The following is a 56,216-nucleotide window of genomic DNA, read 5'->3' on the forward strand; positions in this document are numbered from 1 at the left end:
GTCACCGCGCGCAAGGCCCGCCTGCAGAAGCGCATCGACGAGGGCGACCCGGGGGCGGCCGCCGCGCTCGAGATGGGCAGGGACCCGACCCGCTTCCTGTCCACCGTCCAGATCGGCATCACGTCGATCAGCATCCTCAACGGCATCGTCGGCGAGTCGGCGCTGGCCGGGCCGCTCGCCCGCTGGCTGACGGAGCACGGGCTGCGGGAGCCCTATGCCGGCTATGCCGGCACCGGGCTGGTGGTGGTCGTGATCACCTACGCGTCGATCGTGCTGGGCGAGCTGGTGCCCAAGCGGCTCGGGCAGAACAACCCGGAGGCGGTGGCCCGGCTCGTGGCGCGTCCCATCGCCTGGCTGGCGATGCTCACCCAGCCCTTCGTGCGCCTGCTGGCAGGATCGACCAACGCGCTGCTGGGCCTGCTCGGCGCGAACCGGAGCACCGCCGCGACGGTCACCGAGGAGGAGATCCACGAGGTGCTGGCCGAGGGCACGAGCGCCGGCGTGATCGAGTCGCACGAGCACACGATGGTGCGCAACCTGTTCCGGCTCGACGACCGGCAGATCAGTTCGCTGATGGTGCCGCGCAACGACATCGTCTACCTCGACGCGGACGCGCCCTTCGAGCTCAACCTTGCGCGCATCGAGCAGTGCGACCACGCGCGCTTCCCCGTCATGCGCGGCGAGCCGGACAACATCATCGGCGTCGTCAACGCGCGCCGGCTGCTGTCGCAGACGGCGCGCGGCCAGCAGCCGGCGCTGGACGACAAGCTCGAGCCGCCGCTCTACATCCCCGAGACGCTGACCGGCATGGAGCTGCTCGACAACTTCCGGGCCTCAGGGGCGCAGATGGCCTTCGTGATCGACGAGTACGGCGAGGTCCAGGGCCTGGTGACGCTGCAGGACCTGATCGAGGCCATCACCGGCGAGTTCCAGCCGCGCAATCCCGCCACATCCTGGGCGGTGCAGCGCGAGGACGGCTCCTGGCTGCTCGACGGCCACATCCCGGTGCCGGAGCTGAAGGACCGGCTCGGCCTCGCCACGGTCCCCGAGGAGGAGCGGGGCCGCTACCAGACGCTCAGCGGCATGCTGATGCTGCTGACCGGCCGACTGCCCCGGCTCGCCGACACCGTGGAATGGGAAGGGTGGCGCTTCGAGATCGTCGACATGGACGGCAGGAGGATCGACAAGGTGATGGCCCGCCGCGCCGGGACCGATGCCGTCGCCGGCCAGGCGCCGGCGGAGGCGCCCGCCGGGTAGCGTGCGCGGCGCCCGGTCGGGGGGCGGGCGCCTCGCGCGCGGTTTCCGGCCGCGCCGCGTCGCCTCGCGGCCGTCAGCCGAGCAGCGGCCTGCCGAAGGTGATGGCGAGGCCGGCGAGCGCGCAGGCGCCGAGCAGCGGCATCACGCCCACCTTGAAGCGGAAGAGCGCAAGGGCCGCCGCCACCGCGATCAGCGCCGAGACCGCGTCGAAGGGGCCGTCCAGTCCCTGCGGCCACAGCACGTGGTAGGCGAAGAACATCGCCAGGTTCAGGATCACGCCGACCACCGCGGCGGTGATCCCGGTCAGCGGCGCGGTGAAGTGCAGCTTGCCGTGCGTGGACTCCACCAGCGGCCCGCCGATGAGCACGAACATGAAGGAGGGCAGGAAGGTGAAGAAGGTCACCACGGTGGCCGCCGCCGCGCCGCCGAGGAACAGCGCGTCCGGGCCGAAGACCTGCTTGATCCAGCCGCCGACAAAGCCGACGAAGGCCACCACCATGATCAGCGGGCCGGGCGTCGTCTCGCCGAGCGCGAGGCCGTCGATCATCTGCGTCGCCGACAGCCACTGGTGCTGCTCGACCGCGCCCTGGTAGACGTAGGGCAGCACCGCGTAGGCGCCGCCGAAGGTCAGCAGCGCCGCCTTCGTGAAGAACCAGCCCATCTGCGTCAGCGTGCCGCCGAGGCCCTGCAGCGCGAGCAGCGCCGCCATCGCCGCCGCCCAGAGCCCCACGCCCACCAGCAGCACCCGGGCGAGCCGGGCGCGGCTGAAGCGCGCGTGCGGCGGCGGCGGGGTGTCGTCGTCGATCAGCGCCGGGCCGAAGCTGCCGCCCTTGGCGCCGTGCCCCCCGCCCACCTCGAACACCCGCGGCGCGAGCTTGCCGCCGATATGGCCGACGAGGGCGGCCGCGAGCACGATGGCCGGGAACGGGACGCCGAACACGAAGATGGCGACGAAGGCCGCCGCCGCGATGGCCCACAGCCAGCCGTTCTTCAGCGCCCGCGAGCCGATGCGGTAGGCAGCGTGCATCACGATCGCCGTCACGGCCGGCTTGATGCCGTAGAAGATGGCCGCCACGAGCGGCATCTCGCCGTAGGCGACGTAGAGCCAGGACAGCCCGATCAGGATGAACAGCGAGGGCAGCACGAACATCGCGCCCGCGACGATGCCGCCCCAGGTGCGGTGCAGCAGCCAGCCGATGTAGGTGGCGAGCTGCTGCGCCTCGGGGCCGGGCAGCAGCATGCAGTAGTTGAGCGCGTGCAGGAAGCGCTTCTCGCTGATCCAGCGCCGGCGCTCGACCAGCTCGCTGTGCATGATCGCCATCTGCCCGGCCGGCCCGCCGAAGCTGATGAAGCCGAGCTTCAGCCAGAACCAGAAGGCCTGCGCCAGCGTGATCGGGGCCGGTCGCCCGGGGGAGGAGGGGGGATCGCCGTTCAGCGGCAGGTCGGGGGAGTGGGGCGCGGGGGTCATGCGGGTTCTCCGGAGGAGGCGTACAGGGCGTCGAAGACGGCTCCTGTCGCGTCGATCAGTCGGTCGTCGTCGGGATGCAGGGTCCTGAGCCCCGACAGGATGTTCTCGAGGCCGGCAGCCTCGGCGACCGGCAGCCCGCCCACGTCGAGGTAGTGGACGGTGGCGCCGATCCTGCGCAGGCGCGCGTCGTCCTGCAGTCCGAAGGCGAGGACCATCGTCTCGAAGGTGACGAGGGAGCCGGCATGGCTGAAGGCCGCGCCGTCGAAGTCGAAGCCGAGCGCGCCGTCGGGAAGATCGGCCACGTCGCGCAGCCAGACGAAGCGCGCGGCGGGATCGATGAAGCGGCGGATCAGCCAGCAGCAGGCGAGGCGGTCGACCCAGGGGCGCGCGCGCGTGGCCCAGAGCCGACCGGCGTACTCCAGGCGGTCACGCCGGGGGATGTCGCCCCCGGCCGGCGCCGGCTCCCCCTTCGAGAAGCGCAGGTCGATCTCGCGCCGCAGCAGCGCAAGCGTCGAGCGGGCCCTCTCGCGTGCGGCGCCAGGGAAGTAGTCGCTCCGCTCCAGGCCCTCCAGGGCCTCCGTCATGCCACGGAACTGCCGCCGCGCCGCGGTCTCGCCGAGACCCGCGAGCTCCCGCCGCAGCGCCTCCAGCGAGGTCTCCCACTCGGCGTACGCCGCACTGCGGTCGAACAGCGCGACGAGTTCCTGCTGCTGCGCCGGGGAGCGCGCCGACAGGCCCAGGAGCCAGGCGGCACCCTGGTGGGATCGCACCTCGTCGGCGATCCTGCCGAAGGGCTCGGCGTGTTCCGCGGGCAGGACATACGCGCCGTCGCGCAGCGAAGCCGCGCCGAGCGCCTTCAGCGTGCGCCAGGTGCGCAGGCGCACGGCATTGGGCTGGCTGGGCAGGGTCAGCAGCAGCAACAGCCATTCTGTAGCGATTGCATCCTGGGGGGACATAAGCATTTCATTCTAGCGCGCCTGCCGCTCGCGCCGCCCCGATCGCCCAGCCTTTCCTGCGAAGGTGCGGCGTCGGGCGACTCCCCCCGCGTGGTGCGGTCGCTTTCAGGAGCCGGATGAACGGACGGGGCCGCAAGGGCCCCGTCCGGTTCCGGTGGATGCGTGGCCAGAAGCGGTCAGCGCTCGTCCTTGCCCTTGCCGCGGGTGCCGGAGACGGAGGTTTCCTTGCCTTGCTGATGGGCGCTCATCTGCGAGCCGTGACCGCCGCCGCCGCGGCGGCTGTCCGAATTGGACGCGGTGCTCCGATCGGCCTTCTGCTTCGGGCTCATCTGCATCTGCTTGCGCTTGGCTGCGAGTTTCATCCTGGGCTCCTCTTGCTCTCTTGCTCGCATGTGTAGGAATGACACCGCACCGGCGATGCGAGGGGGCGCCGGAGGGTGAGAGGGGAGCCCGGCCGGTCTCCTCCCTGCCGTCTGCGCAGTAATCGGTGTTCTCGCCGGCGGGGCGGACGCCCTCCCGTAGCACCGCCGGCGCGAGACGTCGCGCCGAACTGCCGCCACGTCCCCTCGCTGTTCCGGGCTTGGCGCGCGGCGTCCTGCAGGCACAGTCGCGGCGCATGGACCGCCCCCCGACGACGCAGCACCGCGTCATCCACCTGCACGCGGACGCCCCGCCCAAGCCGGCGCCGGGCGCGGCCTGCAACGGCTGCGGCGTGTGCTGCGCCAGCGAGCCCTGCCCGCTGGGGATGCTGCTGTCGCGCCGCAGCAGCGGCGCCTGCGAGGCACTCGGCTGGGACGGGCGGCGCTACGTCTGCGACGCGCTGGCGCGGCCGGCGCGCTTCGTCGCGTGGCCGTGGGCGCAGCGCCTGCTGTCGCGCGCGGCGTCGCGCTGGATCGCCGCCGGCAGCGGCTGCGACAGCGTCGCCGAGGTGGAGGAGCGGCCCGCCGGCTGAACTCCCCGTCCGTCGCGGCCCGCGTTTCCGCGATGCCGGGGCACGAGACGAATCATCGGGGCTCAAGCCCCGGCGAGAACGGTCGAAAACGAGGCGGTCCCCCTTTCTTCGAGCCCGGCCGCCATGACCGGAGCGGGCTGCCCCGTCGATGTCCCATCCCAGAGCAATGGCTGCAGCCGCACGCGCGATCGCGCTGCTGGTGTCGGTCTACGGACTGGCCGCGCTGTGGCTCCAGGTCTCCGGCCAGGCGCATTGGCTCGCAGCGGCCGTGCCCGGCGCACCGCCGATGCGGCCCGCCTCGTCCGTCGGACTCCTCCTTGCCGGCATCGCCGTCGCGACCCTCGGGCGCGCGGGCCGTGCCCGTTTCCTGTCGTCGTCGTCGGGGATGGCGCTGTCGGCCCTGGCGCTGCTGAGCCTGGCGTCCGGCCTCGGGGAGCGGGCGGCGCCCGGTACGCCGGTCGCGAGCCATCCGATCGTCGCGCTGGTGTTCCTGCTCATCGCGATCGCCGCGCTGGGCTGGAAATCCGCCGAGTCCCGGGGGAAGCGCTTCGGCGTTGCCGCGGCGGTCACCGGTGGCGCCCTGTCCCTCGCCTCCGTCGTGCCCTATGCCCTGCCGTGGCTGGACCCGGGGGCGAGGCTGCTGCTGGGGGTGGTGCCGCCGCAGTCCGCCGTCCCGCTGGCCGTGCTGTGCGGCTGCATCGGCCTGCTGTGCTGCAGCGGGACGCCCGCCGGCCTCGCCCGGCGGCATGCCCCGCTGTTCACCCTGACCCTGGGCACCTCGCTGGTCCTGATCGCCGCCTGGAGCGGGATCCTCTGGGCCAACAGCGCCCATGTGCTGCGCGAGGTCACGCAGAGGACGGAGGGGGTCGCGCACACCCTGCTCGAGCACATGCACCGCTCGCTCGATCCCGCAGCCCTGGTGCTGCGCCAGGTCGCCGACCGCATCTCGAAGGAGGGGCTGGAGAACTTCTGCGCGTCCGACGCAGCGTGGCAGGAGTTGTCCTCCACCGCGGCCTCCCTGAAGCAGGTCAACGCGATCCTCGTGCTGGACCGCGTCGGGCAGGTGAAATTCCACTCGGCGCAGCGTTCGCCCCGCATCCCGGGCAAGCTCTCGCATCGCGACTACTTCGCCGCCCACCTCCGGGGCGAGCCCACCTACCTGGGGCCGCTCATCAGGGTGGGTTCGGGCAAGGACGGCTTCACCTACAGCCACCGCGTGACGGACGAGCACGGCGAGTTCGCAGGCGTGGTGGTGGCGTCGCTGGAGCTGGCCTACTTCCAGGAGTTCTACGGCTCGCTCGACCTGGGCCATGCCGGCTCGATCGGCGTGTTCCGCACCGACAGCCGCCCGCTGATCCGGGTGCCGCTGCCCGATGACCTCTCGGCGGTCGACATGCGCGGCCATCCCCTCTTCCGCGATCACGTTCCCCGGCGGGACCACGGCGTCTTCGTGGCCCGCTCCCCCTTCGACGGCCAGGAACGCTTCATGGCCTACCGGGTCTCGACCACCCTGCCGCTCGTGGTCTCCGCGACGGCGAGCGTCGCCCCGCTCGCGGCGGAATTCGCGGAGGAGGCCTTCGCCGCCTCGCTGCTGCTCGCCCTCGCGCTGCTGGCGCTGATCAACGGGGCCGCGCATCGCCTGCGCGCCGCGCTGAGGGAGGAGGAGCACCAGCGCGAGCTCGAGGCGGGGCGCACGTTCGCGCGCGCCATCCTGGACTCCATCACGGCGAAGGTCGCCATCACCGACCGTGCCGGCACGATCCTCGACGTGAACGAGGCCTGGCGGCGGTTCGCCCGGGCCGACGGCGGCACGGGGGAAGCCATCGGGTCGAACTACCTGCGCGTGTCCCGCCATGCCGGGGGACGCGAGTCGGGCGACCGCCGTGCCGTGGCCGAGGGGATGGAGGCCGTCATCCGGGGCGAGGCCGAGCGCTTCGAATACAACTACGAGTGCCCCTCGCCGACGCAGGACCGGTGGTTCAAGATGCGGGTCACGCCGCTGGAGGGCTCGGACGGCGTGGTGGTCGTCAGTCACGAGGACGTGAGCGACCTGAAGCAGGCGGAAATCGCGGTCTCGCGCGCGAAGTCGGAGCTGCGCAAGGCGCACGACGCGCTGGAGCTGCGCGTGGCCGAGCGCACCTCCAGGCTGCAGCAGGCCTTGCAGCGCGTGACCTCGCTGGTCGAGCACTCGCCGCTGGCGGTCATCGAGTGGGACCGCGAGCTCCGGGTCGTGCGGTGGTCGCGGCGTGCGGAGGAGATGTTCGGCTGGCGCGCCGACGAGGCGATGGGGCGCCGCCTGTCCGAGCGGGGCCTGGTCTTCGAGGACGACCGCGAGGCGATGGAGGCCGCGATGTCCCAGCTGGTCCTGGGCATCGAGGCGCGCAACTCCGGTGCGAGCCGCATCTACCGCAAGGACGGCGGCCTGCTGCACTGCGAGTGGCACAACTCCGTGCTCCTCGACGAGCAAGGCCAGCCCGTGTCGGTCCTGTCGATGGTGCACGACGTCAGCGCCCGGCGGGCCGCCGAGGCGGCCCGCCGCGAGAGCGAGGCCCTGTTCCGCGACACCTTCGAGCAGGCGGCGGTCGGCATCGCCCATGTCGGGCTCGACGGGCGCTGGCTGCGCGTCAACCGGCGGCTGTGCGAGATCGTGGGGCGCTCACGGCAGCAGCTGCAGCAGCTCACCTTCGCAGACCTCACCCATCCCGAGGACCTGCAGGCGGGCCGGGGGCTGGCGGAAGAGCTGCTGCAGGGCCGCCGCAGCTCGTACGTGATGCAGAAGCGCTACGTCCGCGGGGACGGCTCGCTGGTCTGGGTGCAGCTGACGGTGGCGATGCACAGGAACGAGCAGGGGGAGTCCCTGCACTTCATCGCGGTGGTCGAGGACATCCAGGCGCTGAAGGACGCGGAGCGGGCGCTGCGGCTCGCCAACGACGAGCTCGAGGACCGGGTGGCCAGCCGCACCCGGGAGCTCCAGGCCAGCGAGCAGCACATCCGGGAGATCGCGAGCACGGTGCCGGGCGTGCTGTTCCAGTGGTTCTGCCGCCAGGACGGCACGACCGGCTTCCACTACCTCAGCCCCCGCACGCAGGACCTCTACGGCTACGCGCCCGAGCAGGTCGCGCGCGACTGGGCGGCGCTCCTCCACCCGCAGGACCGCGAGGCAACGCTGAAATCCACCGACCGTGCCGTTCGCGACCGCGCCCCGTGGGAGCACGAGTGCCGCATCGTCCGCGCCGGCGGGGAGGTGCGGGTCGTCAGCATCATCGCCCGGCCGGTCCGCTCGGACGCGGAGGAGATCGTCTACACCGGCTTCCTGATCGACGTCACCGACGCGCGGCGCGCGCAGCAGGCGCTGTCCGACAACGAGCTGCGCTACCAGACGCTGGTCGAGGGCTCGCTGCAGGGCATCCTCGTGCAGCGGGTCCACCGGGACTGCAAGGTGCTGTTCGCCAACGAGGTGGCGGCGCGCATCTACGGCTACGGCAGCGCCGCGGAGCTGATGGCCGAGCCCGGGGCGCGCCATCTCGTGCCCGAGGACGTGCGCGAGCAGGCCGCACCCGCCTGGGGACGGTCGCGCGGGGGCGAGACCGGGGGAATCCATGCCCAGCTCGCCGCCCTGCGCAGGGACGGCAGCCCGATCTGGGTCGAGATTCTGGGCCGCAGGATCGACTGGCAGGGCGAGCCGGCCCTGCAGATGACGATCATGGACGTGACCGAGCGGCATCGGCTCGAAGCCGAGCTGAAGCGCCAGGCCACCATCGACTCCCTCACGGGCCTGCTGACGCGCCGGCAGTTCAACGTGCTGGCGGAGCAGGAGATGTACCGCCGCCAGCGCAACGCCCAGTCGCTGACGACGCTGATGGTCGACATCGACCACTTCAAGCGCATCAACGACACCTTCGGGCACCAGGCGGGCGATGCCGTGCTCGAGAAGGTCGCGCAGGCGCTGAAGGAGGTGCTCCGGGGCAACGACGTGATCGGGCGCTTCGGCGGGGAGGAGTTCGTGGCGCTGCTCGTGGATGCGGACGAGACGGCGGCGCTCGCGGTGGCGGCGCGGATCCGGGCGCGGCTGCGCGAACTGCGCGTGACCTGCAGGGGGCAGGACATCGAGGTGACCGCCAGCATCGGGATCAGCGCCTTGCGGCCGGAGGAGCCGAGCATCGAGCCGTCCCTCGGGCGGGCCGACCAGGCGCTGTACGCGGCGAAGTCGGCGGGACGGGACCGGGCCGTGCTCCACGGTGCCCCGCTGCCGGCGCCGGGGCACGAGGGCGGCGGGAAACGACAGGACCTCGAGGCACTGAGCTAGGTGTGCGGTCCCGGGAAGCCGTGGTGCTCCAGGGCGGCCGCTGAACCACGTATCGACTGCAGAGCTCAGCGGCGCTTGGCTTGGCGTGGATCGGCCCAAGCCACTATTTGTTCTTCAGCTTGCCCTTCGGCAGCACGGTCGTCGTGGGAGGGGTAGGACGCGTGGAGGGGGCGGAGGAGTCTTTCGGCGGACTGTTGTCCTTCTTCGGCTTCTTCGCCATCTTGTTGCTGCGCTGCTCGCCTTTGGGCATGTCGGACTCCTTATGTGGGTGCCGAATGTACCTGCTTTACTCGAGAGCGGCCGTATCGATGCGGCATGCGGCGTTTGTGGCTTCGTTTCCGCCGCAGGAATGTGGGCGAGCGGTGCGGGGGACACCTCAGGGCGTGCCTACGCTGCCCCGCCCCGATCGCACAGCTCGCCCAGGATCTGGCGCACGTGGGCGAGGTCCACCGGCTTGGTGAGGTGCCGGTCGAACCCGGCCTGCTGCGCGCGCCGCCGGTCCTCCGCGCTGCCCCAGCCGGTCAGCGCCACCAGCACCGTGTCGCGAATCTGCGCGTCGGCGCGCAGGCGCCGCGCCACCTCGTAGCCGTCCATGCCCGGCATGCCGATGTCGCAGAACACGCACCTCGGGAGCCACTGCCGGGCGATCTCCAAGGCTTCCTGCCCGCCGTAGGCGATGCGCGTCTCGTGGCCGAGCAGCTCGAGCATCGCCGCCAGCGAGTCGGCGGCGTCGACGTTGTCGTCCACCACCAGCACGGTAGGGCAGGCCGGGGCCGCATCCGGGACGACCTTCGTGTCCCCCGCCGGGCCGGACGCCGCGCCGGCGTGCGCGAGCGGCAGCGTCACGCGGAAGAGGGCGCCCGTTCCCGGCCCGCCGCTTTCCGCCTCGATGCGGCCCTGGTGCAGCCCGACCAGCTGCCGCGCCAGCGACAGGCCGATGCCCAGCCCGCCCTGGGCGGGCAGCGCGTTCTGCCGCACCTGCGTGAACATCTCGAACACCCGCGACAACATGTCGGGCGGGATGCCGATGCCGTTGTCCCGCACCTCGATCACCGCCTCGTCCCCGGCACGCCGCACCGACAGCTCGATGCGCCCGCCCCTCGGCGTGTAGCGGGCGGCGTTGTGGAGCAGGTTGCCGATGACCTGCGCGAGGCGGGTGGCGTCGCCGTGCACGCACAGCGTGTTGTCCGGCAGCCGCAGCACCAGCTCGTGGTCCCCGCCCTCGATCGACGGGCGGATCGCCTCGATCGCGCTGTCGACCACGGAGCGCACCGATACCATCTCGCGCCGCAACTCGACCTTGCCGACGCTGATGCGGGAGACGTCGAGCAGGTCGTCGACGAGGCGCACCATGTGCGCGATCTGCCGCTCCATCGTCTCCAGCGTGCGGTGCGCGGCCTGCGAGACCTCCGGGCGCAGGCGCAGGATCTGCACGCCGGTGCGGATCGGCGCGAGCGGGTTGCGCAACTCGTGCGCCAGCGTCGCGAGGAACTCGTCCTTGCGGCGGCTCGCCTCGCGCAGTCCCTCCTCGGCGCGGCGCTTCTCCGTGATGTCGTTGCCCTGGCCGCAGATCCCCACCACGCGGCCGTGCTCGTCCACGATCGGCTCCAGCACGAGGTCGATGTAGCGCTCCTCCAGGCTTGCGGCCGTCCCGCTCTGCAGCCGTACGGGCTGCGAACGGAGGATCTTCGGTACCCCGCTGCGGTAGACCTCGTCGTGAAGCTCGAGGTAGCCCTGGCCCTCGACCTCGGGAAACGCCTCCCGCATCGTCCTGCCGGCCAGCGGGCGGTGAGCGGCGAGCTCCGACAGCGCGTCGTTCGCCTGGTCGATCACGTGATCCGGCCCGCGCGTGAAGTAGACGAAGCCGGGCGCATGGTCGAAGAGATGCCGCAGCCGCGCCCGCTCAGCCTCCAGCGCCCGGTTGACCTCCCGGAACAGCTGCGCGTTGTTGAACATCGCGGCATCGCTGCGCGCTAGCGTCGCCTCGTCGGCCCGGGCCTGCGCCTTCAGCTTCACGAGCTCCGTCACGTCGATGGTGCTGTGGGCGATGCAGGCGAGCTGGCCGTCGGCGTGGAGGATCGGGCTGTTCACCGCGCTCCAGAAGCGCTCCTCGAAGCGTTCCTCCCCGTCGGCCGTCCTCACCTTGATCGGGTAGCGCTGCACGGGCAGGGCATCGGCCTCGCGCGAGGACAGGACCTTGAGCAGCGAGGTGCGCAGCGCAACGACGCCGCTGTCGTCGCTCGGGCTGGCCGAGAAGGCGTCGAACAGCGGCCTGCCCAGCAGTTCCGCGCGCGTCCGGGCGGTGGCCGCGAGGAAGGCGTCGTTCACGTCGAGGATGATGAAGTCCGGGTTCGGCGACAGCAGGTAGCCGCCGACGGAGGAGCGCCGGAAGAGGGTCTCGTAGGCGGACAGGGGAAGCTGGGGCATCGTAGCCACGAGAGCAAGCAGGCTCCGTGCCCAGCCCGAGGGAAAGCTGCCCGGGGGCGCCGCATTCCCCGCTCAGCGCCCCCGCCGCTTGCCGCCCGCCGCCAGCCACGCCAGGCCGGCCGCCGCGGCCCACAGCAGCCCCCGCACCGCAGGCGGCTGCTGCGCGAGCCGGTTGTAGAGGCTCGGGTGCGCCCCCTGTCCCGGATGCCGGCCGAGGGTGCGGCCGTGGCTGTCGTGCGAGGGCGCGTGCAGGTTGCCGCTGGAGCCCGAGGACGGTTCGTCGCGCCACTGCCGCGCGGCCAGCAGCTTCGCCGAGAGGTCCATCAGGCCCGGCGCGAGGGCCGCCATCGCGCTGCCTGAGCGGGCCGCCCCGCCGATCCAGACGTCCCGCTGCGGACGGACGGCCGCCGCGAGGATGGCGCGGGCCGCGTCCTGCGGGTCGTACAGCGGCGACACCAGCTTCGGGTGCCGCCCCGGCGGGTGGGCGGTGTGCTCGATCAGCGGCGTCGCGAGGCAGGCCGGCTTGAGCAGCACGACGGCCACCGGCGCGCCCTCGGCGAGCAGCTCCTGGCGCAGCCCGTCCGTGAAGCCCTTGATCGCATGCTTGCTGGCGCTGTAGAGGCTCTGCAGCGGCACCGCCTTGTCGGCCAGGATGCTGGCCATGTTGATCAGCGTGCCGCCGCGCTGCCGCAGGTGGCGCACCGCGGCGAGCGAGCCGTACACCGTGCCCCAGAAGTTGGTCTCCATCAGGCGGCGCGCGTCGGCGTCGTCGTAGTGGTCGAGAACCGAGCCGATCATCCCGACGCCGGCGTTGTTGATCCAGGTGTCGAAGCCGCCGAAGGCTTGCACGGCCGCCTCCGCCACCGCGTCCACCTCCTGCCGCACCGCCACGTCGGCGGCTTTCACGAGCACCTCGGCCCGGAACTCCGAGCGCAGCCGCTCGGCGATGCGCTCCAGCGCCGCCGCGTCGCGGCCGCTGAGCACGAGCCGCGCGCCCGCGCGGGCCGCCTCGAGCGCGGTGGCGAGCCCGACTCCGCTGGACGCGCCGGTGACGACGATCACCTGCCGGTTCAATTCCTTGGCCATCGCGGCCTCCTTCCTTGGGCGTTGCCGCAGCACCAGCAGGCCCGCGAGCGCGAGGCCGAGGCCGAAGCTGCCGTAGACCAGCGCGGTGCTGCGCCGGGACAGGCGTTTCTCGAAGCCGGGCGAGAGGCGCTGGGGCACCAGCTTCAGGTCCGTGAGCGCCGCCACCACGGTCACCAGCGCGGCGTCCGCGAGCGTGGCCTGCGGCGTGCGCTGCCGACGCCGCGCCTGCAGCGCCTCGAACACGAAGCCCCACAGCATCGCGGAGCCGTGGTGGACGATCTGCCCGACCACCGTGTGCCGCACATCCGCGCCCTCGTGCCGCAGCGCCTCCTCGCCCCAGGCCCACTGGCTGGTGGCGTTCAGCGGCGCGAACGGCGTACCGTGCTCCACGCGGCCGCGCCGCACCAGCATCGCGGTCGAGGCCAGCGCCGCGACGGCGCCGGCCAGCAGCGCTGACGAGGGGGACATGCGGCGCAGGAGGCCCTCGGCGGCGCTCCGCACCACATCTAGCGAGGCGAGGGCGGGCGGGGTCGGCACGGCGAGGCGGGGCGTCCGGGAATGCATAGCGGAGGCTCGACGGGAAGCGGGGATGCCGGGGTGGAGCAACGGGTGTTCCAGGGGGGGCGGCGATGCGGCAGCCGGCGGCGGGATGGCGGGAGGGGGCGGGGCCAGCGGCCCGCGGAAAACAAGCGTGTTGCGGGAAACGCGCCGACGAGCCGGCGCAGGCCCTCCTGCTCTCAGCGTGTAACGCCGTAGGTCCGCAGGGCTGACTGGATCTGCGTTTCCTCGGTGGTCTCTGCCGGGTACAGCCTGTAGCTCGGTGCAACGATCTTCTCGACCGAGTCGGCTTTTATTGCAAACACGCTGTGAATGGGGAAGCGATCTCCAACCATCGCCTGAAGCGGCGCTGCCCACTTCGAGTAGTCGTGCGCAGACGGCCTGACATTGCTTGCAGTGCCGACCACCTTGAATCCCTTTTGCACGAAAACATCGATGAAGCTTGCGCAGACCTTCGGATTGACGCCGATGTTTTTCGCCGAGACGGGCGAGCTGATGTTGGCAATGACCAGATGATCGTCGTCCACAATCGCAAACACCTCTTTCGGCGTCACGTTGGGTTGACCATTCCCGTCGGCCGTCGCCAGCCAGCATAGGACGCTTCGATTGGCGAATTCTCGGACTTCGGCATTCAGCAGGGCTGGCAAGATATTTCTCCTTTGATATAGGAATCGATGCGGGACTGTTGACGAAATAGGGCGGCGGCTTGGTAGCTTTCCTTGCTGTGTAAAGCGAATCTCAGCGGTCCATACGGAAGGGGACATCCATGGGCATTGTGTTTCTCCGGATCGACCTTGCCAAGAACGTTTTCGCGTTGCACGGTATGGCGTTGGATGCGCGAGGCGGCTACTGGGTGGCAGTCCTGACCATTGCGGCGAAGAACGCGAGATTGGCGCCCGCGCACGCGTCTTTTATCAGGGCCGGTTGTAGTTGATCAGTCCGCACCTTGTTTTTCCGAGCGAGACTGGGCAGCGCAAAGCGCCACAGGTGGAGTGGCTGGGGGAGAGGCTTGAGAATTCGCTAAGCGATTTTTCAAGGGGAGTTATTTCTTGCTTGCGGGGGAAGCCCTTGTGGGTTCATCTAACCCGCCCGCCGAAGGCGGTGCGGGTCTAATTAATAGGTTGCATCATAGTGTTTTTCAAACATGCTAAGATTCAATGGCGCCGATCACGCGCTGAAGGCGTTGGAATTGCGGTTGATTCAGTAAATCATACTCTCCGGCGGACGCGTATTTCAAAGCTTCTCGCGCGCGATTGAGTCGGCTTAATAAAGGAAGGGTAAATCCATCAACGAACTCTGCAAATTCCAGCATGTCGAGTTGCGATGTTGGGATTTTATATCCCTTATTCGAGCTGGCGATTAATACATCGCTGTCGCGTAGTTTGGAGATGATCGCAGAACGCATCGCATGTTCGCTAATTTCAGTAAATCCTTGGCCATGCACGTGCTCAATTATCTCTTGCGTGGAGATGTATTCGCGGCCTGAAGAAAAGCGCGCCCTAAAAAGCAAGTAGTTTAGTGCGGCGCATTGTTTTCTTATGTCATTATCAGGAATGTTCTCATTTTCCTGCAAAAATGTAGATGCGGCAGTGAGGGCGGCACGGTAAATCAAAGAGTCTAATTCGTTGTCATTCTGTCTGACGGACTGATAGGGCTCGTAACGCTGCGGCCACTCATCGATCCTAATGCGCTTGGTTTTTAAAAAATTGAGTATGCCTTCGCGATAAAATTTGGGGGGTCGATTCTCATAAACTCGAGCAATGGAGCCGACCATAAAGTCTGCCAGTTGAACTGAGATGTTATTTTTGCTATCAACAATGTTGATGTTGGTGTTGGAGAATAGGTCCGTCTGGTGATTCTCTATTAAATAATTATGAAAACTGGCAATGAATTCATTTCCGCCATGACCATCTGCATATATGGTCAACTCCGGAAAGTTCTGGAATAGAGATCGATAAAGCAAGCCATTGCAAAACTTGATGAAGGTTTTCTTATGTTTTAGCCCAATGCTGTGAATTGCCGCCTTGTTGATCGCTATGGCGTAGAACTTGTAATCTAGAGGCTTCAGTTCCTCGAAAATTCTTAGGCGACGTTTATCATCTACTCCGCTGGACTTGATCTCGCCTTTTTGGAAATGTTTTGATCGGATACTCTCTACAGCTTTTTCTAAAGAATGAATGACTTCGCTTCGCAAAATTATCGCTAGAACAATAAAATAATTTGACGCTCCTGATTTTTCGACTTCTAGATCGTGATTTCCTGACTCGTCAATGAAAGCGAAGTGGTGTGTCATTTTCCTGTTGCACAATTTTCGGAATTTTGCCTAACTGTTGTTGGGGCAGTTCCCGTGGTCTAGCCTCTGGGGCGACTAATCTAAATGTTTGCAGACGACTCGGCAGCCTAACACAGTCTCCTCCCTGGGCGAATGCCGTGTTAGGTCGCCTAATCGTCCCTGCGTTAGGCCGCCTAAAAATCGACCGACGAGACGAGGAGTTCGACAATAAGGGGTGCGTTAACGAATGAGCGTTGGGCATGGTAGCGTCGTCGTTATGTGAATAAATCGCGACGACTTGTGCCATCTGTTTACAGTGCGCCTCTCCGGTCATCGTTTGTTCATTGCATCGCAACTGCCGCAGTCGATAAAGGTACAGCACGCAAGGTGCTGAAATCCCACGCAGCACATTATCCGAAGCGCCTGCTCCAATCCGAAGCGTCCCGAGAAGCCACGCCAAGGCAGCTCGCCCCGGCCCCGCCAATACACCCCAGGTTTCCCCCGCATACCGAACCGTCATGACTTCGCACACGAAAGTCATGGCGCCATCCCCGGTCGCGCTCCTAAACTCCTTGCGACAGATCAATTCGTCTCCCTTCCGGAGATGCTGCCTGCGAGGTCGAACATGGAACAAGCCGACTGGGACCGCGTGCTCGAGGCACGCCGCCGCAACACCCGCGAGCGGGTCTCGCCCGAGGAGTGGGCGGCCCGGGTGGAGCTCGCCGCCTGCTACCGGCTGTGCGTGCACTACCGCATGACGGACATGATCTACAACCACATCTCGCTGCGCGTCCCGGGCCGGCACGACCAGTTCCTGATCAACGCCTTCGGCCTGATGTACAGCGAGGTGAGCGCGTCCAACCTGGTCAAGGTGGACATCGACGGCCACCCGGTGGACGAGGGCGACCTCGAGGCGAACCCGGCCGGCTTCGTCATCCACGCCGCGGTGCACAAGGCGCGCCCCGACGTGGACTGCGTCTTCCACACCCACACGCGCGCGGGCGTCGCGGTGTCGGCGCAGCGCGAGGGCCTGCTGCCGATCTCGCAGCACGCGATGCGCTTCTACAACCGCATCGGCTACCACGACTACGAGGGCATCGCGCTCGACCTCGACGAGCAGCAGCGCCTGGTGCGCGACCTCGGGCCGCACAAGGCGCTGATCCTGCGCAACCACGGCCTGCTCACCGCCGGCGCCACCGTGCGCGAGGCCTTCGAGGAGATGTACTTCCTCGAGCTCTCCTGCCAGATCCAGCTCGACGCGACCGCCAGCGGCGCCGCGCTGGTGCTGCCGCCGCACGAGGTCTGCGAGCACACCGCAAGGCAGTTCGCCGGCTCCAACAACTACATCCGCAACCGCGACTGGCACGCGCTGCTGCGCATGCTCGACCGCCAGGACCCGTCCTACAAGGAATAGACAAGCAAGTCGCGGCGGGCAAGGGCCGGGGCTGGCTCCCGCCGCGACGAGGCTTCGCGGCGCGATGTGCCAGTGCGGGCACGCGCGCGACGCACGACCGATCCATCCACCGAGGGGAGACGCCGCCATGTTCAGCATCGAAGACGCACGCCGCACCCGGCCCGCGCGCTATTCCGCCGAGGAGTGGCTGCTGCGGCTGGAGCTCGCCGCCTGCTACCGCGTGTTCGCCCACCGCGGCTGGGCCGAGGAGATCTTCAACCACATCACGGTGCGCCTGCCGGGCGAGGAGCGCGGCTACCTGATCAACCCCTTCGGCCTGCACTTCGGCGAGGTGACGGCGGGCAACCTGGTGAAGATCGACGTGGCGGGCCGGCCGCTCGAGGACACGCCGCACGTCGTCAACCGCGCCGGCTTCGTGATCCACAGCGCGATCCACGGCGCGCGCGAGGACGCGCACTGCATCATCCACACCCACGACCCCTACGGGCTGGCGGTGGCGTGCAAGGCGGGCGGGCTGTCGATGGACAACTTCTACGCCGCCTTCCTGAGCGGCAAGGTGAGCTACCACGACTTCGAGGGCGTGGCGGTGATGGAGGACGAGCAGCCGCGGCTGGTGCGCAGCCTCGGCGACAAGAGCTGCCTGATCCTGCGCAACCACGGCCTGCTGGTGGCCGAGCGCGACCTGCCGAGCGCCTTCTACTGGTACTACGTGCTGCAGCGCGCCTGCCGCATCCAGGTGCTCAGCGGCGCGATCCCGGGGCCGAACGTGGAGCTCACGCCCGAGGCGCGCGAGCTGTCCTCGCGCGAGGTGCAGACCTCCGACCCGCAGCGCAACATCTTCCCCAAGGTGTTCGGCGCGGCGGTGCGGCAGGCGGGCATCACGCTCGAGGAGCTGCTCTGATGTCGCGTCGGAGGCCCGCGCGATGCTGCTGAACGTCGCCGACTACCGCGCCCGCGCGCGCCGGCAGCTGCCGCGCTTCGTGTTCGACTACGTCGACGGCGGCGCGGGCGACGAGCGCTGCGTGCAGCGCAACTGCGGCGACCTGGAGCGGCTGCACCTGCTGCCGCGCTTCCTGCGCGACACCAGCACGATCGACACCTCGGTGGAGGTGTTCGGCCGGCGCTGGCGCGCGCCGCTCGGGGTCGCGCCGATCGGGCTGTGCGGCCTGGTGCGACCGGACGGCGACGTGCTGATGGCGCAGGCGGCGGCCGACGCGGGGCTGCCGCACGTGCTCTCCACCGCGTCGAACTCGCGCCTGGAGGCGGTGCGCCGGGCGGCGGGCCCGTCGGCGCTGCAGTGGATGCAGCTCTACGTGATGCACGACCGCTCGATCGCCGAGCACATCGTGCGCCGCGCCCGCGCCGAGAACTACGGCGCGCTCGTGCTGACGGTGGACGTGCCGGTGGGCGGCAAGCGCGAGCGCGACCTGCGCAACGGCTTTCGCGTGCCCTTCCGGCCGACGCCCGCGGCGATGCTGAACCTGCTGCGGCACCCGCGCTGGATGTGGCGCGCGCTGCGGGGCGGCTCGCCGAGCTTCGTGAACCTGGCAGAGCACGAGGACCGCAAGGCGTCCGCGCAGGCGCAGGCGGTGATGCTCGCGCGCGCGATGGACCGGCGCCTGGCCTGGGAGAGCCTCGACTGGCTGCGCCGGCTGTGGGACGGCCCGCTGCTGCTCAAGGGCCTGCTGCATCCCGAGGACGCGCGCCAGGCGCTGCAGCACGGCATTGACGGCCTGATCGTCTCCAACCACGGGGGGCGGCAGCTCGACGCGGCGCCGTCGAGCATCGCGGCGCTGCCGCAGGTGGTGGACGCGGTGGGCGACCGCATCCCGGTCTTCGTGGACAGCGGCTTCCGGCGCGGCAGCGACGTGGTCAAGGCGCTCGCGCTGGGCGCGAAGGCGGTCTTCGTCGGCCGCCCGGCGGTCTACGGGCTGGCCTGCGGCGGGCGCGACGGCGCGCGCGCGGTGCTCGAGCTGCTGGTGCAGGAGATGGAGCTCGCGATGACGCTGACCGGCGCCGCGCACGTCGCCGGGATCGGGCCCGATCACCTGCTGCGCGGGCACTGAGCGCCCGCACGCGGCCGGCCGCCGCCGCGCCGCTAGGCGCCAGTGGCCGGGCCGAAGAAGCCGACGATGCGCCGGATGCGGCGGTCGTCGCCGACCTCGACGAAGTCGTAGCCCTCGCGCACCGTGCTGCCGTCCGGCGCGACGTGGCGCCAGCCGAAGCGCGCGTAGCCGTGGTGCGCGTCGATCGGCGTGCACCGCTCGTAGCGGCTGCCGGGATGGCGCGACTGCACCTCGCCGATCATCTCCGCGAGCTCGTGCGTGTCGCTGGCATCGACCAGCGGGTCCGTGTAGCGCGCGCCCTCGGCCCAGACGCGCGAGAGGGTCTCCTCGCGCGCGGCCCCGTCGGGCTCGCTCCACGCGGAGCAGTAGGAATCGATCAGCGGCTCGATCTCCTGGGAAGGCAGGGGCATGGGACCTCCGTGCATCGTGCGGTTGCGACGGATGGAAGACCGGCAAGCCCCGTGCCGCATGCCCGCCGGCTCAGCGCCGCGCCGGCGCGTCCTCGCGCGTGACCTGCCGGATGCCCCAGCAGACGAGCAGCAGCGCGATGGCGTTCTTCCACTCCAGGATGCTTTCCTGCAGGAACAGCGCCGACAGCAGCGCGCCGAAGACGGGCACCAGGAAGTTGAAGGCGGTGACCATGCTGACGCGGTTGTACTTCAGCAGCGCGCTCCACAGCGCGAACGCCGCCGACGACAGCACGCCGAGGTAGAACAGCAGCGCCGAGGACGCGGGCGTGAAGCCGGTGAGCTCGCCACCGGTCGCGTAGCCTGCCAGCAGCAGCGCGGCGCCGCCGATCGCGAGCTGCCAGCCCGTCATCACGAACGGGTCCATGCCCTGCGAGACGCGCTTGCCGTAGATCGACGCGGCCGACAGCACGAAGGCGGCGATCACGACGAAGCCCTCGCCGAGCAGCGTGAAGTCGAAGCTCGCCAGGCCGGGGCCGAAGTTCACCACCATCACGCCGGCGAAGCCCACCGTGCAGCCGAGCAGCTTGTTCATGCTGAGCCGGTCGTTGCGGTAGAGGAAGTGCGCGAGCAGCACGCTGAAGAAGGTGCCGGTCGCGTTCATGATCGAGCCCTTCACGCCGGTGGTGTAGGCGAGGCCGACGTAGAAGAAGACGTACTGCAGCGTGGTCTGCGCGAGGCCGAGCATCGTGAGCTGCCCGAACTGGCCGCGCGTCAGGCGCAGCACCACCTTGCCGGTGGCGGCGGCGAAGGCCAGCAGCAGTGCGCCGGCGAGCACGAAGCGGTAGCCGGCGAACACGAGCTTGGACGGCAGGTCGGCCGCCTCGATGCCGAACAGCGCGTAGCCGTTCTTGATCGCCGGGTAGGCGCTGCCCCACAGCAGGCAGCACAGCGTGGCGACGAGGAACACCACCTTGCGGTCGGCGAAGGGGCTGGCGGAGGCGGAAGGGGGGTGGAGGGTGGGGGTCGCGGAGCTCATCGGGGGGGAGGGCGCCGCAAGGGGCGCGCGATGGGTTCGGTAAAAGGACACGCGCCCGCGGCAAGGCGGGCGCAAGGGGGGGAAGGTCCCCCCGGCGGGGGGCAGCGCGTCGGGCGGCGGTGCCGCGCCGGCGGCTTCAGGGCATGTACTGGCCGCCGTTGACGTCCAGGATCTGGCCGGTAATGTAGCCGCTCGCGGCGTGCGAGGCGAAGAACAGGAAGGTCGGCGCCGCGTCCTCCGGGCGGCCGAAGCGGCCCATCGGGATCGAGCGCGCGATCGCGGCCTTGGTCTCCGCGGACTTGTCGGCGTGGAAGGCGGTGTCGAAGGTGCCGGGCGAGACGGTGTTGAAGCGGATGCCGTCGGCGGTGTGGTAGGTCACCCAGTTCTTCTGGATGTTGTGCAGCCAGGCCTTCGCGGCGCCATAGAGGCCGGCGCCGGGGCCGCCGCCGGTGTAGCCGGCGATCGAGCCGACCAGGATCACCGAGCTCGTCTCGCCGCTCTGCTGCGCGGCGGCCTTCAGGTGCGGCAGCGCGAAGCGCGTCGTCATCAGCGCCGAGCGCGCGTTCAGGTCCTGCACCGCGTCGAAGAACTCGTCGTCGATCTCGGACAGCGGCTTGCGCCCCACCAGCCCGCCCGCGTTGTTCACCAGCACGTCGATGCCGCCGAAGCGCTCGACGAAGGCCTCGACCATGCGGCGGCAGTCCTCGGACTTCGACAGGTCGCCGGCGAGGTACATGCCCTCGCCGCCGTGCGCGCCCAGCTCGTCGAGCCGTGCGGGCAGGTCCGCCGGCGCGTTGCGGCCGCTGAAGCCGACGCGCGCGCCGTGGCGGGCGAAGGCCTGCGCCGCGGCCCAGCCGATGCCCTGCGTCGCCCCGGTGACGAGCACCCGCTTGCCCTTCAAGTCTTCGAACATGGTTTCTCCTTGCACTGCGATCGTCGCTGTCTCTGTATGTGGGACATGCGTCCCTCAAGTTGGGCAGATGCTAGAAGCCGAGTGCAGCAAGGTCAATCGGCCCAATATGTGAGACATCTGGTCGAATAGCGGAACAACCAAGCCCAGCCGACGCTCGAAATGATGGGGTGTCTCAATATTTGAGCAGTCATGCCTAAAGTTGACACAAGTCCTTCATCGAATCAGGATTGAAAAACGCCATGCAGACCACCACGCACTCCCTCCATCCCTCGCACGCCGCTGCCGAGCCCCGGGACAACGAACCCGCGGCACCGGACGCAAAGCCGTCCGCGAGCGGGACGCAGACCCTGATGCGCGGGCTGGCGCTGCTCGAATGCGTGGCCGACGGCGTGTCCGACGTGCGCGGCATCGCGGCGCGGCTGGGCACGCCGCGCAGCACCACGCACCGCATGCTCAGCAGCCTGGTGCAGGACGGCTACCTGCACCACATCCCCTACCGGGGCTACCTGCTCGGGCCGAAGCTGCTCTACCTCGGCACCAAGGCGATGGAGCAGCGCCCGCTCGCGGCGCTGGCGCGACCGCACCTGGAGGTGCTGGCGCAGCAGACCGGCGACACCGTGCACCTGGGCACCGTGGAGGGGGACGAGGTCTTCTACCTGGACAAGGTCTCCGGCACGAAGGGGCTGGAGATGCGCTCGCGCGTCGGCATGCGCATGCCGCTCGCCTCCACCGGCGTCGGCAAGGCGCTGATGCTCGGCATGGACGAGGCGCGCTGGGACGCGCTCTACCAGCGGGCGGCGGCGGCGCGCGAGGGCCAGCCGGACAAGCCGCCGCTGCGTCCCTGGGACGACTACGTCGCCGAGATGCGGCGCTACCGCGAGCAGGGCGTGGTGCTCGACCTCGAGGAGAACGAGATGGGCATCCGCTGCGTCGGCGCACCGGTGCGCGACATCAGCGGGCAGGTGGTCGCGGCGCTCAGCGTCGCGAGCGCGCTGCCCTACATGCCCGAAGACCGCATGGCGCGGCTGGTGCCGGTGGTGCGCCAGCGCGCCGAGGCGATTTCGAAGGAACTGGGATGGAAACCTGCCTGAGCCCGGCTGCGGCCGACCTCGTGACCGCTCGCCCCGCGCTCGTCGCGCTGGACTGGGGCACCTCGAGCCTGCGCGCCTTCCTGATGGACGCGCGCGGCGGGGTGATCGCCGAGCGCAGCAGCAATCGCGGCATCCGCCACCTCGCGCAGCCGGGGGAGGTCGGCTTCACGCTGGCGCTGGCCGAGATCGCCGGCGACTGGCTCGGCCAGTGGCCCGGCCTACCGCGGGTCGCCAGCGGCATGGTCGGCAGCGCCCAGGGCTGGCGCGAGGCGCCCTACGTGGACTGCCCGGCCGACACCGGGGTGCTCGCCGGGCGCGCGGGCCGCGTCGAGAACGCGCTGGGGCGCCCGCTGCTGATCGCGCCGGGGCTGCGCTACGAGCCGGCGGGCGGCGCGCCGGACGTGATGCGCGGCGAGGAGATCCAGATCGCCGGCGCGCTGGCGATGCAGCCGCGCTGGGCGAAGCGCGCCTGCATCGTGCTGCCCGGCACGCATTCGAAGTGGGCATGGATCGAGGACGGCCGCATCACGGGCTTCCGCACCTACATGACCGGCGAGCTCTACGCGGTGCTGCGCGGGCACTCGCTGCTCGGCCAGCTGATGAGCGAGGAGCGCGCGGAGGCGGGGGTGGCGGCGCAGGCCTTCGCCGACGGCTTGGCGCGCGCCCGCGACAGCGGCCCCGGCGACCTGTCGCACCAGATCTTCGCGACGCGCACGCTCGGCCTCACCGGCCGCCTGCCGGCCGCGGCGCTCGCCGACTACCTGTCGGGCCTGCTGATCGGGCACGAGCTGGTCTCGGCGCTGGCGCAGCGCGGCGGCCGCGACGACGGCGAGGTGCTGCCGCTGGTGCTGGTCGGCGACGCGGCGCTGTCGCGGCGCTACGCCGAGGCGCTCGCCGCCTTCGGCCGCACGCCGGCCGCGCAGCTCGGCAACACCGCGCCGCAGGGCCTGTTCCGCTTCGCCTGCGCCGCCGGGCTGATCGACGAACCCGCGCTCGCCGCCTCCTGACCGAGGAAGGACCCCGTGATGAACACGAACACCCCCCCGCCCGACGCGCTGCGCTCGGCCTTCGACCGCGCGCTGCGCGAGCTGCCGCTGGTGGCGATCCTGCGCGGCCTGCGTCCCGAGGAGGCCGAGGCGGTCGGCACCGCGCTGTACGAGGCGGGCTTCCGCCTGATCGAGGTGCCGCTGAACTCGCCGGAACCCTTCGACAGCATCGGGCGGCTGCGCCGCGCGCTGCCGCACGACGCGCTGGTGGGCGCCGGCACCGTGCTCGAGGTCGCTCAGGTCGTGCGCCTCGCGGAGATCGGCGCCGAGCTGGTCGTGATGCCGCACGCGGATACCAGCGTGATCCGCGCCGCCAAGGGAGTGGGCCGCCTCTGCCTGCCGGGCGTCGCGACGCCGACCGAGGCCTTCGCGGCGCTCGCGGCCGGCGCCGACGCGCTGAAGCTGTTCCCGGCCGAGCTCGTGACGCCCGCCGTGATGAAGGCAATGCGCGCGGTGCTGCCGCGCGGCACGCGGATGCTGCCGGTCGGCGGCATCGCACCGGACACGATGGCGCCCTACGTCGCGGCCGGCGCCGCCGGCTTCGGCCTCGGCTCGGCGCTGTACGCGCCGGGGATGCCGCCGGACGAGGTGGCGCGGCGCGCGCGCGATTTCGTGAGCGCCTGGCGCGCGTTGCCGGGCTGAGCCCTGCCGCGCGGGCCGCGCCGGCGCAGACCGGCCCCCCGCGCGGGATCCTTTCCTTCTTCCCACCCGCCCCCCGCACGAGGGGGCTGTTCCATCGCCATCCAAGGAGCGAGACATGAGCCTGACGAGACGAACCACCCTGCTGGCCGCGGCCGGCTTCGGCGCCCTGGCGCTGCTGCACGCGCCGCTCGCGGCCGCGCAGGACTACCCGGCCCGCACGATCGAGCTGGTGGTGCCCTATCCGGCCGGCGGCGGCACCGACGCGGTGGCGCGCGCCTTCGCCGAGTCGCTGAAGAAGCACCTGCCGCAGCCGGTCGTGATCTCGAACAAGACCGGCGCGGGTGGCGCGATCGGCCTGACCGAGGTGATGTCGGCGCGCCCCGACGGCTACAAGATCGGCGTGGGCACGGTCGAGATCACGATGCTGCCGCACCTGGGCATCGCGCGCTTCTCGATCGACGACTTCGTGCCGATCGCGCAGCTCAACGCCGAGCCGAGCGCGATCACCGTCAATGCCAGCTCGCCGTGGCGCACCGTCGAGGAGTTCCTCGCGCACGCCAAGGCCAACCCGGGGCAGATGCGCATCGGCAATTCCGGCAACGGCGCGATCTGGCACCTCGCCGCGGAGCAGATGGCGAAGAAGACCGGCACCAGCTACTCGCACATCCCCTACGCCGGCGCGAGCCCGGCGATCAACGACCTGCTCGGCGGCCACATCGAGGCGGTCACCGTGAGCCCGGCCGAGGTGGCGCAGCATGTGGCGGCCGGCCGGCTGCGCCTGCTCGCGGTGATGGGCGAGCAGCGCGCCAAGCGCTTCCCCGACGTGCCGACGCTCAAGGAGAAGGGCATCGACGTGAGCATCAGCACCTGGCGCGGCATCGTCGTGCCGAAGGGCACGCCGCAGCCGGTGGTCGAGGTGCTGCGCACGGCGAGCCGCAAGGCCGCCGACGAGCAGGCCTTCCGCGACGCGCTGGCGCGCCTGGACCTGACGCACGTCTACGCCGACGGTCCGGCCTTCCGCACGGTGATGGAGCGCGACAACGCCTTCTTCAAGCGCCTGATGGGCGAGCTCGGCATCGCGAAGTGAGGTGATGCCTTGGTCGCAGACACCACTTTCGGCACCGACGCCCTGATCCTGCCCGGGCTGCGCAACGGCACCGGCGAGAGCCCGGTGTGGGACACGCTCTCGCGCCGCTGGCTCTGGGTGGACATCCCCGCCGGCGCCGTGCAGCGCTTCGATCCGGACAGCGGCACGCTCGAGCGCTTCCAGTTGCCCGAGAAGGTCGGCTGCCTGGTGCTGCGACCGGGCGGCGGCCTGCTGTGCGCCTGCGAGAGCGGCCTCTTCGAGGTCGATCTCCCCGACGCGGGCGGCGGCGACGCCGCGCCGCAGGTGCGCCGCGTCGCCGAGGTCGCGCACCCGCAGCCCGGCATGCGCTTCAACGACGGCCGCTGCGACCGCCAGGGGCGGCTGTGGGCCTCGACGATGCTGATGGACCTCGATCGCATCCGGCCGGTCGGTCGCTGGTACCGCTACACGCCTGCCGAGGGCCTGCAGGAGACCTCGGTGGGCGGCCTGATGATCGCCAACGGCTCGGCCTTCAGCCCGGACGGGCGCACCTTCTACTGCTCGGACTCGCACCGCGACGTCCGCATGGTGTGGGCGCACGACTACGACCCGGACACCGGCACCGCGCACAACCGGCGCGTCTTCGTCGACATGCGCGAGATGGTGGGCCGGCCCGACGGCGCCACGGTCGATGCCGACGGCTGCTACTGGGTCTGCTGCATCGACGAGGGCTGCATCAAGCGCTTCACGCCCGACGGCCGGCTCGACCGGCGGCTGTACGTGCCGATGTGCAAGCCGACGATGTGCGCCTTCGGCGGCGACGACATGGGCACGCTGTTCGTGACCTCGCTGAGCCGCGGCGAGGCCGACCTCGCGGTCGATCCGCACGGCGGGCGGGTGCTGATGTGCCGGCCCGGCGTGCAGGGGCTGCCCGAGCCGCGCCTGGCCGCGGCCTGAGCGCGGGCGCCGCCTGCCGTGCCCGCGCTGCACGGCGGCGGCGCGCCTGCTAGATTGGGGCTCCCACAACGAATGCCGCGCGGCCCGCGACGACGGGCGGCGGCGCACCGAGACAGAGGAGCTCCCATGCATGCAATGGTCGTGCTGTATCCGCAGCCGGACGATCCCCAGGCCTTCCGCGACTACTACGTCTCCAAGCACGTGCCGCTCGCGGCGCAGCTGCCGGGACTGGTCAGCTACCGCTACGGCTTCCCCTCGCCGCTCGGCCCGGCCGGCGGCGACACGCACTTCTGCATCTTCGAGGCGCTGTTCGAGAGCGCCGAGGCGATGGCCGCCGCGCTGAAGTCGCCGCTCGGCCGGGAGGTCGCGGCCGACGTGCCCAACTACTCGCCCAAGGGCGCGTCGCTGATGCACTACGAGGTGGCCGGGCAGTAGCCCGGCCGGCTCACCGCGCGACCGCGGCCGCGTCGAGGCTCAGCCGCACCGTCGGGCGGGCCTCCTCGTCGCCGCTCTCGCGCATTCCCGCCGCCTCGATGCGCCCGGCCGGCACGCCGGCCACCGCACCCAGGTGCTCGCGGATCGCCCGCTCGCGGCGCGCGGCGAGCTCCTGCGCCGCGCCCTCCGGCAGCGGCCACGACGCGACGAGGCGCTCGAACAGCGTCTCGTGCGGCGAGGCACTCGCCCTCGCTTCCCGCGGCTGCAGCGCGGCCGGCACCAGCGCCGGCCGGCTCGCCGCCTCCCTGAACTCGCGCAGCGCGGCCTCGCCGGCCTGGCGGGCCAGCAGCGCCTCGAGCGCGCGCCGCGTGCGCTCGTCGCCGAAGTCGAGCGGGGCCGGATCCTCCGCGGCGGCCAGCTCCTCGCCGAGCGCGCGCGCCAGCTCCAGCCGCACCAGCCGCTCGCGCAGCGCCGGCGCGTCGGTCGCGGGGGCCCAGGGGCCGGCGACGAGCAGCTTCAGCTGCGGCCGCTGCGCCAGCACCGTCGCGAGGCGGGCCAGCTTCTCGCGCTCCTGCGGCCGCAGCGCGTCGCTTCCGGGATCGAAGCCGATCTCGGCCATCGTCTCGTCCTCGCCGCCTGCGCCGAGCAGGCGGCCCAGCGCGCGGAAGGGCACGCTCGCGACGCGGCGCAGCACCCCGCCCGCCGCCTCGCGCACCACGCTGCCGATCGCGAAGCTCGGCTGCCCGACGTCGCCCTCCACCGGCACCGACAGCTCGATGCGCCCCTGCTCGTCGCTCAGCAGCGCCACTGCGAGGTCGAGCGGCAGGTCCAGCGCGCCCGGCGCCTCGACACGCCGGCCGAGCCGGAAGTCCGACAGGCGCAGGTCGTTGCGGCCGAGCAGCCGCGCGTCCTCGATGCGGTAGTCGAGGTCGAGCCAGAGCCTGCCCTCGGCCACCTCGCGGCCCGCGAAGGTCACCGTGTAGGGCGACAGCGGCGGCATCTCGACGTTGTCCATGCGCACGCGCAGGTCGAGCAGGTGGCGCGGCTCGAAGGGAGCGAGCCGCCCGTCCACGCGCGCCGAGCCGTAGGGCGCGATCTCGCCGGCGGCCTGCACCTGCGCCGGCCGGCTGCGGTCGTTCGACACGCCGACCACCGTGCCGCCGAAGCCGGTGACGCGGGTGGAGAAGGGCAGCACGAGGCTGAGGTCGGCGTAGTCGAGCGTGCCGTCGCGCACGCGGATGCGGTCGATGCGGATCGGCATCGGCGGGGACGATGCGTCCCCCGGCGCGGACTTCTCTGGCGTGGGGGAGGGCGGCGTGCCGGGCGCCTGCAGCAGCTGCGCGAGGTTGAGCCGGCGCTCGCGCGAGATCATCAGCCGCGCCGCCGGCTGCTGCAGCCGCACTTCCTGCACCGCGAGCCGGCGCGGCGCCGAGTCGAAGGCGATGCCCTCGGCCTGCAGCGCCTTCCATGCGATCACGCGCTCGTGCGTGCCGGCCTCGTCGAGCCGCAGGTCCGCCACGCGCGCGGCGCCCTGCACCTGCACGCCCGGCCCGGCCTCGCCCGGCTGCAGCCGCAGCTGCGCATCGCCCGAGAGCGTGCCGGAGCGCAGCTCGAGCTGCGTGTGGCGCGCCAGCAGCGGCCGCAGCGGCCCGAGCGCGAGCGCGTCGACGACGAAGCGGAGGTCCGCGGCGGAGCCGTCGGCCGCCACCTCGCCGGAGGCCGCGAGCGTGCCGCCCTCGGCGACCTGCACGCGGCCCTGCAGCCGCCACGGGGAGCCCGCGGCGTTCGCATCGAGGCGCTCGGCCTGCGCGTCGAGGCCGAGCCCGTAGGCGAGCGGCGGTTCGAAGCCGCGGTCGCGCAGCGCCCAGCGCATGCCGTCGGCGCGCAGCCGGCCGAGCGCGACGCTCCAGGGCGACGCAGGGGCGGCGTGCGGGGGCGCGTCCGGCGCCGAGGCCTCGCGCGCCGCGGCAGGCCGCAGCGCGTCGAGCAGGCGGATGCGGCCGTCCGGCTCGCGCGCGAGCTCGCCGCCACCGCCCTTGAGCGCCACTTCGCCGATCGACACGGACTGCCGGCCGCTGTCGAGCGCGATCGGCGCGACGCGCACCGAGTCGAGCGAGAGCAGTGGCCGCGCGGCGCCGACCTCGGCGAGCGCGAGCCGCTCGAGCGCCAGCGACAGGCCGTCGCCGCGCAGCTTCGCGCCTTCGCGCCCGACGTGCAGCGCGAGCTTCCCCTGCAGGCCGATTGCGCCGATGTCGAGCGCGAGCGGCAGCGGCCGGCTCAGGTCGGCGGCATGCAGCGCGATCCGCTCGACACGCAGCGCGCCGATCTCGGCCCGCCAGGGGGGCGCCTCCTTGCCGGCGGGAGCCGGTCGCGAGGTCGGCGTCGCGCGGGCCGGCGCGGCGAGCTGCTGCCAGTCGGGCGTGCCGTCGGCGCCGATCGCGAGGCCGATGGCGCCGTCGCGCAGTGCGAGCTCGGGCCAGGCGAGGCGGCGCGCCGCCAGGTCCAGCCGGCCGTCGCGGGCCTCGAGCGTCGCGAGCGTCAGCAGCGGCGCGTCCCGGTCGGCGGGCGTCAGCGCGAGGCCGGCGAGCTTCAGCGTCAGCGCGTCGAGCCGCAGGCCCGGTGCCTCGTCGCTGCCGTCGTAGGCGTAGCGCGCCGACGCGGCGAGTCTGCCCTCGGGCGTCTTCAGCCGCAGCCGCTCGCGCAGCAGGGGCCAGACGGCCGCGGCCTCCAGCCCGTCGAGCCGCAGCTCGCCCGCGGAGCGCAGCGGCTGCAGCGACAGCGAGCCCTGCGCCTGCAGCGTGCCGCCGCCGGACAGCGTCGCGCTCGCGCGGTAGCGGGCCTCGGCGCCCGGGCGCGTCGCGAGCTCGTGCAGCTCGATGTGCAGCGGCTGCAGCTCGGCCGTAGCCGGCGCGGCGCCGCCGAGCTGGCGCAGGGCCACCTTGCCCTGCAGCGAGGCATGGCGCAGCAGCAGGTCGGGCAGCGGGCCGGACGGGCCGCCCGCGCTCGCGCGCTCGATGAGCGCATCCCAGTTCAGGCGACCGTCACCGGCCGCTTCCACATGCAGCTCCAGGCCTTCGAGCCGCAGCTCGTCGAGCGTCCAGCGCCGCTGCCACAGCCCCGACAGCGCGAGATCGACCGACAGGCGCTGCAGCGCCAGCAGCGGCTGTCCGCCGGGCTGGCGCAGCTGCAGCTCGCGGGCCTCGAGCGCGAGCCGCCACGGGTCGAAGCGCACTGGGCCGAGCGTCGCCTGCACGCCCAGCCGCTCGGCGAGACGCTGCGGCAGCTGCTGCGCGACGAGCCGCGGCACGAGTTCGTAGCCGGCGACGGCATAGAGCGCGGCGAGCAGCGCGGCGGCGGCCGGCAGCCGTCGAAGGAGGCGGGATTTCCGTGCGGAAGGCATGGGGGCGGGGTCGTCCGGGAAAAGGAGGGCGGCGCGGCAGGGATGCAGGCCCGCCGCACCGGCCCGAGGGCGCCGATTGTCGCCGCGGGCGGCCTTGCGGCGGGGGCGCCGGGACGAGGCTTCCGCGCACGATTACCGGGGCGACGCCCCCGCGTTGCAGCCCTGCCGTCGCGAGTCCCCCGCCGGGCACACTGCAAGCGCTTCGGCGGGCGCGTCGGCCGGGCCCTCAGCCCTGCCGCTCGAGCTGCCGGGCCCGCGCCAGCAGCTTGTCGAGCGCGCGGTCCAGAACCGCCCGCTCCTCGTCGTCCAGCGCCTCGAGCAGGAAGGCCTCGCGCGCCTCGGCCATCGGCTCGATCCTGCGGAACAGCGCGCGGCCGGCCGGCAGCAGCTTCAGGATGCGGTTGCGCCGGTCGGACTCGTCGGGCTCGCGCTCCAGCAGCCCGCGCGCCTCCAGGCTCGCGACCGCGCGGCTGACCTGCATCTTGTCGAGCGTGGTGTGCGCGGCGGCCTCGGTCGTCTTCATCTCCGGGTTCTCCGCCAGCGTCGCAAGGATGCGCCACTCGTCGCGGCTGAGCGCGAAGCGGTCGGCATAGACGGCGGAGATCGACTGGCTCACAGCCGAGGCCAGCACCGCCAGCCGGTAGGGGAGGAAGGTCTGCAGCTCCATCGCGTGCTCGCATGCTCGAAGGGACGGCGCCTATCGTAACGAATCCGTTGCAACGGTCTGCAGGAAACGGCAAGTCGGGCCCATCCGGGGGGCTCCCCCTATGGGCCGCGGACTTGATGCAGCGCAAACGCGGCGACGTTCCCGGTTTCATCCTGATAGTAACGATGGTTACTATCCCGTTGTCGCAACCCGCTTCGAGGAGCCCTCCGATGAAAGTGCAGAAGATCCATCATGTCGCCTACCGCTGCCGCGACGCGAAGGAGACCGTGGACTGGTACAGGAAGCACCTGGACATGGACCTGGTGCTCGCGATCGCCGAGGACCGCGTGCCCTCCACCAAGGCGCCGGACCCCTACATGCACCTCTTCCTCGACGCGGGCGGCGGCAACGTCCTCGCCTTCTTCGAGCTGCCGAACTCGCCCGAGATGGGGCGCGACCCGAACACGCCGGAGTGGGTGCAGCACATCGCGCTGCAGGTCGAGAGCGTCGAGGTGCTGGAGCAGACCAAGGCGAAGCTGGAATCCGAGGGTATCGAGGTGGTGGGCGTGACCGACCACGCGATCTTCAAGTCGATCTACTTCTTCGACCCGAACGGCCACCGGCTCGAGCTCGCCGCGAACACCGCCACGCCCGACATGCTGCAGCGCCTCGACGCGGTCAAGCACGAGATGATCGAGGAGTGGTCGCGCACGAAGCGCGCGCCGCGCCAGGCCGCCTGGCTGCACGAGCGCGAGTTCGACGCAGCCGCCGCGAACTGAGGCGAACGGGAGGAGACAGCCCATGTTGCAGACCTACACCTATCCCGAGTTCGCCTACCGGCCGTCGCCGGAGCAGCGCGCGGGCGTCACGAGGCGCCACTCGGTCGTCATCGTCGGCGCCGGCCCGATCGGGCTGACCGCCGCGCTTGACTGCGCCGCGCGCGGCATCCCGGTGGTCGTGCTCGACGACAACAACACCGTGAGCGTCGGCAGCCGGGCCGTGTGCTACGCGAAGCGGCCCCTGGAGATCTGGGATCGGCTCGGCGTCGGCGAGCGCATGGTTGAGAAGGGCGTGAGCTGGAAGGTGGGCCGCGTGTTCTTCAGGGACCGGCCTGTCTATGCCTTCGACCTGCTGCCCGAGGCGCATCACAAGATGCCGGCGATGATCAACCTGCAGCAGTACTACCTGGAGGAGTACCTGGTCGAGGCCTGCGATGCCAGCGAGCTGGTCGACCTGCGCTGGAAGCACCGGCTGCTGAGCCTGCAGCAGGAGGCCGACCATGCCGTGCTGACCGTCGAGACGCCCGACGGCGTGTTCCGCATGGAGGCCGACTGGGTCATCGCCTGCGACGGCGCCAACAGCGACACGCGCCGCATGGTCGGCGCGGAGTTCACCGGCCAGTTCTTCCAGGACCGCTTCCTGATCGCCGACGTGATCATGAAGGCCGACTTCCCCACCGAGCGCTGGTTCTGGTTCGACCCGCCCTTCCACCGCGGGCAGTCGGTGCTGCTGCACCGGCAGTGCGACAAGGTGTGGCGCATCGATTTCCAACTGGGCTGGGATGCCGACCCGGTCGAGGAGAAGAAGCCCGGGAACGTCATCCCGCGCATCCAGGCGATGCTGGGCAAGGACGTGGAGTTCGAGTTGGAGTGGGTCTCGGTCTACCAGTTCGCCTGCCGGCGCATCGACCGCTTCCGCCACGGCCGCGTGATCTTCGCCGGTGATGCCGCGCACCAGGTCTCGCCCTTCGGCGCGCGCGGCGCCAACACCGGCGTGCAGGACATCGACAACCTGGCGTGGAAGCTCGCGCTCGTGCTCGACGGCAGGGCGCCCGAATCGCTGCTCGACAGCTACCACGAGGAGCGCGCCTTCGCGGCCGAAGACAACCTGAAGAACTCCACGCGCTCGACCGACTTCATCACGCCCAAGAGCCGCTCGAGCCGCCTGTTCCGCGACGCGGTGCTGGAGCTGTCCGAGACCGAGCCGCTGGCGCGACCGCTCGTCAACAGCGGCCGCTTGTCCACGCCCACGCCCTACATCGACTCGTCGCTGAACACCGCGGACGAGGCCGGTTTCGCCGGGGCGATGCGACCGGGCACCGCCTGCGCGGATGCCCCCGTCATGGTCGGCGGCAAGCCCGGCTGGCTGCTGAACCAGCTCGGCGACGGCTTCACGCTGCTGGCATTCGGCAGCAGGCCGGTGGCGAGCTCGGTGGAGTTCGGCGGCGTGCCGGCCCGCGTGCTGAGCGTGGGCCTGGACCTCGTCGACAGCGAGGGGCTGGTCGCGAAGCGCTACGACGCCGAGCCCGGCACCGTCTACCTGATCCGCCCGGACCAGCATGTGGCCGCGCGCTGGCGCGGCTTCGACGCCGCGAAGATCGAGGCGGCGCTGGCGCGCTGCCTGGGCTTCCAGACGAACAGCAAGGAGTGAGCGCGATGACGCTGATCCGTCAACCCAACATCGCCGACCCCGACGGCTTCTACGAGGAGCTGATCGAGAGCCAGCGCGGCCTCGACGACGAGCAGGCGGCGCTGATGAACGCGAAGCTCGTGATCCTGCTCGCCAACCACATCGGCGACCGCGAGGTGCTCGGCGAGGCGCTGCGCACGGCGCGGCCGAAGGCCGGCTGAGCCGCGCGGGCCCGGGCGGCCCCCGGGGCCGTGCCTCAGAACGGCCGCCCGAGCGCCCGCGAGGCCTGGGGCGAGCGGAACACGATCGGCTGCGCGGGCGGCTCCCCGGCCTCGGCCCGCGCGACCGCCGCGTCCACCTGCGCACGCTGCGGCGACTTGGCACACACCGGGTCCGCCGCCGCCGGGTCCTGCGCGAGCATGTAGGCCTGGCAGCGGCAGCCGCCGAGGTCCTTCTCGCGCTCGTCGCAGTCGCGGCACGGCGCCTTCATCCATGCGGTGCCGCGGTAGCGCGAGAAGCCCTCGGAGCGGTGCCAGATCTCCTCGAGCGGCGTGTCGACGACGTTCGGGAAGGCCAGCCCCGGCAGCATGCGCGCGGTGTGGCAGGGCAGCGCGGTGCCGTCCGGCGTGACGGTCAGGAACACGTTGCCCCAGCCGTTCATGCACTTCTTCGGCCGCTCGGCGTGGTAGTCGGGCACGACGAAGAAGATGCGCAGCCGGTTGCCGAGCCGCTCGCGCCAGCGTCCGATCGCGGCCTCGGCGCGCGCGATCTGCGCGCGCGTGGGCAGCAGGTGCTCGCGGTTGACCTGCGCCCACGAGTACATCTGCACGTTGGCGAACTCGAGGTAGCTCGCGCCGCATTCCAGCGCCAGCTCGACGATCGCGTCGACATGGTCGATGTTGAGCCGGTGCACGACGCAGTTCATCACCATCGGGATGCCGCGCTCGCGCACCGCCGCGGCGACGCGACGCTTGAGGTCGAAGGTGCGGGTGCTCGACAGGAAGTCGTTGACCTCGCGCGTCGAGTCCTGGAAGGAGAGCTGCACGTGGTCGAGCCCTGCCTCGCGCAGCGCGTCGAGCCGCGCGTCGGTGAGCCCCACGCCCGAGGTGATCAGGTTGGTGTAGAAGCCGAGCCAGCGCGCCTCGCCGACCAGCAGCTCCAGGTCCTCGCGCAGCAGCGGCTCGCCGCCGGAGAAGCCGCACTGCACGCTGCCGAGCGCGCGCGCCTGCCGCAGCACGCTGCGCCACTGCGCGGTGTCGAGCTCGCGCTCGTGGTTCGCGAAGTCCACCGGGTTGTAGCAGAAGGCGCAGTGCAGCGGGCAGCGGTAGGTGAGCTCGGCGAGCAGCCACAGCGGCGGGCCGGCGTGCCCGGGGGCCGGTGCCTGCGCGGGCGGGCTCAGCATGCGAGTTCCAGCCAGCCCCGCCCGCGCGCGAAGGCGAAGAAGCCGAGCACGTCCTCGCCGAGGCCGGGCGGGTCGCCGCAGCTCGCGCGCAGGTCCTCGATGAGCGCGGCGATGTCGCGCACCCCGTCGCAGCGGCGCAGGATCTCGGCGGCGCTGTCGTTCAGGCGCACCAGGCCTTCCGGGAACAGCAGCACCCACGATTGCTGTGCCGGCTCGTACTGCAGCCGCGTGCCGTTCGCGAGCCGCGGCACCGCGGCCTCGGACAGGACCTCCTGCGCCGGCGGCGGCGCGCTCATGCCGTGGCCTCGCCGTGCCGGGCGATCTCCGTGACGTCGCCGGCGCGGGCCGCGAAGCTCACGTCGCTGCAGCCGAGCATGATCGCGTCGGCCATCGACCACAGCACGTCGAGCTTGAAGCTCAGGATCTCCATCGCGCGGTCCTGCTGCTCGCGGGTGCGGAAGTGCTCGAGCGTGACCTGCAGCCCGTGCTCGACGTCGCGGCGCGCCTGCGTGAGCCGGGAGCGGAAGTAGCGCAGGCCCTCCTGACGGATCCACGGGTAGCGCTGCGGCCACGAGTCCAGGCGCGACTGGTGGATGTGCGGCGCGAACAGTTCCGTCAGCGAGGAGCAGGCGGCCTCCTGCCAGCTCGCGCTGCGCGCGAAGTTGACGTAGGCGTCCACCGCGAAGCGCACGCCCGGCTGCACGCGGCGCTGCGACCAGATCTCCTCGCGCGACAGGCCCACCGTCTCGCCGAGCGCGACCCAGGCCTCGATGCCGCCTTCGTCGCCGTCGCGGCCGTCGTGGTCCTCGATGCGCTGGATCCAGCGGCGGCGGGCCTCGCGGTCCGGGCAGTTGGCGAGGATCGCGGCGTCCTTGCGCGGGATGTTGATCTGGTAGTAGAAGCGGTTGGCCACCCAGTCGCGGATCTGCTCGGGCGCGAGCAGCCCCTCGTGCATGCGGCGGTGGAAGGGATGGTGGATGTGGTAGCGCGCGCCCTGGGCGCGCAGCTGCCGCTCGAACTCCTCGGCCGGCCAGGCGGCGGCCTCCTGCTTTTCTTCTTCCCGCATGTCGTCTCGCTCCGGTGGATCGGGGGTGGGTCAGAACTCGATGCTCAGGCCGTCGTGCGCGACCTCGATGCCCTCGGCGTCGAGCCGCAGGCGTTCGTCCGAGTCCTCGTCGAGGATCGGGTTGGTGTTGTTCACGTGGATCAGGATGCGGCGCGCCCGCGGGTAGCGGCTCAGCGCCTCGATCATCCCGCCCGGGCCCGACTGCGGCAGGTGGCCGATCTCGCGGGCGCGCTTGGAGGACACGCCGAGCGCGATCATCTCGTCGTCGCTCCAGAAGGTGCCATCCACCAGGATCACGTCGGCGCGCTGCATCAGCGCATCGACCTGCGGCTCGATCTCGCCGAGGCCCGGCGCGTAGAACAGCGAGCGGCCGCTGGCGCGGCTGCTCACGAACAGGCCGATGTTGTCGCCGGGCTCGGGCGCATGGCGGTGGGGCGAGTAGGGCGGGGCGGCGCTCGACAGCGCCACCGCGCGCCACTCCAGCCCGGGCAGCCCGTCCACCTCGAAGGGCCGGCCGTCCGGCTCGATGCAGTGCCAGCGGCTGCCGCAGTAGTGCTCGAGCACCGACAGCAGCGGATTGCCGCTGCTCAAGTCCTCGCGCACCTGCCGCGTGGTCCACAGCGGCAGCGGCCGGCCCTCGCGCAGCATCAGCAGGCCGGTGGTGTGGTCGATCTGCGCGTCGACCAGCATCACCGCGCGGATGCCGGTGTCGCGCAGCGCGCGCGCCGGCTGCAGGAAGGGCGCGGCGCGCAGCTGGGCCAGGATGTCGGGCGAGGCGTTGACCAGCACCCAGTCGTCGCCCTCGCCGATCGCCACCGAGGACTGCGTGCGGGCGCGGGCGCGCAGCGTGCCCGCGCGCAGGCCCGAGCAGTTGCGGCAGTTGCAGTTCCACTGCGGGAATCCGCCACCCGCGGCGGAGCCGAGTACATGGAGTTTCATCGGGAAAACCTTGCAGATGCGGCACGGCCGGCGCGGCGGGGGCCGCGCCGGCCGTGCAGCGGTGCGATCAGCGCGCCGCGATGTACATCGTGATCTCGAAGCCGAAGCGCATTTCGACAGCTTGGGGTTTTTGCCAGTTCATGAAAATCTCCGGAAGGATTAGTCGATTCGTGGAACAGCGGACATCGCATCTCGCGGTGCCGGGGATATTCTGCGGCGCGGGAATCGCGGGCCACAGCGCGCGGCGCGTGATTCAGTGCTCATGAATTTCATGAAGCGATGGCCGGGAAACTACCGGGTGATTCACGCCCTTACACTGGCGGCATGCAGGAGACGTATCGGGCCGCGCAGGCGGTGGAGTCGGGAATGCTCGCGGTCGGCGGCGGCCATCGCCTCCATTACGAGCTGTCGGGCGCCGGGGACGGCATCCCGGTGCTCTGCCTGCACGGCGGCCCCGGCAGCGGCTGCGGCCCGCGCCTGCGCTCGCTCTACGACGGCACGCGCCATCGCATCGTCTGCTTCGATCAGCGGGGCGCCGGGCGCAGCGAGCCGCAGGGCGAGACGCGCGACAACCGCACGCCGGACCTCGTCGCCGACATCGAGCGACTGCGCGTCCACCTCGGCGTCGACCGCTGGCTCGTCAGCGGCGGCTCCTGGGGCGCCGCGCTCGCGGTGGCCTACGCGGCCGCGCACCCGCAGGCGGTCGGCGCGCTGCTGCTGCGCTCGGTGTTCCTGACCGGCGACGCGGACCTCGACTGGTTCTTCGGCGAGGCCGCCGCCGCCGTCGCGCCGCGCGAATGGGCCGCGCTGCGCCGCTGCTGGGACGCGCCGCTGCAAGGCCGCGACGTGCCCGCCGCGCTGGCGCGGGCGCTGGACGACGCGGGGCGCGCCGGCGAGGTCGCGCAGGCCTGGCGATGCTACGAGGCGGCGCTGTGCCTGCCCGGCGCGCCGCCGCCGGCCCCGCCGGCCGACGCGGCGGGCCGCGCCGCGCTGGTGGCCAAGTACCGGCTGCAGGCGGCCTACCTGTCGCGGCGCTGCGACCTCGGCGAGGAGGCGCTGCTCGCGGCGGCCGGCACGCTGCGCGGCCTGCCCTGCGTGGTGCTGCATGGCACCGCGGACCGCGTGTGCCGGCCGCTCAACGCGGCGCGGCTCGCCGCCGCGATCGACGGCGCGCGGCTGCAGTGGATCGAGGGCGCCGGCCACGATCCCTTCGACGCGGCGATGCAGGCGGCCTTCACCGGCTGGCAGCGCCGCTTCCATCCTGACGGCGGCTTCGGCTCGTGAGCCTGCGGCTGCGGCTGAACCTGGCGATCGCGCTGCTGTCGCTCGCCTTCATCGGCGTGATGGCGGCGCTGCAGGTCGAGGCGACGCGCCGCAGCGTGCGCGAGGAGATCGACGCCTCGCACCGCATCGCGACCCAGCTGCTCGTGCAGGTCGACCGGGCCTATGCGCAGGGCGACGAGCAGGTGCTGCTGCAGTTCCTCGGCAGGCTGGGGCGGGTGCGCTCCAACGAGCTGAGCCTCGTCGGCGACGACGGCCGGGTGCGCTACCAATCGCCGCCCTCGCCCTACCGGGTGGGGCAACAGGCGCCGGCGTGGTTCGACGCGCTCGTCTCGCCGCCGCTGCAGCCGCGCGAGGTCCGCATCCAGAACGCGACACTGCGCATCGTGCCGATCGCCTCGCGCGCAGTGCTCGACGGCTGGGACGACGTGCGGCTGCTGCTCGGCGCCGGCGCCGGCTTCATGCTGCTGACGCTCGCAGTGGTGGCGTGGCTGGTGGCGCGGGCCACCGCGCCCTTCGAGCGCATCGAGAAGGCCCTGGTGGAGCTCGAGGGCGGCGCCTGGGGCACGCGCGTGCCGCCGGTGCGGGGGCGCGAGGCCTCGCGCATCCGCGACGCGATCAACCGCGTCGCGGAGACGCTGCCGGAGCGGATGGCGGCGCGCGCCGCCGAGCTCGCCGCGCGCGAGCAGCTCGAGGCGAGCCGCGCCTTCGGCGAGCAGCTGCAGTCGCGCATCGAGCAGGAGCGCGCGATGCTCGCGCGCGAGCTGCACGACGAGTTCGGGCAGTCGGTCACCGCGATCCGCAGCCTCGCCGGCGCGATCGGCCGCCGCGCCGGGGACGATGCGACGATCGGCGACGCCGCAGCGCTGATCGACGATGCCGCGCGCCGCAGCTACGCCGGGATGCAGCGCCTGATCGCCAACCTCAGGCCGATGGCGCTCGACACGCTGGGCCTCGGCGCGGCGCTCGAGGACCTCGTGGCGCGCTGGCAGGCGCAGCCGGACGTGCCGCGGCTGGCGCTGCGGGTCGAGGCGCCGCTCGACGGCCTGTCGCCCGCGGTGTCGCTGGCCGCGTTCCGCATCGTGCAGGAGGCGCTCGGCAACGCGATCCGGCACGCGCAGGCCTCGGCCGTGACGATCGCGCTGCTGCGCGAGGGGCAGGGGCTGCGGGTGCGGATCGACGACGACGGCGCGGGCCTGCCGTCCGCGCCACCCGCAGCCGGCAGCGGCAACCTGCGCGGCGGCTTCGGCCTGCACAGCATGCGCGAGCGGGCCGAGGTGCTGGGCGGACGGCTCGCCGTCGGCGCCGCGCCCGGCGGCCGCGGCACGCGGATCGAGGCCTGGCTGCCCGACGGCGGCAGCGGGCGGCATCCCGCCGGGACGAGGCATGCGCAGCAGCAGGAGGAGGCGACGTGATCCGCGTGATGATCGTGGACGACCACGCGATGGTGCGGGTCGGTTTCCGGCTGCTGCTGCAGTCGGTGCAGGACATGGAGGTGGTGGCCGAGGCCGACAGCGGCGCCGAGGCGCTGCGGCTCTACGACGCGGTGCGCCCCGACGTGCTGATCATGGACGTGGCGATGGGCGGCGCGAGCGGCCTGGACGCGACGCACCGCATCCTCGCGCGCGACCCGCAGGCGCGCGTGCTCGGGCTGTCGGCGCACGAGGACAGCAGCTTCGTGCGGCACATGATGAAGGCGGGCGCGCTCGGCTACCTGTCCAAGCGCAGCGCGCCGGAATCGCTGCTCGACGCGGTGCGCGCGGTGCATGCGCGCCGGCCCTGGATCGACCCGCTGCTCGCGCAGCAGCTCGCGCTGCAGAGCGTCTGCGGCACCGGGGACAGTCCGCTGTCGCGCCTGTCGGAGCGCGAGTTCGAGGTCTTCCTGCACCTCGCGCGCGGGCTGTCGGTGAACCGCATCGCCGAGCTGCTGTCGCTGTCGCCACGCACCGTCGGCACCCACCTCTACAACGTCAAGCACAAGCTCGAGGCCGGCAACCAGGCCGAGCTCACGCTGATCGCGATCCGCCAGCGCCTGATCGAGCTGCCGGGGGCGGGCGGGGGCTGAGCAGCGCATCGAGGCTTTTGCCGGATCTGCTTCCGGATATCGGGCCGGATCCTTCGGGATGGCCGCATGGCTGCGCGGCGAGCGCGCCCGGCCTCCCGCGGAAAAGAGCAGAAGAGATTTGATCCGGTCGCGGCATTACGGCCTTGCTTCCGGCGAACCGTCCTCTGGCCGATCTTGTCTTGCCGCCATTCGGGTGGGCAAGAGCCGAGGGGGCCGTGTGCATTGCCGAAAAGGACGCAGGCGTTCCGCAGGGAGCTAAGAAAAGCTGGCGGGTCTCCCTCGCGACTGTCTGGCTCCGAGGAAATCCACCCCTATTCCAAGTCCCCTCTGCGAATTACCGAAAAGGTAAGGGGTGCAACAAAAATGGAAATGGACGGTGGGGGAGTGGATGAAGAAACTGCTCGCCTGGCAGGGAACGAAGAAGTCTTCGCGACCTTGTTAACGTTAACACCAATAGGTGCGGCACTCTCACCACGATTCTTGGAGACAGTAGAAAAATGCAAGCACGATTCATCGCAAGGAAGACCGTCCTCGCACTTGCGGTCAGCGCAGCGCTGTCCGTCGGCCTCGTTGCCTGCGGCGGTTCGGATGGCGGCGGCCCGGACGGCAATGTCCCCGTTCAGGCAAGCCACGCCTGGATGACGGCGGCCATCGTTGCCCAGCAGACCGCGGCCAAGTCGGACGCGGACAAGGAGGCGGTGGCCAACCGGCGCGCCAAGCTGCTCCTTGCGGCGATGACGCTCGAGCAGAAGATGCAGCAGCTGACCGGCGCCATGCCGGAGATCGTGCCCGAATTGCCGGAGTGCTACGGCGCCCGGCACGTCACCGGCATCGCCGAGCTCAGCATCCCGACGCTGCGGATCACGAACGGCCCGGTCGGCCTCGGCCAGAACGACTGCGTGGCGGCGAGCCTGTACGACGACGTCAAGGCGGGCAAGACCCGCTTCACCGTCGCCTACACCCATCCCTCGTCCGCCAAGGCGACGGCGCTGCCGTCCGCGCTGGGAGCGGCCGCGTCCTTCGATCCCGCGGTGGCCGCCGCGTACGGCGATGTCATCGGCACCGAGATGAACAACCTGGCGCTGCACGTGTTCGAGGCGCCCGGCCTCAACATGGCGCGCATCCCGGTGCTCGGCCGCAACTTCGAGTACTTCGGCGAGGATCCCTACCTCACCGGCGTGATGGGCGTGGCCGAGACCAAGGCCGTGCAGGCCAAGGGCCTGATCGCGATGCCGAAGCACTACGCTGCCAACGAGCAGGAATCGAACCGCATGAACGTCCAGCAGACCGTCGATCGACAGGTGCTGCGCGAGTTGTACCTGCTGCCCTTCGAGATGGCGGTGAAGGACGGCAAGGCCGCCTCCCTCATGTGCGCCTACAACTTCGTCAACGGCGTGCAGTCCTGCGAGAGCAAGGAACTGCTGACCGACGTGCTGCGCAACGACTGGGGCTTCACGGGCTACGTGCAGTCCGACTTCTTCGCGATGAAGAGCACCGTCGGCACGATGCAGGCGGGCATGGACCACGAGATGCCGATCCCGCAGTACTGGTCCCCGACCAATCTCTCCGCCGCCCTGGCCTCCGGCGGGATCAGCACCGCGATGATCGACAAGGCGCTGGAGCGCCGCTACACCCAGATGTTCAAGTGGGGCATCTTCGATCGTCCGCTGAAGCAGACGCCCATCGATTTCACCGCCAATGGCCAGGCAGCCCGCGACATCGGCACGAAGTCTGCCGTCCTGCTGCAGAACAACGGCGCGCTGCCCTTCGCCTCCACCGTGCGCGAGGTCGTGATCTTCGGCAAGGCGACCCAGGTCTATGCCCAACAGGCGGTCGCCGGCGGGGTGATGGTGGGCAAGCCGATGGGCGCCGGCGGAGGAAGCTCGGACGTCGTTCCGAACTACACGGTGACTCCGGTCGAAGGCATCAAGAACACGCTGAAGGCGCTGGGCAACACCACGGCCGCCGTGCGGCTCATCCTGGTCGATGACGCGAACTCGACCGCGACGATCGACGGCCGGACCGTCGCGTTCTCGGAGGCGCTCGCCGCTGCGGCGGCGGCCGACGCGGTGGTCGTGATGGCCGGGACGATCTCGGAGGAGGGCGCGGACCGTCTGACGGCGGTCAGCGCCGGCGGCGGCACGGTGTTCACCCCGGGTGGCGGCAGTCCGGTGCTGGTGGCCCCCGGCACGACGGCAGCCGACGGCAGCAGCCTCGACTGGTATGCCTCGTCCTCGCTGACCTTGCCGGCCACGGTCGACGGCACCAACGCGGTCAGGAACAGCCAGACGGTGGACATGATCAAGGCGATCATGGGTGCCTCCTCGACGATGGCCCGGAAGACGGCGCTGGTGCTCAAGGACAACGCCGGCATCTCCATGGATCCGGCGCTGGTGGGCACCGCAGGCCCCTCCATCCTGGAGGCGTGGTTCCCGGGACAGGAGGACGGCAACATCGTGGCCGACCTGCTGTTCGGCGTGAAGAACCCTTCGGGCAAGCTGCCGGTGACCTTCCCCCTGGTCGGCAAGAGCTTCCTCGACCACGCGACCCCGGAGCAGTTCCCCGGTGTCCTGGCCGCCGACGGCGTCACGCAGACCGTCAGCTACACCGAGGGTCTGCACATCGGCTATCGCTGGTACGACGCGAACATCAGCGGCCAGTGCGCGGTGGTGAACGGCTCGAACCCCTGCGTCGCCTTCCCGTTCGGTCACGGCCTGTCCTACACCACGTTCAGCGTCACTTCGCCGAGCGTGGCCTTGAACAACGCGACGCGGGCCTATGACGTGAAGGTCAAGGTCACCAACACGGGCAGAGTCGCCGGCTCCGAAGTCGTGCAGGTCTACCTGTCGCTGCCTGCCGGCGCCAGCTCGGTGGGCGTGGCGCAGCCGCCGAAGCGCCTGGTCGGCTTCCAGAAGGTCGAGCTGGCGCCGGGTGAGTCCAAGGACGTGACGGTCTCGATCAACCCGTCCGCGAGCAACCATCCCCTGAGCGTCTGGAGCCAGCAGTACAAGATGTGGATCACGCCTGCAGGGACCTACACGGTCTACGCTGGCACCTCGTCGGCACCCAAGGACCTTGCGGTGGCGGGCACGTTCAAGCGCTGATGTCCTTGCATCAAGGGCTGAGCTCTCTACCGATGCGCGAGCACTCCCCGCCGGAAGGCCGGACGCCAAGGCAGAGTTGATCAGCCGCTTCGATGCCGGGAGCGGAACGTGCAGGCCGCTCCCCTCAGCCGGCCGGGACACCCGTCCCGGCCGGCATTCCCTTTCGGAACGGAAACGCTCCGATCCGGGCCCGGCGGGCTGACGGCAGCCTCCCCATCTAACCGGCGTTCACTTGCTCGTCGCGGAACTCCCGCACGGTTTCCAGCAGGGCATGAAGAAGGGGGGAGCGCTCATCCTTCAGATAGAAGCAGTGCAGATCCATGCAGGCCTTGCCCTGCATCTTCAAGGGGCGATAAACGATCCCGGGAAAACGGACGTTGGTCATCGACCCGGGAACGAGCGTCACCGTGGAACTGATGTTGGCCTGGAGCGAGGCCATGATGACGTCGCCACAGGGCGTGGCGAACCGGGGCTCGAAACCATGTCGACGACACAACTCCAGAGTTGTCGCCGCCGCCTCGGGCGAACTGCCGACGGTCCACGTCTGGCCTCGCAGGGCTTCGAAATGGATCACAGGGGTTTCCGCGAGAGGATGGCGCTCGTTGAGCGCCAGCCAGAGCGACTCGCTCGTGACGTGCTCCACCTGGATGTCGGCTTCATCGGGCAATAGCCGTTCGAACACCAGCAGCACGCGCCCTTGACGGAGCGCCAGCACCTGCGCGGGGGTCTGCGCATAGTGCAGCATCAACTCCACGTCGGAGTGCGTCGCCCTGAAGCGGGCCAGCACTTCTGCAACAGGGCCGAAGATCGCCGATCCGTAGACCCCGATATCGAGCCGTCCGAGCTGTCCCAGGCCGGCACGCTTGGCCCGATGCGCGGCCTGCTCGACCATGCCGCGGATGTTGCGCGCGTCACGCAGCAGCGCCTCGCCGGCTTGGGTCAGTTCCATTCCTCGCGGTGTCCGGTCGAACAGCTGGACCCCCAGTTCGGACTCCAGTGCCTGGATCTGCCGGCTCAAGGGCGGCTGGGACAGGTGCAGGCGCTCGGCTGCGCGTCCCAGGTGCCGCTCCTCCGCGACCGCGACGAAATAGCTCAGCTGACGTAAATCCATGAGAGTGAGCTCTTGCCGATTAGGTAAGGAGTCTAACGAAATTGGGAATGGATGTTTTGCGACCGGTGGAGCAGACTGCACCGCGATTCGTGCCGGCGCTTCTCTTCGTCGCGGTCAAGCCGGGCAGAGAGGCAAGTCCGCCCGAATGGCCGTATCTGGCAGGAAAACGCGTGCGTGGGCGCAGGCCTCCCGCGGCGTCAGAGCACCTCCATCCCCGCAAATCCTCCCGAAGAGGAACCGCGAGATTACCGAGCATCATGTCCACCAGACCAGCCCTTTTACCTTCCAGAGGCTTCGGCGAGCCGCAAGGCCGCTTCGACCTCGTCGAGCGTCTCTGTGCCGACGAAGCGCGACGCCCGGGCCGATCGCATCAGGCGGCTTTGCAATCCTCCGGCGCGAGGCGGTCTCCGCATGCGACCGATCCGGCCTTCGAGTTGCGTGTCGCACTGGAGGTCGAAGCCGCGGGGCTCGCGGCGCTTCGACACACCAGTTGCGAGCTCGACGAGATGCGCTCGGCCCTGGACGAGATCCGGCGGGCCGCAGGGCAGGGCGGGAGCATCGATTCCGCAGCGCGCCGCTTCCACCGCGCGCTGGTGGCCGCGACCCACAACGCCTACTTCGACAGCCTGTTCCTGGCGCTCCACGACCAGGCCGACACGCGTTGCTCCTTCGGCGTCCCCGCGGTCGGTGCCGCCTCGTGCGGCTGGCTGCGGCAGGCCTGCCTGGAATACGAGGCCCTCGCGCAGTCGATCGAGGGGCGCGACGCGAGCACCGCGCGGGCCTGCATGCGGGTCCACCTGTCCAACCGCAAGGCCCGCGCCCGCGAGGCCCGCATCGTGACGGCGGTGGCGGTCGACAGCCGCTGATCGGGCAGGACCCCGGCCCGGCTCAGCCGAAGAGCGAGAACAGGGACCAGATCAGCAGGCTCAGCACCAGCGACACGAGGATCGAGCCGAGGCAGCCGAGCTTGTTGGAGAAGAAGACGAACATGCGGTCTCCGCGGGACAGGGGGGATGTCGGGCGCGGCAGCGGGGTGGGACTTCCGGTTCTCGCCGGCCGCGCGGTGGGGCATGGCCGTTCCCCGGCAAGCGGGATGCCGCTGGCGAGGGCGCGCGCCCGGCCAGCGGTGGCGCGGGGCCCGGCGGCCCCGCCTGCCGGGACGCAAGGGCGCCCCGGCTCGACACCTCAGGGGGCCGAGGGCGCCGTGCAGGTGTAGCTCGCCGCCTGGTTCACGTCGCCGCTGCCGTTGTAGCGCGCGTACAGCGGGTAGCGGCACAGCGGGCGCTCGGCGGTCTGCGCGAAGGGCGCGGTAGCGGCGTGCGCGGTCTGCGTCAGCTTGTCGCCTGGGGCCTGGCCCTTCTCGACCCAGTTCTCCAGCACCGTGACCCAGTCGACGCTGGTCGCGGGCCAGCCGCTGCCACCAATGCCGCCGTGGTCGGCCCCCGGCGTGAAGTACAGGCGCAGGAACTGGTCGGCCGTCTGCGGCGTCATCCGCTGCACCACCGAGTCGTGGTAGGCGATGGTCGCGTTCGGGCTGCGCGCGTAGTCGGCGCCGAACTCCTGCATGATGAGCTTGCCGCCGCGGGCATGGAAGGCCGAGAGGTCGGGGTCGGTCGCGTCGATGATCGGCGACACCTGCTGGATGCGCGCCTGCCAGTCGGCCCGGTTGAAGCTCAGCGGGTCGAAGCCCGGCGCGTCCTGCGCGATGAAGTAGCGCACGAACTGGTTGCCCAGGCTCGCGATCCGTCCGCCGTTGGCATCGGTGCCGGTGACCCAGCTGAGCCAGTTGTTGAGCGGGTCGTTCTCGCCGCCCCAGCCCCAGCCCTGGTACTGCGTGACGCCGTTCGCGACGGGGAAGCCGAACTGCATCGGCGTGTGCAGCGCGTTGAGCGTGTTGATCTGCGCGTCGGACAGGCAGGTGTCACCGGTGTCGGCACCGCCGGCGCAACGCAGCACCACCGGGTCGAACTGGCAGGAGCCGTAGTTGGCGATGATGCCGTCTACCAGGCCGTCGGCCGCGACCGTGTCGCCGGCCTGCCGCACGCGGTCCTGGACCAGGTTGACCTCGGCCTCGTTGAGCCAGCCGGCGCCGTTGTTCGCCGCGATCGCCTGCGCGACGCGGTTGCCCTGGAGTTGCAGCCCGGTGAAGCTCAGCACCGGCACGCGGGCGAGCACACCGTCGTAGTCGGCGGGGAAGCGCTGCGCCACCGTCAGGCCCTCGCGGCCGCCCTGCGAGCTGCCGACCCAGTAGGTGCGCGTCGGCGTCTTGCCGTAGCGGCGCTTCATCAGTTCCACCGCGACGTCGCGCGTCTTCTTCATCTGCGCATAGCCGAAGTTCTCGAGCGCTTCCTCGCGCACGCCGAACTGCGCATTGCCGCCGACGTGTCCCGAGTCGCTGCCGAAGGTGGCGTAGCCGCGCGCGAGCGGCACCGGCGCGCCGCGCGGCGCGGACGGCGCCGGGCCGGTCGCGGCCACCACCGTGCCGTTGTAGCCGCTGCCGCCAAAGTGCATCGCCTTCTCGTTCCAGCCGCTCGGCAGGTTGACGCGGAAGTTGATGTCGTAGCCCTTGGTCGCGTCGACCGGTGCAATCGCGCCGCGCACGTCGCAGTGCTCGGGCAGGTTCGTCTCGCTGCTCGCGCGCACCAGCGTCGCGGAGGTGATGCGGGCGCCGCTGCTTGGAAGGCCGATCTGCGCCTTGTCGATGGTGGTGCCGGCGAGCGAGGCGCAGGCCAGCTCCTCCTGCGACATCTTGTCGCCGCCGCCGCAAGCGGCGACGGAGATGGCCACAAACAAGGACGCAGCATAGGCCGTGGGCCTCGGGTGCGGGAACTGCATGGAACGTCTCCTCGGGGATGGTGGGGGCCGGCGACGCGGTGCGGCCGGCCTGTGCTGCCCTTGCCAGAACACGGTCCGGTGCATGCGGGGTTTCCTGGGGGCTGGCAGCGAATGTATACAGTGGAGGCGTGCCGATGAATGGCGGGAGGGTGGTGTTTTCCCTCGATTCCGGCTCGCATACTGGTGAGTCCCCTTGGAATGAGGGGGTGGGCATGAACGAGCGGTGGAGGCGATGGAAGAGCAGCTGTATACAGGGGCTTCACCCGCAGGCGCTCCCTACAATCTGCCGGTCCTCATTGCGTGGAGTGGAGCCATGACCGAGCCCAGGCCGGAACTGCCGGAAGGCGGCACGGAGCCGGGTGACGGCGCGCAGTCGCAGACGGTGCGCGCGCAGATGCGGCTGCGCGAGCTGATCCTCGGCGGCGAGCTCGAGGCCGGCAGCCGCATCGCCGAGCTGGCGCTGGTCGAGCGCCTGCGCATGTCGCGCACGCCGATCCGCATGGCGCTGGTGAGGCTGCACGAGGAGGGCCTGCTGGAGCTGCTGGCGTCCGGGGGCTTCTCGGTCAAGGCGTTCTCGGAGGCCGACGTGCACGACGCGCTCGAGATCCGGGGCACGCTCGAGGGCCTCGCCGCGCGCATGGCGGCCGAGCGGGGCGTGCCGGACGCGCTGCTTGCGCAGGCCCGCGACTGCGTCGCGCGCATCGACGAGCTGCTGGAGCCCGAGGCGCTGAGCGAGGCGCGCTTCGACGGCTACGTCGCCCAGAACGAGCGCTTCCACCGGCTGCTGGCGCAGATGTGCGGCAGCCCCTCGGTGCAGCGCCAGCTCGCTCGCGCGATGATGCTGCCCTTCGCGTCGCCGAACAGCTTCCTGCCGCTGCGCGGACGTGCGCCCGACGGCCGCCGCAACCTGCTGGTGGCGCAGGAGCAGCACCGCGCGGTGCTGGAGGCGATCGCGCGACGCGAGGGCGCCCGCGCAGAGGCGCTGATGCGCGAGCACGCGCGCCTGGCGCGCGGCAAGCTCAGCCACGCGATGCTCAGCCGCGCGCTCGATCAGGTGCCCGGCGCGGCGCTGATCCGCCCGCCGGCGGGCTGAGGCTCGCCCGGCCGGGCAGGGCGCTCAGAACGGGTAGTGCCGATCCGTCGTCTGCATCGTGATCCAGCGCAGGTCGGTGAAGGATTCGATGCCGGCGCGGCCGCCGAAGTGCCCGTAGCCCGACTCCTTCACGCCGCCGAAGGGCATCTGCGCCTCGTCGTGCACGGTCGGCGCGTTGATGTGGCAGATGCCGGAATGGATGCGCCGCGCGACGTTCCAGGCCTTCGCGATGTCGCGGCTGAACACCGCCGCCGACAGCCCGTAGGCGTTGTCGTTGGCGCAGGCGACGGCGGCGTCGGTGCCGTTCACGCGCACGATCGGCTTGACGGGGCCGAAGCTCTCCTCGTGATAGATCGTCATGTCGGGCGTCACGCGGTCGAGCAGCGTCGCGGGCATCAGCGTGCTGTCGGCCTTGCCGCCGCACACGAGCGTCGCGCCCTTGGCCAGCGCGTCGTCGATCATCGCGTTGCAGCGCTCGACGGTGCCCATGTCGACCACCGAGCCGAGCACCACCGGCCCCTTGCGCGGGTCGCCCAGCGGCAGGCCCTGCGCCTTGGCGGAGAGCTTGGCGACGAAGGCGTCGGCGACCGAGGCGTCGACGATGATGCGCTCCGTGGACATGCAGATCTGGCCGGAGTTGGCGAAGGCGCCGAAGGCCGCGCCGTTGACCGCCGCGTCGAGGTCGGCGTCGTCGAGCACGAGCAGCGGCGCCTTGCCGCCGAGCTCGAGCACCGCGGGTTTCAGATGGCGGGCGCACACGCCGGCGATGATCCTGCCCACGCGCGTCGAGCCGGTGAAGTTCACGCGCCGCACCGCGGGGTGGGCGATCATCGCCTCGACCACCGGGCCCGCGTCGGGCGGCGCGTTGGTGACGAAGTTGACCACGCCCGGGGGCAGCCCCGCCTCCTGCAGCGCCTCGATGATGAGGCCGTGCGTCGCCGGGCACAGCTCCGAGCCCTTGAGCACCACGGTGTTGCCGCAGGCCAGCGGCGTCGCGACCGCGCGCACGCCGAGGATCACCGGCGCGTTCCACGGCGCGAGCCCGAGCACCACGCCCGCGGGCTGGCGCACCGCCATCGCGAGGCTGCCAGGCACGTCCGACGGGATGACCTCGCCGTTGATCTGGGTGGTGATCGACGCGGCCTCCTGCAGCATGCCGGCCGCGAGATGGACGTTGAAGCCGGACCACAGCGCCGAGCCGCCGGTCTCCGAGGCCACCGCCTCGGCGAAGGCGGGCGCCTTCGCTTCCAGCGCCTCGGCGGCCTTCAGCAACAGCGCGCGGCGCTGGCCCGGCCCCATCTCCGCCCAGGCGGGAAAGGCCTTCTGCGCGGCCTCGACCGCCTTGACCGCGTCGGCCGGGGTGGCGGCCGGTGCGCGGGTCGCGACTTGGCCGTCGAGGGGGTTGCGGCGCTCGAAGGTGGCGCCCCCGGTGGCGGCGACGCGTTCGCCGCCGATGAGCATGGAAATCTGATTCATGCGAGAGGTCCTCGTGCTTGCGAACTTCCAATGCGGCAGATGCCGGATTTCCCGGTCCCCAGAATACCGCCGCACCTCGGGCGCGCGGCCGTCGCCGCGTTCGACATCACCCGCGACGGGGCCATCGCGCCGCGCGACGCGTCCGTGACGCGGCCGCGTTCGCGCGCTGCCTGCCGCCGTCGCCTTGCTTCCCGCGCGCTCATTTGGCATAGCCCGGACGACCGCCATCGATTTCCGTCTCACCCGGCCTGCTCGTCCGGCTTCTTCCTCATCACGAGTTCGTACAGCGCCTGGGCCGCCGCCGACAGGCTGCGGTCGCGACGGCGGATCAGGAAGATCCGGCGCGTGAGGCCGGCCACCTGCAGCGGCCGCGTCACGAGGCCGGGCTGCTCGAAATGGAACAGCGTCAGCGCCGGCACCACGCTGATGCCGAGGCCGCTGCGCACCATGCCCATGACGGTGGCGAGCTGTTCCACCTCCATCAGCGTGTTCATCTGCATCGGGTGCACCGCGGCGTCGAGGTACTGCCGCACGCTGCTGGTGCGCGCGAGCTGCACGAAGGGATGGCTCGCGAGGTCGCGCAGCCGCAGCACCGGCGCCGTGGCGAGCGGGTGATCGGCCCGGCACACGAGGTGGAAGCGGTCGCTGCAGAACACCTCCGTGCGCAGCTCGGGGCTGTCGGCGCGGATCGCGGCGAGCGCGAAGTCGGCGCTGCCCGAGCGCACCCGCTCCAGGCAGTCCTCCGACAGCACGTCGGCCACGTCGAGGTCGATGCCGGGATAGAGCGCGTGGAACTCGGACAGCACCGGCGGCAGCCAGCCCGCGGCGAGCGAGGGCAGCACCGCGAGCGACACCCGCCCGCGCCGGCGCGCCACGTGGTCGCGCACGTCCGTCATCGCGTGGTCGAAGTCGGCCAGCAGGCGCTGCGCCACCTCCTCGAAGGACTCGCCCTCGGGCGTCAGCTCCACCTTGCGCGTGTTGCGGTCGAACAGCCGCACGCCGAGCAGCTCCTCCAGCGAGCGGATCAGCGCGCTGAAGGCCGGCTGCGACAGGTGCAGCCGGGCCGCCGCCCGCGTGAAGTTGCGCTGCTGCGCCAGCGCGACGAAGGCACGCAGCTGCCGCGTCGAGACATCCATCTGCATTTCGAATCAACGGATCTGAATTTTCGATTTCACAGATTAACCCGGTCTGCCTAGAGTTCGCTGCATCCCGGGGTGCGAAGCACACCCGCCTCCTTCAGAGGACACGATGAGACAAGACCCCCTGCTGATCGGCTGTGCCGCCGGCTTCTCCGGAGACCGCGTCGACGCCGCACGCGCCGTCGTCGACACGCTGATCCGGCGCGGCCAGCCCTCGGTGCTGATCTTCGAGACGCTGGCGGAGCGCACGCTCGCGCTCGCCCAGCTGCGCCGCCGCGACGACCCGGAGTCGGGCTACGAGCCGCAACTCGCGGCGCTGCTGCGCCCGGTGCTCGCGGACTGCCTCGCCCACGGCATCCGCATCGTCAGCAACTTCGGCGCAGCCAATCCGGCGGGCGCGGCGCGGCGCATCGCGGCGCTGGCCCATGAGCTCGGCCTGGCGGTGCCGCGCATCGCGGTGATCGAAGGCGACGACGTGAGCGGCGCGGAATTCGTGCCGCTGCTCGCCTCGCACCTCGGCAGCGATTTCGATCCCCGGCAGATCGTCGCCGCCAACGCCTACATCGGCGCCGAGGCGATCGCCGACGCGCTGCGCGCGGGGGCCGAGATCGTCGTCGCCGGCCGCGTCGCCGATCCCTCGCTCGCGGTCGGCCCGGCGATGGCGCACTACGGCTGGGCGGCCGACGACTGGGACCGGCTGGCCCGCGCGACGATGGCCGGGCACCTGCTCGAGTGCGGCGCGCAGGTCTGCGGCGGCTACTTCGCCGACCCCGGCTACAAGGACGTGCCGGACCTGCACGCGGTCGGCTTCCCGGTCGCGGAGATCGACGCCGAGGGCGGGTGCGTGATCACGAAGGCCGACGGCACCGGCGGCCTCGTCACCGAAGCCACCGTGAAGGAGCAGCTGCTCTACGAGATCCACGACCCGTCGTGCTACCTGACGCCGGACGTCGTCGCCGACCTCGGCGAGGCGCTCGTCGAGGAGGTCGGCCCCGACGCGGTCGCGCTGCGCGGCGTGCGCGGCCGCGCCCGTCCGGCAACGCTGAAGGTCACCGCGCTGCGAGAGGCCGGCTGGCTCGCCGAGGGCGAGATCTCCTATGCCGGGCCCGGCGCCGAGGCGCGCGCGCGGCTCGCCGCCGAGGTGCTGCGCCGGCGGCTCCCGACCCTTGCGCTGCGCATCGACCTGATCGGCGTGCTGAGCGTGCTCGGCGACGACGCGGGCCGCATGCTCGCCGGCACCGTGCCCGGCGACGCGCGCGACGTGCGGCTGCGCGCGGCCGCCTCGCATGCCTCCCGCGCCGAGGCCGAGCGGCTGCTGCTGGAGGTCACCGCGCTCTACACCTGCGGACCCGCGGGCGGCGGAGGCGTGCGCACCGCGATGCGCCCGCGCCTGGGCACGCTGTCGTGCCTGTTGCCGCGCGAGGCCGTGAAGACCGGCCACCGGATGCTGGAGGACCTGGCATGAACGAGACGATCACCGTGCCCTTGCGCCGCCTCGCCCACGGCCGCACCGGCGACAAGGGCAACCGCAGCAACATCAGCGTGATCGCGTGGGCCCCCGAGTTCTGGGAGCCGCTCGTCGCGCAGCTCACCGAGGCGAGGGTTGCCGGCGCCTTCGCCGACCGCCGGCCGGGCGCCGTCACCCGCTACCTGCTGCCGAAGCTGCAGGCGATGAACTTCGTCATCGACGAGGTGCTCGACGGCGGCGTCAACGACTCGCTGAACCTGGACACCCACGGCAAGGCGCTGTCCTTCCTGCTGCTCGACCTGGAGGTCGAGATCCCGGCCGAACTGCAGCCGCTGCTGCGCGGCGCCTGAAACCTTCCACCACAAAGAGGAGACATCGAATGAACATGAAGCGACGCACCTGGATCGCCGCCGCCTGCACCCTGGCCGCCGCGAGCCTCGCCGGCCCCGCCTGTGCGCAGAACTACCCCGCCAAGCCCCTCACCTTCGTCGTGCCCTTCGCCGCCGGCAGCGCCACCGATTCGCTCGCCCGCGCGCTCGGGCAGTCGATCACGGCCCAGACCGGCCAGCCCGTCGTCATCGAGAACAAGGCGGGCGCCAGCGGCATGCCGGCGGCGCAGTCGGTGGCACGCGCCCCCGCCGACGGCTACACGGTGCTCATCACCACCAACACCACGCACGCGGCCAACCAGCACCTCTACAAGAGGGTGCCCTACGACCCGGTGAAGGACTTCGTTCCGGTGACCGCGCTCGCCAAGGGCGGTCAGGTGATGGTGGTCAACGCGAACTCGCCCTACAGGAGCGTGGGCGAGCTGGTGGCCGCGGCGCGCAAGGAGCCGGGCAGGATCACCTTCGGCAGCGGCAGCTCCTCGAGCCGCGTGGCTGGTGAGCTGCTCAAGCAGATGGCCAACATCGACCTGCTGCACGTCCCCTACAAGAGCAACCCGCTCGCGATCACCGACCTGCTCGGCGGCCAGATCGACATGATGATCACCGACACCGCCACCGGCGTGCCGCAGGTCAAGGCCGGCAAGCTGCGCGCGCTGGGCGTCTCCACGCCGCAGCGCCAGGCGCAGCTGCCCGACGTGCCGACCATCTCCGAGGCCGGCGTGAAGGGCTACGACATGGGCTACTGGTTCGCCGCCTACGTGCCCGCCGGCACACCCGCCCCGGCGGTGCAGCGCCTGCGCGAGCTGCTGGTGCAGGGCACCCAGAGTGCCGGGGCCAAGACCTTCTTCGAGTCCAGCGGCACCGAGCCCTTCACGACCACGCCCGAGGGCCTGGCGAAGTTCCAGGCCGAGGAAACGCAGAAGTGGGGCAAGGTCATCAAGGCCGCCGGCATCGAGCCGGAATGAGGCGCCGGCCCGGCGCCTGAGCCCCCCAGACCCCGACCCTGACGCGACCGCCGGCCGGTCGCGCGGGGATCGCCTTGTCCGAAACAAAGCAAGAGCCGGCGCACCGGCCCCTTCCTTCACCCGAGGAGACATCCGATGAAAACCTTCCTTGCGCGCACCGGCGTGCTGTTCACCGCCGGGCTGCTCGGCGCCTGCGGCGGCGGCAACGGCGGCGGGGACCCCGCTTCGGCGAGGCTCGCCCCCGAACTGCGCATGACCGTCACCGCCACCGAGGACTTTCCCGGCAGCTGGGGCAGCGTCGGCGCCTACGAGCGCGTCACGGGCACCATCGCCGGCGAGGTCGATCCGAAGGACCCGAAGAACGCGGTCATCCAGGACCTCGCGCTCGCGCCGGTCAACGCGCGCGGCATGGTCGAGTACAGCGCGGACTTCGTGATGCTCAAACCCAAGGACATGAGCAAGGCGAGCGGCGTGCTGCGCTACGACGCGCCCAACCGCGGCAACATCCTCACCTACCTGAACCCGACCGCCACGCCGGGCGACGCCGAGTACCTGGAGCGCGGCTACGTGATGCTCTATTCGGCTTGGCAGGGCGACGTGCCCAAGAGCAACCCGAACCGCCTGACCGTCACGGTGCCGGTGGCGAAGAACCCGGACGGCAGTCCGATCACCGGGCCCTACCGCGCCGAGCTCGTGCCGAACGCGCCCGCCGCGTCGATGTCGCTGCCCGGCGGCGTGTTCAACGGCTCGATGATCCCCTACGCGCCGGCCAGCCTCGACAACACGCTGCCCGGCTACTCGCTCACGCGCCGAGCCAACGAGACCGACGCACGCATCGCGATCCCTGCGGGCGACTGGAAGTTCGCCGACTGCAACACCACCGACAAGCCCTTCCCCGGCACGCCGGACGGCGGCAAGGTCTGCCTCAGGGGCGGCTTCGACCCGAAGTACCTCTACGAGCTGGTCTACGTCGCCAAGGACCCGAAGGTGATGGGCGTGGGCCTCGCGGCGCTGCGCGACACGGTGTCCTTCTTCCGCTCGAAGGCGAAGGACTCCGCCGGCAACGCCAACCCGCTCGCCGGCCGCATCGTGCACACGTTGGGGCAGGGCACCTCGCAGTCCGGCAACGCGATGAAGACCTTCCTGCACCTGGGCTTCAACCAGTCGCTCGACGGCGGCCGCGTCTTCGACGGCATGTTCGCGCACGTGGCGGCCCGCCAGACGAACATCAACACGCGCTTCGCGGTGCCGGGCGGCGGCGGCGGGGTGCGCACCGACCACACCGCCTTCGGCCAGACCGCGCCGCGCGCGCTCGCGGCCGACTACGTCGACCCGCTCACCGGCCGCAAGGGCGGCGTGATGACGCGCTGCGCCGCGAGCGACACCTGCCCGAAGTTCTTCCTCGGCCTCTCGGGCACCGAGTTCTGGCAACTCCAGGGCTCGCCGGTGCTCACCGACGCCTACGGCTTCCGCGACCTGGAGCAGCCCGCCAACGCGCGCATCTACTACTACGCCAGCACGCAGCACGGCGGCCCGGGCGGCACCGCGAGCATCAGCTACGCACCGGCCAACACGGTCTATCCGCGCGGCACGGTGGTGCACTTCAACGACACCTTCCGCGCGCTCTTCGTCGCGCTGGAGGACTGGGTGGTGCGCGGCACGACGCCGCCGGCCAGCCAGGTGCCGAAGATCGCCGACGGCACCCTGGTGCGCCCCGAGCAGCTCGCCTTCCCGGCGATGAGGGGCCTGAGCTGGCCGGTCGCCGGCGGCGGCAGCGCGCCGATCCCCGAGTTCGCGTACCGCGGGCTGTACAACGGCTACTCCGTGCTCGACTTCGGCCCGCAGTACCGCCCGGAGGACGAGTCCGGCATCGCGACGCAGCTGCCGCCCTTCTACACCGGCCGCGACTACGCGATCATGGTCCCGAATGTCGACGCGCAGACCGGGCTGACGACCTCGGGCATCCGCAGCGTCGAGGCGCGAGTGCCGACCGGCACGAGCCTGGAGTTCAACTACGTCGCCACGCCGGGAATCGTCGATCTCGCCAACCTTGCCGGCAGCTACATCCCCTTCCACCGCACCGAAGCCGAGCGCAATGCCGCCGGAGACGGCCGTCCCTCGTTGGAGTCGCTCTACGGCAGCCAGGCCGGCTACCTGACCCGCGTGAGGGAAGCGGCCGATGCGCTGGTCGCAGAGCGTTTCCTGCTGCCGCGAGACAGGGACCGCATCGTGCAGCAGGCTGCCGCCAACCCGGTCCTCCCCTGAGCCTGCAGGCAGAGCGAGCCGCAGCACCCTGATGAAGCCGGCATCAGACCGGCCCCGCCCCCTGCTTCCGTGCGGCCGGCGACGGCAGCGGCAAGGCCGGCGACGCCGCAGGTCGTGCCGCGGCAAGGGGGCGCCTGTCGGCGGCCGGAAAGGGCGAGGCAGCGAACCCCCCGGACCGCACGCCGGCGGACCCGCGCCCGGCCTCTCCCCGATCGCTGTTCCTGCCTTGCGGTGCTGCTGTGCCCGCATGCGCCAGGGGGTGCTTGCCGGTGCACCCCCCGACCGCTGGGTTACAGTGATTTTTTCTCGGATCCCTTCAGGGCAGCAGCTTGTCGTTGCGTCTTGGGAGACGCAAAACTCCCTCCGCCCACGCTCACTCCATGCGCTTCGATCCTCCAGTCGTCTTGCTGCTGCCCTTCGATTCGGCCGCAAACCTGCAGGATTGCGGGAGCAGACGCTCTTGAGTTCAGAGGACGTGGATTCCGCGAAGTCGGCGGATGCGCTCGCATGCGAAGTATCGCGCTTGCACGAGCGCCTTGCCGAGGCGGAACGCGCGATCCGGGCGCGCGACGATTTCCTGGCCATCGCGTCGCACGAACTGCGCAATCCGATGAATGCCCTGGGGCTTCAGCTCTCGGCAATCCAACGATTGGCGCAGCGTGATGGCGAGACGCAGCTGGGCGAGGAGTTGCAGCGAGCGCGGCGCATCCTCGATCGCTATGTTCGGCGGGCCACCACGCTCCTCGACGTGACACGCTTGAACGGCGGCAATTTCGTGATCCAGCGTGAGCGGATCGAGTTGCGT

48 protein-coding genes (2 of these 48 running past the window's edge) are annotated in these 56,216 nt (G+C 71.0%); 26 read left to right on the forward strand and 22 right to left on the reverse strand.

Features of this window, described 5'->3' with window-relative positions; all coding sequences use genetic code 11:
- Positions 1-1,257 carry the 3' portion of a hemolysin family protein gene (locus tag D3A59_RS06455; protein WP_119154079.1) on the forward strand. Its footprint begins 69 nt before the window's first position, so the window shows 1,257 of its 1,326 coding nt (coding positions 70-1,326); its start codon lies off the left edge, out of view; the stop codon is at positions 1,255-1,257.
- Positions 1,258-1,330: 73 nt separating this feature from the next.
- Here the strand turns inward: D3A59_RS06455 and chrA are convergent, their stop codons facing one another.
- The 3 genes from chrA to D3A59_RS06470 form a co-directional block, all read right to left on the reverse strand.
- Positions 1,331-2,725 (reverse strand): chromate efflux transporter, encoded by a 1,395-nt coding sequence (gene chrA / locus D3A59_RS06460; protein WP_119154080.1) that lies wholly within the window; start codon positions 2,723-2,725, stop codon positions 1,331-1,333.
- Positions 2,722-3,645, reverse strand: a complete 924-nt coding sequence (locus tag D3A59_RS06465) for a chromate resistance protein ChrB domain-containing protein (protein ID WP_240635968.1) — start codon at positions 3,643-3,645, stop codon at positions 2,722-2,724. The genes chrA and D3A59_RS06465 overlap by 4 nt, the downstream gene beginning before the upstream one ends.
- A 212-nt stretch (positions 3,646-3,857) precedes the next feature.
- Entirely contained in the window at positions 3,858-4,043 is a 186-nt protein-coding gene (locus D3A59_RS06470) for a hypothetical protein (RefSeq protein ID WP_119154082.1), read from the reverse strand.
- 254 nt (positions 4,044-4,297) lie between these two features.
- On the opposite strand from D3A59_RS06470, the gene D3A59_RS06475 reads away from it, so the two are divergent.
- The gene (locus D3A59_RS06475) at positions 4,298-4,633 is read left to right on the forward strand and encodes a hypothetical protein (RefSeq protein ID WP_119154142.1); all 336 of its coding nucleotides are present in this window, start codon (positions 4,298-4,300) and stop codon (positions 4,631-4,633) included.
- A gap of 166 nt (positions 4,634-4,799) precedes the next feature.
- Positions 4,800-8,939: a PAS domain S-box protein gene (locus D3A59_RS06480; RefSeq protein WP_170162311.1), complete on the forward strand. Its 4,140-nt coding sequence runs from the start codon at positions 4,800-4,802 to the stop codon at positions 8,937-8,939.
- A 103-nt stretch (positions 8,940-9,042) separates the two neighbouring features.
- On the opposite strand, the gene D3A59_RS25805 is transcribed toward D3A59_RS06480, so the two are convergent.
- The 5 genes from D3A59_RS25805 to D3A59_RS06500 form a co-directional block, all read right to left on the reverse strand.
- Complete coding sequence (locus D3A59_RS25805; RefSeq protein WP_170162312.1) at positions 9,043-9,189, reverse strand: hypothetical protein; 147 nt, start codon at positions 9,187-9,189, stop codon at positions 9,043-9,045.
- Between the two features lie 137 nt (positions 9,190-9,326).
- Positions 9,327-11,366: a hybrid sensor histidine kinase/response regulator gene (locus D3A59_RS06485; protein ID WP_119154084.1), complete on the reverse strand. Its 2,040-nt coding sequence runs from the start codon at positions 11,364-11,366 to the stop codon at positions 9,327-9,329.
- Positions 11,367-11,438: 72 nt separating this feature from the next.
- Positions 11,439-12,920 (reverse strand): SDR family oxidoreductase, encoded by a 1,482-nt coding sequence (locus D3A59_RS06490; RefSeq protein WP_205665128.1) that lies wholly within the window; start codon positions 12,918-12,920, stop codon positions 11,439-11,441.
- Between the two features lie 269 nt (positions 12,921-13,189).
- A complete protein-coding gene (locus D3A59_RS06495) occupies positions 13,190-13,657 on the reverse strand; it encodes a pyridoxamine 5'-phosphate oxidase family protein (protein WP_240635969.1) in 468 nt (155 codons plus the stop codon).
- A gap of 500 nt (positions 13,658-14,157) precedes the next feature.
- The gene (locus D3A59_RS06500; protein WP_119154086.1) at positions 14,158-15,303 is read right to left on the reverse strand and encodes a DUF3800 domain-containing protein; all 1,146 of its coding nucleotides are present in this window, start codon (positions 15,301-15,303) and stop codon (positions 14,158-14,160) included.
- A 604-nt stretch (positions 15,304-15,907) separates the two neighbouring features.
- Here D3A59_RS06500 and D3A59_RS06505 point away from each other — a divergent pair.
- From D3A59_RS06505 to D3A59_RS06515, 3 genes are all read left to right on the forward strand, one after another.
- A complete protein-coding gene (locus D3A59_RS06505) occupies positions 15,908-16,696 on the forward strand; it encodes a class II aldolase/adducin family protein (protein WP_119154087.1) in 789 nt (262 codons plus the stop codon).
- A 127-nt stretch (positions 16,697-16,823) separates the two neighbouring features.
- Complete coding sequence (locus D3A59_RS06510; protein ID WP_119154088.1) at positions 16,824-17,597, forward strand: class II aldolase/adducin family protein; 774 nt, start codon at positions 16,824-16,826, stop codon at positions 17,595-17,597.
- Positions 17,598-17,619: 22 nt separating this feature from the next.
- On the forward strand, positions 17,620-18,762 hold the full coding sequence (locus tag D3A59_RS06515; protein WP_119154089.1) for an alpha-hydroxy acid oxidase: 1,143 nt from the start codon (positions 17,620-17,622) through the stop codon (positions 18,760-18,762).
- Positions 18,763-18,794: 32 nt separating this feature from the next.
- Here the strand turns inward: D3A59_RS06515 and D3A59_RS06520 are convergent, their stop codons facing one another.
- The 3 genes from D3A59_RS06520 to D3A59_RS06530 all read right to left on the reverse strand — a co-directional run bounded on the left by D3A59_RS06520 (position 18,795) and on the right by D3A59_RS06530 (position 21,121).
- On the reverse strand, positions 18,795-19,172 hold the full coding sequence (locus D3A59_RS06520) for a nuclear transport factor 2 family protein (protein WP_119154090.1): 378 nt from the start codon (positions 19,170-19,172) through the stop codon (positions 18,795-18,797).
- 70 nt (positions 19,173-19,242) lie between these two features.
- The gene (locus tag D3A59_RS06525) at positions 19,243-20,208 is read right to left on the reverse strand and encodes a DMT family transporter (RefSeq protein ID WP_119154091.1); all 966 of its coding nucleotides are present in this window, start codon (positions 20,206-20,208) and stop codon (positions 19,243-19,245) included.
- 136 nt (positions 20,209-20,344) lie between these two features.
- Entirely contained in the window at positions 20,345-21,121 is a 777-nt protein-coding gene (locus D3A59_RS06530; RefSeq protein WP_119154092.1) for an SDR family NAD(P)-dependent oxidoreductase, read from the reverse strand.
- Positions 21,122-21,360: 239 nt separating this feature from the next.
- Between D3A59_RS06530 and D3A59_RS06535 the strand changes: the two genes are divergently transcribed.
- From D3A59_RS06535 to D3A59_RS06560, 6 genes are all read left to right on the forward strand, one after another.
- Positions 21,361-22,212: an IclR family transcriptional regulator gene (locus D3A59_RS06535; RefSeq protein ID WP_119154093.1), complete on the forward strand. Its 852-nt coding sequence runs from the start codon at positions 21,361-21,363 to the stop codon at positions 22,210-22,212.
- Positions 22,197-23,219: a 2-dehydro-3-deoxygalactonokinase gene (locus D3A59_RS06540; protein ID WP_119154094.1), complete on the forward strand. Its 1,023-nt coding sequence runs from the start codon at positions 22,197-22,199 to the stop codon at positions 23,217-23,219. Before D3A59_RS06535 ends, D3A59_RS06540 begins: the two co-directional genes overlap by 16 nt.
- 18 nt (positions 23,220-23,237) lie before the next feature.
- Positions 23,238-23,900 (forward strand): 2-dehydro-3-deoxy-6-phosphogalactonate aldolase, encoded by a 663-nt coding sequence (locus D3A59_RS06545; RefSeq protein WP_119154095.1) that lies wholly within the window; start codon positions 23,238-23,240, stop codon positions 23,898-23,900.
- 115 nt (positions 23,901-24,015) lie between these two features.
- On the forward strand, positions 24,016-24,987 hold the full coding sequence (locus D3A59_RS06550; protein ID WP_119154096.1) for a tripartite tricarboxylate transporter substrate binding protein: 972 nt from the start codon (positions 24,016-24,018) through the stop codon (positions 24,985-24,987).
- A 9-nt stretch (positions 24,988-24,996) separates the two neighbouring features.
- Positions 24,997-25,923, forward strand: a complete 927-nt coding sequence (locus D3A59_RS06555; RefSeq protein ID WP_119154097.1) for an SMP-30/gluconolactonase/LRE family protein — start codon at positions 24,997-24,999, stop codon at positions 25,921-25,923.
- Between the two features lie 126 nt (positions 25,924-26,049).
- Positions 26,050-26,358, forward strand: a complete 309-nt coding sequence (locus tag D3A59_RS06560) for an EthD family reductase (RefSeq protein WP_119154098.1) — start codon at positions 26,050-26,052, stop codon at positions 26,356-26,358.
- A gap of 10 nt (positions 26,359-26,368) precedes the next feature.
- On the opposite strand, the gene D3A59_RS06565 is transcribed toward D3A59_RS06560, so the two are convergent.
- Together D3A59_RS06565 and D3A59_RS06570 are read right to left on the reverse strand one after the other, a co-directional pair.
- Positions 26,369-29,758, reverse strand: coding sequence for a DUF748 domain-containing protein (locus tag D3A59_RS06565; RefSeq protein ID WP_119154099.1), 3,390 nt, complete (start codon positions 29,756-29,758; stop codon positions 26,369-26,371).
- Positions 29,759-29,984: 226 nt separating this feature from the next.
- The gene (locus D3A59_RS06570; RefSeq protein ID WP_119154100.1) at positions 29,985-30,425 is read right to left on the reverse strand and encodes a MarR family winged helix-turn-helix transcriptional regulator; all 441 of its coding nucleotides are present in this window, start codon (positions 30,423-30,425) and stop codon (positions 29,985-29,987) included.
- Between the two features lie 209 nt (positions 30,426-30,634).
- Between D3A59_RS06570 and D3A59_RS06575 the strand changes: the two genes are divergently transcribed.
- From D3A59_RS06575 to D3A59_RS06585, 3 genes are read left to right on the forward strand one after another with little or no spacing between them, the layout of a single operon-like run.
- Positions 30,635-31,183 (forward strand): VOC family protein, encoded by a 549-nt coding sequence (locus D3A59_RS06575; protein ID WP_119154101.1) that lies wholly within the window; start codon positions 30,635-30,637, stop codon positions 31,181-31,183.
- 22 nt (positions 31,184-31,205) lie between these two features.
- Positions 31,206-32,834, forward strand: a complete 1,629-nt coding sequence (locus D3A59_RS06580; protein WP_119154102.1) for an FAD-dependent oxidoreductase — start codon at positions 31,206-31,208, stop codon at positions 32,832-32,834.
- 5 nt (positions 32,835-32,839) lie between these two features.
- Positions 32,840-33,034 carry a DUF2783 domain-containing protein gene (locus tag D3A59_RS06585; protein WP_119154103.1) on the forward strand — a complete coding sequence of 65 codons (195 nt, stop codon included), beginning with the start codon at positions 32,840-32,842 and terminating at the stop codon, positions 33,032-33,034.
- Positions 33,035-33,069: 35 nt separating this feature from the next.
- On the opposite strand, the gene pqqE is transcribed toward D3A59_RS06585, so the two are convergent.
- From pqqE to pqqA, 5 genes are all read right to left on the reverse strand, one after another.
- On the reverse strand, positions 33,070-34,215 hold the full coding sequence (gene pqqE / locus D3A59_RS06590; RefSeq protein WP_119154104.1) for a pyrroloquinoline quinone biosynthesis protein PqqE: 1,146 nt from the start codon (positions 34,213-34,215) through the stop codon (positions 33,070-33,072).
- A complete protein-coding gene (gene pqqD, locus D3A59_RS06595; protein ID WP_119154105.1) occupies positions 34,209-34,511 on the reverse strand; it encodes a pyrroloquinoline quinone biosynthesis peptide chaperone PqqD in 303 nt (100 codons plus the stop codon). The genes pqqE and pqqD overlap by 7 nt, the downstream gene beginning before the upstream one ends.
- On the reverse strand, positions 34,508-35,281 hold the full coding sequence (gene pqqC / locus D3A59_RS06600; protein ID WP_119154106.1) for a pyrroloquinoline-quinone synthase PqqC: 774 nt from the start codon (positions 35,279-35,281) through the stop codon (positions 34,508-34,510). Before pqqC ends, pqqD begins: the two co-directional genes overlap by 4 nt.
- A gap of 30 nt (positions 35,282-35,311) precedes the next feature.
- Positions 35,312-36,220, reverse strand: coding sequence for a pyrroloquinoline quinone biosynthesis protein PqqB (gene pqqB / locus D3A59_RS06605; RefSeq protein ID WP_119154107.1), 909 nt, complete (start codon positions 36,218-36,220; stop codon positions 35,312-35,314).
- Between the two features lie 67 nt (positions 36,221-36,287).
- Entirely contained in the window at positions 36,288-36,362 is a 75-nt protein-coding gene (gene pqqA, locus D3A59_RS26840) for a pyrroloquinoline quinone precursor peptide PqqA (RefSeq protein WP_119154144.1), read from the reverse strand.
- 182 nt (positions 36,363-36,544) lie between these two features.
- Between pqqA and D3A59_RS06615 the strand changes: the two genes are divergently transcribed.
- The 4 genes from D3A59_RS06615 (at position 36,545) to D3A59_RS06630 (ending at position 42,670) form a co-directional block, all read left to right on the forward strand.
- On the forward strand, positions 36,545-37,504 hold the full coding sequence (locus D3A59_RS06615; RefSeq protein ID WP_119154108.1) for an alpha/beta fold hydrolase: 960 nt from the start codon (positions 36,545-36,547) through the stop codon (positions 37,502-37,504).
- Positions 37,501-38,916: a sensor histidine kinase gene (locus tag D3A59_RS06620; RefSeq protein ID WP_119154109.1), complete on the forward strand. Its 1,416-nt coding sequence runs from the start codon at positions 37,501-37,503 to the stop codon at positions 38,914-38,916. The genes D3A59_RS06615 and D3A59_RS06620 overlap by 4 nt, the downstream gene beginning before the upstream one ends.
- Complete coding sequence (locus D3A59_RS06625; protein ID WP_240635970.1) at positions 38,913-39,566, forward strand: response regulator; 654 nt, start codon at positions 38,913-38,915, stop codon at positions 39,564-39,566. The genes D3A59_RS06620 and D3A59_RS06625 overlap by 4 nt, the downstream gene beginning before the upstream one ends.
- A 638-nt stretch (positions 39,567-40,204) precedes the next feature.
- Positions 40,205-42,670, forward strand: a complete 2,466-nt coding sequence (locus D3A59_RS06630) for a beta-glucosidase (RefSeq protein ID WP_240635971.1) — start codon at positions 40,205-40,207, stop codon at positions 42,668-42,670.
- 217 nt (positions 42,671-42,887) lie between these two features.
- On the opposite strand, the gene D3A59_RS06635 is transcribed toward D3A59_RS06630, so the two are convergent.
- Positions 42,888-43,781: a LysR family transcriptional regulator gene (locus tag D3A59_RS06635; protein WP_119154111.1), complete on the reverse strand. Its 894-nt coding sequence runs from the start codon at positions 43,779-43,781 to the stop codon at positions 42,888-42,890.
- A gap of 434 nt (positions 43,782-44,215) precedes the next feature.
- On the opposite strand from D3A59_RS06635, the gene D3A59_RS25250 reads away from it, so the two are divergent.
- Positions 44,216-44,647 (forward strand): FadR/GntR family transcriptional regulator, encoded by a 432-nt coding sequence (locus tag D3A59_RS25250; RefSeq protein WP_157991418.1) that lies wholly within the window; start codon positions 44,216-44,218, stop codon positions 44,645-44,647.
- A gap of 319 nt (positions 44,648-44,966) precedes the next feature.
- Here the strand turns inward: D3A59_RS25250 and D3A59_RS06645 are convergent, their stop codons facing one another.
- Positions 44,967-46,616, reverse strand: coding sequence for a tannase/feruloyl esterase family alpha/beta hydrolase (locus D3A59_RS06645; RefSeq protein ID WP_157991419.1), 1,650 nt, complete (start codon positions 46,614-46,616; stop codon positions 44,967-44,969).
- Between the two features lie 313 nt (positions 46,617-46,929).
- Between D3A59_RS06645 and D3A59_RS06650 the strand changes: the two genes are divergently transcribed.
- Positions 46,930-47,709 (forward strand): GntR family transcriptional regulator, encoded by a 780-nt coding sequence (locus D3A59_RS06650; RefSeq protein ID WP_119154114.1) that lies wholly within the window; start codon positions 46,930-46,932, stop codon positions 47,707-47,709.
- Between the two features lie 24 nt (positions 47,710-47,733).
- Here the strand turns inward: D3A59_RS06650 and D3A59_RS06655 are convergent, their stop codons facing one another.
- Both D3A59_RS06655 and D3A59_RS06660 read right to left on the reverse strand, forming a co-directional pair.
- Positions 47,734-49,185 (reverse strand): aldehyde dehydrogenase, encoded by a 1,452-nt coding sequence (locus D3A59_RS06655; protein ID WP_119154115.1) that lies wholly within the window; start codon positions 49,183-49,185, stop codon positions 47,734-47,736.
- 239 nt (positions 49,186-49,424) lie between these two features.
- Complete coding sequence (locus tag D3A59_RS06660; protein ID WP_119154116.1) at positions 49,425-50,321, reverse strand: LysR family transcriptional regulator; 897 nt, start codon at positions 50,319-50,321, stop codon at positions 49,425-49,427.
- A gap of 112 nt (positions 50,322-50,433) precedes the next feature.
- On the opposite strand from D3A59_RS06660, the gene D3A59_RS06665 reads away from it, so the two are divergent.
- The 5 genes from D3A59_RS06665 to D3A59_RS25810 all read left to right on the forward strand — a co-directional run.
- Entirely contained in the window at positions 50,434-51,789 is a 1,356-nt protein-coding gene (locus tag D3A59_RS06665) for an acyclic terpene utilization AtuA family protein (RefSeq protein WP_119154117.1), read from the forward strand.
- Entirely contained in the window at positions 51,786-52,142 is a 357-nt protein-coding gene (locus D3A59_RS06670; protein WP_119154118.1) for an AtuA-related protein, read from the forward strand. Before D3A59_RS06665 ends, D3A59_RS06670 begins: the two co-directional genes overlap by 4 nt.
- A gap of 29 nt (positions 52,143-52,171) precedes the next feature.
- On the forward strand, positions 52,172-53,146 hold the full coding sequence (locus D3A59_RS06675; protein WP_119154119.1) for a Bug family tripartite tricarboxylate transporter substrate binding protein: 975 nt from the start codon (positions 52,172-52,174) through the stop codon (positions 53,144-53,146).
- A gap of 135 nt (positions 53,147-53,281) precedes the next feature.
- Positions 53,282-55,411 carry an alpha/beta hydrolase domain-containing protein gene (locus D3A59_RS06680; RefSeq protein WP_119154120.1) on the forward strand — a complete coding sequence of 710 codons (2,130 nt, stop codon included), beginning with the start codon at positions 53,282-53,284 and terminating at the stop codon, positions 55,409-55,411.
- Positions 55,412-55,871: 460 nt separating this feature from the next.
- Positions 55,872-56,216: the 5' portion of a sensor histidine kinase gene (locus D3A59_RS25810; RefSeq protein WP_170162313.1), read on the forward strand. 465 nt of this gene lie beyond the right edge of the window; 345 of the gene's 810 nt are visible here — the first part of the coding sequence; the start codon lies at positions 55,872-55,874; the stop codon falls past the right edge of the window.

Origin of the sequence: Caldimonas tepidiphila, assembly GCF_003569765.1 — a bacterium.
Lineage (GTDB): Bacteria > Pseudomonadota > Gammaproteobacteria > Burkholderiales > Burkholderiaceae_C > Caldimonas > Caldimonas tepidiphila.

Coding starts and splice junctions, on each gene's coding strand:
- D3A59_RS06525 (WP_119154091.1), bottom strand. CDS start 20,208: ATGAGCTCCGCGACCCCCACCCTCCACCCCCCTTCCGCCTCCGCCAGC.
- D3A59_RS06510 (WP_119154088.1), top strand. CDS start 16,824: ATGTTCAGCATCGAAGACGCACGCCGCACCCGGCCCGCGCGCTATTCC.
- D3A59_RS06515 (WP_119154089.1), top strand. CDS start 17,620: ATGCTGCTGAACGTCGCCGACTACCGCGCCCGCGCGCGCCGGCAGCTG.
- D3A59_RS06585 (WP_119154103.1), top strand. CDS start 32,840: ATGACGCTGATCCGTCAACCCAACATCGCCGACCCCGACGGCTTCTAC.
- D3A59_RS06520 (WP_119154090.1), bottom strand. CDS start 19,172: ATGCCCCTGCCTTCCCAGGAGATCGAGCCGCTGATCGATTCCTACTGC.
- D3A59_RS25805 (WP_170162312.1), bottom strand. CDS start 9,189: ATGCCCAAAGGCGAGCAGCGCAGCAACAAGATGGCGAAGAAGCCGAAG.
- D3A59_RS06670 (WP_119154118.1), top strand. CDS start 51,786: ATGAACGAGACGATCACCGTGCCCTTGCGCCGCCTCGCCCACGGCCGC.
- D3A59_RS06550 (WP_119154096.1), top strand. CDS start 24,016: ATGAGCCTGACGAGACGAACCACCCTGCTGGCCGCGGCCGGCTTCGGC.
- D3A59_RS06655 (WP_119154115.1), bottom strand. CDS start 49,185: ATGAATCAGATTTCCATGCTCATCGGCGGCGAACGCGTCGCCGCCACC.
- D3A59_RS06500 (WP_119154086.1), bottom strand. CDS start 15,303: ATGACACACCACTTCGCTTTCATTGACGAGTCAGGAAATCACGATCTA.
- D3A59_RS06635 (WP_119154111.1), bottom strand. CDS start 43,781: ATGGATTTACGTCAGCTGAGCTATTTCGTCGCGGTCGCGGAGGAGCGG.
- D3A59_RS06660 (WP_119154116.1), bottom strand. CDS start 50,321: ATGGATGTCTCGACGCGGCAGCTGCGTGCCTTCGTCGCGCTGGCGCAG.
- D3A59_RS06470 (WP_119154082.1), bottom strand. CDS start 4,043: ATGAAACTCGCAGCCAAGCGCAAGCAGATGCAGATGAGCCCGAAGCAG.
- pqqD (WP_119154105.1), bottom strand. CDS start 34,511: ATGAGCGCGCCGCCGCCGGCGCAGGAGGTCCTGTCCGAGGCCGCGGTG.
- pqqE (WP_119154104.1), bottom strand. CDS start 34,215: ATGCTGAGCCCGCCCGCGCAGGCACCGGCCCCCGGGCACGCCGGCCCG.
- D3A59_RS06650 (WP_119154114.1), top strand. CDS start 46,930: ATGACCGAGCCCAGGCCGGAACTGCCGGAAGGCGGCACGGAGCCGGGT.
- D3A59_RS06490 (WP_205665128.1), bottom strand. CDS start 12,920: ATGTCCCCCTCGTCAGCGCTGCTGGCCGGCGCCGTCGCGGCGCTGGCC.
- D3A59_RS06535 (WP_119154093.1), top strand. CDS start 21,361: ATGCAGACCACCACGCACTCCCTCCATCCCTCGCACGCCGCTGCCGAG.
- D3A59_RS06485 (WP_119154084.1), bottom strand. CDS start 11,366: ATGCCCCAGCTTCCCCTGTCCGCCTACGAGACCCTCTTCCGGCGCTCC.
- D3A59_RS06475 (WP_119154142.1), top strand. CDS start 4,298: ATGGACCGCCCCCCGACGACGCAGCACCGCGTCATCCACCTGCACGCG.
- D3A59_RS06630 (WP_240635971.1), top strand. CDS start 40,205: ATGACGGCGGCCATCGTTGCCCAGCAGACCGCGGCCAAGTCGGACGCG.
- D3A59_RS06565 (WP_119154099.1), bottom strand. CDS start 29,758: ATGCCTTCCGCACGGAAATCCCGCCTCCTTCGACGGCTGCCGGCCGCC.
- chrA (WP_119154080.1), bottom strand. CDS start 2,725: ATGACCCCCGCGCCCCACTCCCCCGACCTGCCGCTGAACGGCGATCCC.
- D3A59_RS06540 (WP_119154094.1), top strand. CDS start 22,197: ATGGAAACCTGCCTGAGCCCGGCTGCGGCCGACCTCGTGACCGCTCGC.
- pqqC (WP_119154106.1), bottom strand. CDS start 35,281: ATGCGGGAAGAAGAAAAGCAGGAGGCCGCCGCCTGGCCGGCCGAGGAG.
- D3A59_RS06680 (WP_119154120.1), top strand. CDS start 53,282: ATGAAAACCTTCCTTGCGCGCACCGGCGTGCTGTTCACCGCCGGGCTG.
- D3A59_RS06575 (WP_119154101.1), top strand. CDS start 30,635: ATGAAAGTGCAGAAGATCCATCATGTCGCCTACCGCTGCCGCGACGCG.
- D3A59_RS06480 (WP_170162311.1), top strand. CDS start 4,800: ATGGCTGCAGCCGCACGCGCGATCGCGCTGCTGGTGTCGGTCTACGGA.
- D3A59_RS06580 (WP_119154102.1), top strand. CDS start 31,206: ATGTTGCAGACCTACACCTATCCCGAGTTCGCCTACCGGCCGTCGCCG.
- D3A59_RS06665 (WP_119154117.1), top strand. CDS start 50,434: ATGAGACAAGACCCCCTGCTGATCGGCTGTGCCGCCGGCTTCTCCGGA.
- D3A59_RS06545 (WP_119154095.1), top strand. CDS start 23,238: ATGAACACGAACACCCCCCCGCCCGACGCGCTGCGCTCGGCCTTCGAC.
- D3A59_RS06505 (WP_119154087.1), top strand. CDS start 15,908: ATGGAACAAGCCGACTGGGACCGCGTGCTCGAGGCACGCCGCCGCAAC.
- pqqB (WP_119154107.1), bottom strand. CDS start 36,220: ATGAAACTCCATGTACTCGGCTCCGCCGCGGGTGGCGGATTCCCGCAG.
- D3A59_RS06530 (WP_119154092.1), bottom strand. CDS start 21,121: ATGTTCGAAGACTTGAAGGGCAAGCGGGTGCTCGTCACCGGGGCGACG.
- D3A59_RS06645 (WP_157991419.1), bottom strand. CDS start 46,616: ATGCAGTTCCCGCACCCGAGGCCCACGGCCTATGCTGCGTCCTTGTTT.
- D3A59_RS06615 (WP_119154108.1), top strand. CDS start 36,545: ATGCAGGAGACGTATCGGGCCGCGCAGGCGGTGGAGTCGGGAATGCTC.
- D3A59_RS06570 (WP_119154100.1), bottom strand. CDS start 30,425: ATGGAGCTGCAGACCTTCCTCCCCTACCGGCTGGCGGTGCTGGCCTCG.
- D3A59_RS06675 (WP_119154119.1), top strand. CDS start 52,172: ATGAACATGAAGCGACGCACCTGGATCGCCGCCGCCTGCACCCTGGCC.
- D3A59_RS06560 (WP_119154098.1), top strand. CDS start 26,050: ATGCATGCAATGGTCGTGCTGTATCCGCAGCCGGACGATCCCCAGGCC.